The organism is Streptomyces sp. NPDC007157, from assembly GCF_040634235.1.
In the GTDB taxonomy this organism is placed as follows: Bacteria; Actinomycetota; Actinomycetes; order Streptomycetales; family Streptomycetaceae; genus Streptomyces.
This window is the reverse complement of record NZ_JBEYFE010000001.1, coordinates 230687-288357: the sequence shown is the minus strand read 5'-3', so window position 1 is coordinate 288357 and position 57671 is coordinate 230687. Positions and strand designations below refer to the sequence as shown.

Here is a 57671-nt window from a genome sequence, read left to right as displayed (position 1 = left end):
TGCGTGAGCAGTGCCTTGGGCCGCCCGCCGAGCCGTCTGCCGCCGCCGGCGGCGAGCAGCAGCCCGGCGATCTGGTCATGCGTGTCCGTCATGCGTCCTGCATACCCGACGGCGGGGCGGACGGCCGGTTCCGCAGGGCTGAATTTCGGTCCATGCTGTAGCGCGTCGCGCACGGGAGGGCGTTTACTGACCCGCGTCGCCAGGCGCCCGACCACCGTCAAAGGGTGCCGGGCGAGGGGGGGGGAGAGCTGTGTTGCGGAGCTTGGGACAGAGACCAGTGACCGGCAGTGACGAGGATCCGAGAGTTACGGAACTACGGACGGCGGTCTCGCGACTGCGCCGCGAACTGGCCGCGCATCCGGCCGAGTTCACGGACCGCGCGATAGCCGAGGACGAGCTGGCCGCGCTGGCGGCGATGGCGACGGGCGGCATGCCGGAGACCCCGCGCCTGCGCCGCTCCCTGTTACTGATCGCGGGAGCCATCGGTTCGGTGAGCGCACTGTCGCGGGGCCTGTCGGACGTACGCCAGGCGGTCGACCTGTTCGGGGAGCCTGGACGTTGAAACGCCGCTGAGGTTGCTCACCAGGGGCGCGGGACCGTATCGACATGCGGCCCCGCCGCGTGGGCGCGGTCAGTCACCACGCGGACCGCACCCGCCCACGGCGAAGCGGCCCCCGTCCCTCAGACTCCTGAACTCGCCAACGCCTGGGACAACTCAACCGCCACCTGCTGCAGCACCGGCACGATCTTCTCCGTCGCCGCCTCGGTGACCCGCCCCGCCGGGCCGGAGATCGAGATCGCCGCCGCCGTGGGCGAATCCGGCACGGACACCGCCAGGCACCGCACCCCGATCTCCTGCTCGTTGTCGTCCACGGCGTACCCCAGCTGCCGTACCTCCGCCAGGGCGCTCAGGAACCCCTCCGGAGTGGTGATCGTCTTCTCCGTGGCCGCCGGCATCCCGGTCCGGGCCAGCAGCGCCCGCACCTCGGCGTCCGGCACACTCGCCAGCAGCGCCTTCCCCACCCCCGTGGAGTGCGGCAGCACCCGTCGGCCCACCTCGGTGAACATCCTCATCGAGTGCTTCGACGGCACCTGCGCCACGTACACGATCTCGTCCCCGTCGAGCAGTGCCATGTTCGCCGTCTCGCCGGTCTCCTCGACCAGTCGCGCGAGGTACGGCCGCGCCCAGGTGCCCAGCAGCCGGGACGCCGACTCGCCGAGCCGGATCAGCCGGGGCCCGAGCGCGTACCGCCGGTTGGGCTGCTGGCGTACATAGCCGCAGGCGACCAGCGTGCGCATCAGCCGGTGGATCGTCGGCAACGGCAGCCCGCTGCTCGCGGACAGCTCGCTCAGCCCGACCTCGCCGCCCGCGTCCGCCATCCGCTCCAGGAGATCGAAGGCGCGCTCGAGGGACTGGACGCCGCCGCCGTTGGACTTGGCGGAGTCGGTGGTGCTGGCGCTGGACGTCGGCACGGCGCGTTCCTTTCGGGGCTGCCTTTCGGACCGGGCAGAAGGGCAGAAGCCTACCCGGCGGCCGGTTGACGCCCTGGTTGTGCGTAGCTACGTTCTACTTGGCGGAATTGTAATTCCACTTTGTGGAAACGTCCAGAGTGTGAGCCCGCGTGGCCCCGAGAAGCAGTGTGCCCTTGACGGCGCGGGGGCGGGAGTGAAGACTCCTTCAACAGAACGTTGAATTCCGTTACATGGGTGTAAATCCCGTTTCCCGGAAGTAAAACGGCGGCAGAGAGAGGGGTCCGGGTGTCCGACGCTGAACTGGTGCTGCGCTCGACGCGCGTCATCACCCCGGAGGGGACACGGGCCGCCTCGGTCGCCGTCTCCGCCGGGACGATCACCGCCGTACTGCCGTACGACGCCCCCGTCCCGGCGGGCGCCCGCCTGGAGGACTTCGGCGACGACGTGCTGCTGCCCGGCCTGGTCGACACCCATGTGCATGTGAACGACCCGGGCCGCACCGAGTGGGAGGGCTTCTGGACCGCCACGCGCGCGGCGGCGGCCGGCGGCATCACCACCCTCGTCGACATGCCGCTCAACTCCCTCCCGCCGACCACGACCGTCGACAACCTCCGCGTCAAGCAGGAGGTCGCGGCCGACAAGGCGCACATGGACGTCGGCTTCTGGGGCGGCGCGCTGCCCGACAACGTCAAGGACCTGCGCCCGCTGCACGACGCCGGGGTCTTCGGTTTCAAGGCGTTCCTGTCGCCGTCCGGCGTGGACGAGTTCCCGCATCTAGACCAGGAGCGGCTCGCGCGGTCCCTGGCGGAGATCACCTCCTTCGGCGGCCTGCTGATCGTGCACGCCGAGGACCCGCACCACCTCGCCGCCGCCCCGCAGCACGGCGGCCCCAGATACGCCGACTTCCTGGCCTCGCGTCCGCGCGACGCCGAGGACACGGCGATCGCACAGCTGATCGCGCACGCGAAACGCCTCCACGCGCGCGTGCACGTCCTGCACCTGTCCTCGTCGGACGCGCTGCCGCTGATCGCCGAGGCCAAGCGGGACGGCGTCCGGATCACCGTCGAGACCTGCCCGCACTACCTCACCCTCACTGCCGAGGAAGTCCCGGACGGCGCCAGCGAGTTCAAGTGCTGCCCGCCCATCCGCGAGTCGGCCAACCAGGACCTGCTCTGGCAGGCACTGGCCGACGGCACCATCGACTGTGTGGTCACCGACCACTCGCCCTCGACCGCCGACCTGAAGACCGACGACTTCGCGACCGCGTGGGGCGGCATCTCCGGCCTTCAGCTCAGCCTCCCCGCCGTGTGGACGGAGGCCCGCAGGCGCGGCCACGGCCTGGAGGACGTGGTCCGCTGGATGTCGGCCCGCACGGCCGCGCTCGTCGGCCTCGACGACCGCAAGGGCGCCATCGCCCCGGGCCGGGACGCCGACTTCGCCGTCCTCGCGCCCGACGAGACCTTCACCGTGGACCCGGCGGGCCTCCAGCACCGCAACCGGGTCACCGCGTACGCGGGCAAGACCCTGTACGGCGTCGTGAGGTCCACCTGGCTGCGCGGCGAACGCATCGTCGCGGACGGCGCGTTCACGGCCCCGAAGGGACGCCTGCTGGCCCGCACCCCCTGACCACCGCTCGCTTCCGCACCCGCAGCGGCCGACACCCGAGAGGAAGACCTTCTTTGACGGCGATCCCGACCTTCACCGGCGACGCGAACCCCTACTCCGGCGGCGACCCGTACGCCGACTACCGCACCGCCGACCTCCCCTTCACCCAGTACGCCAACCTCGCCGACCGGCAGCTCGGCGCCGGGGTCATCGCCGCCAACGACGAGTTCTTCGCCCAGCGGGAGAACCTGCTGGTGCCCGGGCGGGCCGAGTTCGACCCCGAGCACTTCGGGCACAAGGGCAAGATCATGGACGGCTGGGAGACGCGCCGCCGCCGCGGTGCCTCGGCCGGGCACCCCTGGCCCACGGCCGAGGACCACGACTGGGCGCTGGTCCGCCTCGGCGCCCCCGGCGTCGTCCGCGGGATCGTCGTCGACACGGCCCACTTCCGCGGCAACTACCCGCAGGCGGTGTCGGTCGAGGGCACGTCGGCGCCGGGCTCGCCGTCCCCCGAGGACCTTCTCGGCGACGACGTGAAATGGACGACGCTCGTCCCGCGCACGCCGGTGGGCGGCCACGCGGCGAACGGCTTCGCCGTCTCCGTCGAACAGCGCTTCACCCACCTCCGCGTCAACCAGCACCCCGACGGCGGCATCGCCCGCCTGCGCGTGTACGGCGAGGTCGCCCCGGACCCCGGGTGGCTCGCCGCGCTCGGCACCTTCGACGTGCTCGCCCTGGAGAACGGCGGTCAGGTCGAGGACGCCTCCAACCTCTTCTACTCACCGGCCACCAACACCATCCAGCCGGGCCGCTCCCGCAAGATGGACGACGGCTGGGAGACGCGCCGGCGCCGCGACCAGGGCAACGACTGGATCCGCTACCGGCTGGTGGCCCAGTCCCAGATCCGGGCGATCGAGATCGACACGGCGTACCTGAAGGGCAACAGCGCGGGCTGGGCGTCGGTGTCGGTGCGGGACGGCGAGGACGGCGACTGGCGGGAGATCCTGCCGCGCACCCGCCTCCAGCCGGACACCGACCACCGCTTCGTCCTGGCCTCCCCCGCCGTGGGCACGCACGCGCGCGTGGACATCTTCCCGGACGGCGGGATCTCCCGCCTGCGGCTGTTCGGAACGCCGACGGAAGCAGGAGCGGCGTCCCTGACCACAAGGCACCGCGAACTGTCCTGAAGCTCCTCGCCCGCCCGCCCAGCCTCCTCAGGTACGGGCGGGCGGGCGACGGGAACCGCCGAAGCGTCGGCTACGTTCTTTCCCCGTGACCCTTCAGCAAGAAATCGTCGGCAACGCCATGCAGATGGCGGTCGTCAACCTGCACCCCGGCCAGACCGTCTACTGCGAAGCCGGAAAGTTCCTGTTCAAGACCACGAACGTGACCATGGAGACCCGGCTCAGCGGCCCGAACGGCGGGGGCCAGCAGCAGGGCGGTGGCGGCGGCATGGGCGGCATGCTGCGCCAGGCCATGGGCACCGCCATGCAGGTCGGCCAGCGCATGCTCGCCGGCGAGTCACTGGCCTTCCAGTACTTCAGCGCACAGGGCGGTGAAGGCACCGTCGGCTTCGCGGGCGTGCTGCCCGGTGAGATGCGCGCCCTGGAGCTCAACGGCACGCGCGCGTGGTTCGCCGAGAAGGACGCCTTCGTGGCGGCCGAGTCCACCGTCGAGTTCGGCATCGCCTTCCAGGGCGGCCGCACCGGCATGAGCGGCGGCGAGGGCTTCATCCTGGAGAAGTTCACCGGCCACGGCACCGTGATCATCGCCGGCGCCGGCAACTTCATCGACCTCAACCCCGCCGACTTCGGTGGCCGTATAGAGGTCGACACGGGCTGTGTCGTCGCCTTCGAGGAGGGCATCCAGTACGGCGTCCAGCGCGTCGGCGGCCTCAACCGCCAGGGCCTCATGAACGCCGTCTTCGGCGGCGAGGGCCTCTCCCTGGCCACCCTGGAGGGCAACGGCCGGGTGATCCTGCAGTCCCTCACCATCGAGAGCCTCGCCAACGCCCTGAAGAAGGCCCAGGGCGGCGACAAGCAGGGCCCGACGGGCGGACTGTTCTCGACGCACGCGGGGTGAGCCGCCGCAGGGACGATCACGGCCGATGAGTCGCGGGCGCCCGCCGGGTCTGAGCTGACGACAGCAGACCGCACCCCAGGAAGCAGGAACCCCTCATGGGCAAGCTCGTCTCCACCATGTTCGTCACCCTCGACGGCGTCTACCAGGCGCCCGGCGGCCCCGAGGAGGACCCCAGCGGCGGCTTCACCCACGGCGGCTGGAGCCACCCCTACGGCGACGCGGAATTCGGCGGGTTCGTCACCGAGGTCTTCGACCGGGTCGGCGCCTTCCTGCTCGGCCGCCGTACGTACGACATCTTCGCCTCGTTCTGGCCGAAGGTCACCGACCCCGCCGACCCGATCGCGGCCAGGCTCAACGCGCTCCCGAAGTACGTCACCTCCGCGACCCTCACCGACCCCGGGTGGTCCGGCACCACGGTCCTCGGCGGCGACCTCGCCAAGGAGGTCACGGCCCTCAAGGAGCGCACCGAAGGGGAGCTCCAGGTGCACGGCAGCGGCGCACTGGTCCGCTCCCTGCTGGAGCTGGGTCTGGTCGACACCCTCCACCTGCTGACCTTCCCGGTCGTGCTGGGCAGCGGCCGCCGGTTCTTCGCGGAGGGCGCCGTGCCGACGAAGTTCCGGCACACCGGCGGCCGGGTCACCGCGGCGGGCGTCGCCATCCACTCGTACGACCTCGCGGGCCGCCCCGACTACGGCTCGTACATCGCCGACGCGAACGCCTAGCGCGGCCGGGGCCCGCCCCGTGAAGGCCGCGGGCCCCAGGTTAACTCCCTGAAAACTCAAGGGACTTGTCGGAAAATTCTTCAGACTTGTCATTGACATGCCACTGTCTACGCGCGTCATCATGGAGCCATGAGATTCCCCCCACGAATCGCCCGCATCGGCGCCGCCGGCGTCGTCCTGTCCGCCCTCCTCGTCGGCGGTACCGTCACCGCCACCACGGCGGGCGCCGCGGCCACTTCGGTCGGCAGCATCTGCTACAGCGACCTGCCGTCGCAGGCGTACGACACCCTCGACCTGATCGCGTCGGGCGGCCCGTTCCCGTACTCGCAGGACGGCGTCGTCTTCCGCAACCAGGAGGGTGTGCTGCCCAGCCAAGCCAGCGGCTACTACCACGAGTACACCGTGAAGACGCCCGGTTCTTCTACGCGCGGTGCACGTCGCATCGTGACCGGCAAGAAGACCCAGGAGGACTACTACACGGCGGACCACTACGTGACGTTCGACCTGGTCGACTTCGGCTGCTGAGTTCCCGGCCGAGTCCAACGGTCGACCGCCGGGAACGGCGCGACCAGCCGGAGGTCCGGTCCAAGTTCAGCCTGACCTCCGGCTCTCCGCGACGGCGAACAGCGCGATCGCCAGCACGACGAGTGCGACGCTCGCGTAGACCCCGTAGCCGTCGAGGAAGCCGAGCCGTTGCACGAGACCCACGTGCCAGTGGGTGAACTCGTGCAGCAGGCCCAGCGCACCCTGCACCAGAGCGACGAATCCGAACAGTTCCAGCAGCTGTTTCACAGCACGACTCTCGCCCCGCGGCCTCCCCCCATGCCATCGGCCGCGGGGCGAGCCGTCCCCGCCGGAAGTCGCCGCGTACGCGCGCGTGCCGTACCCGAAGTCCACGCGAGCCCGACTTTGGTCGACGATCCCGTCCTCGGGGAGGTGGCACCGGCGGGGCCCTGCGTAGATTTGGCGACCGTGAGCAGTGACATCCCGGTACGGACGTTCGAACGGCGGCGGTGGCTTTTCCCGTCCGCCGTGATCCATGAACTCGACCCCGACGCGGGCCCGGCCGGCCAGCGGCCCAGGCGCACCGCGCGGGACTGGCTCGTCGACTTCAGCTGTTTCCTGCTCGCCGTCCTGCTGGGCGTTGCCGCCGCGAACACCATGCGCCAGGACCCGAACGTCTCCCACGGCCTCGCGGTCGCCGACCAGCTGATCGGCGGTCTGGCCTGCGCCGCGGTCTGGCTGCGCCGCCGCTGGCCGACGGGCCTGGCCATCGCCATGGTCCCGGTCGGTTTCGTCTCCGACACCGCGGGCGGCGCCGCCATGGTCGCCCTGTTCACGCTCGCCGTGCACCGTCCGTTCCGGTACGTCGCCTGGATCGCCGGCGCCAACCTCGCGCTGGTCCCGCTCTTCTACTGGCTGCGTCCCGACCCCGACCTGCCCTACCTGGCCGTCGTCATCCTGGTCGTGCTCTTCACCCTCCTGGTCATCAGCCTCGGCATGTTCGTGCGCTCCAAGCGGCAGCTGATGGTCAGCCTGCGCGACCGGGCCCGGCGGGCCGAGACCGAGGCCGGGCTGCGCGCCGAGCGGGCCCAGCGGCTGGCCCGGGAGGCCATCGCCCGGGAGATGCACGACGTCCTCGCCCACCGGCTGACCCTGCTCAGCGTGCACGCCGGTGCCCTGGAGTTCCGTCCCGACGCGCCCCGGGCGGAGATCGCCCGGGCGGCCGGGGTGATCCGGGAGAGCGCCCACGAGGCCCTCCAGGACCTGCGCGAGATCATCGGCGTCCTGCGCGCCGCCGACGGCGACGAGGCGGGCGGCCGGCCGCAGCCCACGCTGGCCGGCCTCGACGCGCTCGTCAGCGAGTCCCGCCGGGCCGGCATGAAGGTCACCCTCGACAACCATGTCGGCGACCCGACGGCGGTCCCCGCCTCCGTCGGCCGCACCGCCTACCGCATCGCCCAGGAGGGACTCACCAACGCCCGCGAGCACGCCCCCGGCGCCGAGGTCACCGTGCGCGTCACCGGCGCCCCCGGGGACGGCCTGGACATCACCGTGCACAACCCCGCCCCGCAGGCCGACGCCCCGCACGTCCCCGGCTCGGGCCAGGGTCTGATCGGCCTGACCGAACGCGCGACGCTGGCCGGGGGACGGCTGGAGCACCGGGCCACCGGCGACGGCGGCTTCGAGGTGCGGGCCTGGCTGCCCTGGGGGGCCGCCGCCTGAGCCACCGTGTCCGTTGCCTGGGCCGCCGTGTCCGTTGCCTGGGCCGCCGTGTCCGTCGCCTGAGCCACCGTGCCCGCAGCCCAAACGACCACGTGATGTCGTACCCGCGTGATTACGTAGGAGCCATGACCGCGATCAGACTGCTGCTCGTCGACGACGACCCCCTGGTGCGGGCGGGGCTGTCCCTGATGATGGGCGGGGCCGGGGACATCGAGATCGTCGGGGAGGGCGCCGACGGCGACGAGGTCGAGGCGCTCGTCGACCGCACCCACCCGGACGTCGTCCTGATGGACATCCGGATGCCGTCCGTGGACGGGCTCACCGCCACCGAGCGGCTGCGCGCGCGTGCGGACGCCCCGCAGGTCGTCGTCCTGACCACCTTCCACGCCGACGAACAGGTCTTGCACGCCCTGCGTGCGGGGGCCGCCGGGTTCGTCCTCAAGGACACCCCGCCCGCCGAGATCGTGGACGCGGTGCGCCGGGTCGCCGCCGGTGACCCCGTCCTGTCGCCCGCCGTCACCCGCCAGCTGATGCGGCACGCGGCGGGCACCCGGGCCGACACCCGGCAGGCACGCGCGCGTGACCGGCTCGCCGCCCTCAACGACCGCGAACGCGAGGTCGCCGTCGCGGTCGGCCAGGGACTCGCCAACGCCGAGATCGCCACCGGCCTGTTCATGAGCGTCGCCACCGTCAAGACCCACGTCTCCCGCATCCTCGCCAAGCTCGGCCTGAACAACCGCGTCCAGATCGCGCTCCTGGCATACGACGCGGGACTGCCGGAGGAGTAGGGGCACCAGTCGGGCGCCTCGCACGTTCTCCGGGTACGGGACGGCCTCGGGGACCTCCTGAAGGGGGAGTACGGCATGCAGGTGACCGACCTCGGCGAGTACGGCGACGGTCTGCGCACGGACCCGCACACGGTCTACGCCCGGCTGCGCGAGCGCGGCCCGGTGCACCGGGTGCGGTGGCCGCTGCCCGACGCGTACCACGAGACCTGGCTGGTCGTCGGGTACGAGGAGGCCCGCGCGGCGCTCGCCGACCCCAGACTGGCCAAGGACACCGAGAAGGTCGGCTTCAAGTTCCTCGACGAGGAGCTGATCGGCAAGTACCTGCTGGTCGCCGACCCGCCCCAGCACACCCGCCTGCGTGGGCTCATCACGCGCGCGTTCACCGCCCGCCGGGTGGCCGCACTGGAGCCGCGGATCCAGGAGATCACCGACCGCCTGCTCGACGGGATGCTCCCGCGCGGTCGCGCCGACCTCATCGACGCCCTCGCCTACCCGCTGCCGATCACGGTGATCAGTGAACTGCTCGGCGTACCCGAGCTGGACCGCGCACGGTTCCGGAAGCTCTCCAACGAGGTGGTCGGCTCCGCCCGTCCGAGCAGTGAGTACGACGCGTTCGCCGAGCTCGCCGGGTATCTGAGGGACCTGATCGAGGACAAGCGGAGCGCGGGCCCGAGCGACGACCTGCTCAGCGACCTGATCCGCACCACCGCCGAGGACGGTGACCGGCTCTCCGTCGAGGAACTGCGCGGCATGGCCTTCGTCCTGCTGATCGCCGGCCACGAGACCACCGTCAACCTGATCGGCAACGGCGTCCTCGCCCTGCTCACCCACCCTGCCCAACTCGCCGCCCTGCGCGCCGACATGAGCCTCCTGGACGGCGCGGTCGAGGAGATCCTGCGCTGGCAGGGCCCGGTGGAGAACGCCACGTACCGGTACGCCGCCGAGCCCCTGGAGATCGCCGGCACCGTCATCGAGCGGGGCGACCCGGTGATGATCGGCCTCACCGCCGCCGACCGCGACGGCGCCCGCTATCCCGACCCCGACCGCTTCGACATCCGCCGCGACCACCGCGGCCACCTCGCCTTCGGCCACGGCATCCACTACTGCCTGGGCGCACCGCTGGCCCGCCTGGAGAGCCGCACGGCCCTGCGCGCCCTCCTGGAGCGCGCCCCGGACCTGGCCCTGGACGGCCCGCACGGCGAGTGGCTGCCGGGCACGCTGATGAGAGGGGTGCGGAACCTTCCGGTGCGCTGGTAGCCGGGGTGCGCTGGTAGCCGGGGTGCGCCGGCCGGTGGCCGGTGCGCTGCCGGCCGGCGGCAGCCGCGGGTCAGCCCAGCCGGTCCGGGATCTCGGCGAGGGCGACCGGTCTCCGCTCGTGCCGGGACACCTCGCAGGCCTCCGCGATCCGCAGCGCCTGGAGCGCCTCGCGCCCGTCGCAGGGGTTGGCGAGTCCGCCGCGCACCACGTCGACGAAGGCGCACAACTCGGCCTCGTAGGCGGGCCCGAACCGCTCCAGGAAGCCGGGCCACGGCTTGTCGGCGGGCGGCGGCCCGGTCGGCTCGGTGGAGGCCACCGGCGTACGGTCGTCCAGGCCGACCACCACGGTGTCCCGTTCCCCGGACAGCTCCATCCGCACGTCGTACCCGGCGCCGTTCAGCCGGGTCGCGGTGGCGGTGGCCAGCATGCCGTCGTCCAGGGTGAGCAGGGCCGCGCCGGTGTCCACGTCACCGGCCTCGCGGAACATGGCGGGCCCGGCGTCCGAGCCGGTCGCGTACACGTCGACGACCTCGCGGCCGGTCACCCAGCGCAGCACGTCGAAGTCGTGGATCAGGGTGTCCCGGAACAGCCCGCCGGACAGCGGCAGCCACTCCGGCGGGGGCGGGGACTGGTCGGAGGTCAGCGCCCGCACGGTGTGCAGCCGTCCGAGCCGGCCCGAGCGCACGGCCTCCCGGGCGCCCACGTACCCCTTGTCGAAGCGCCGCTGGAAGCCCATCTGCAGCACCGTCCCGGCCTTCTCCACCTCGGCCAGGGCGTGCAACGTGCCCGGCAGGTCCAGGGCGATCGGCTTCTCGCAGAAGACCGGGAGCCCGGAGCGCGCGGCCCGGCCGATCAGGTCGGCGTGTGCCGAGGTCGCGGTGGTGATCACCACGGCGTCCACGCCCCACTTGAAGATCTCGTCCGTCCCGGGTGCCGCCGTCTCCCCGAGGCGGTGTGCCAGATCCTGGGCCCGCGCCGGATCCACGTCCGTCAGGATCAGTGACCCGACCTCACGATTGCGGCTGAGCGTGTTCGCATGAATGGTTCCGATGCGGCCCGTCCCGATGACCCCGATGCGCATGGGAACAAGGTGCGGGTGCACCCCGTGCGCTGTCAATCCGTATGTCCGGACAATCGAACTACACAACTTCCCGTCAACCCGTCACGGGGATACGCTCGGGCCCGTGCCGAAACCTGATGTGGACCCGACCGTGCCGCTCGACCTGAGCGTGGACCGGAGCTCGCCGGTGCCGTTGTACTTCCAGCTCGCGCAGCAGCTGGAGGCGGCCATCGAGCACGGCTCGCTCACCCCCGGCAGCCTGCTGGGCAACGAGATCGAGCTCGCCGCACGGCTCGGCCTGTCCCGTCCTACCGTGCGTCAGGCCATCCAGTCCCTCGTCGACAAGGGCCTGCTTGTCCGTCGCCGGGGTGTCGGCACCCAGGTCGTGCACAGCCAGGTCAAACGCCCCCTGGAGCTCAGCAGCCTCTACGACGACCTGGAGTCGGCCGGTCAGCGCCCCGCGACGAAGGTACTGGTCAACACCGTCGTCCCGGCGTCCGCCGAGATCGCCGCCGCGCTGGCGGTCGCCGAGGACACCGAGGTGCACCGGATCGAGCGGCTGCGGCTGGCGCACGGCGAGCCGATGGCGTACCTGACCAACTACCTGCCGCCCGGTCTGCTCGACCTGGACACCGGGCAGCTGGAGGCGACCGGCCTCTACCGCCTGATGCGGGCCGCCGGGATCACCCTGCACAGCGCCCGCCAGTCCATCGGCGCGCGTGGCGCCACGGCCGCCGAGGCCGAGCGGCTCGCCGAGCCGGAGGGTGCCCCGCTGCTCACCATGCGGCGCACCACGTACGACGACACCGGCCGCGCCGTCGAGTTCGGCGACCACATCTACCGGCCGACCCGCTACTCCTTCGAGTTCCAGCTGCTCGTACGGTCCTGAACGCGGCCCGTTTCCGACGTTCTGTTAGTCGCAATGTCCGGACAATGTGAGCACAGAGTGCCGCCCGCCGCCGTCAGGGGTGTACCCCATGTTCGATACTGAGGCTTTTGGGGCAGGTGAGGTCGCCGTCGGTGGTCACCCACGGTGAGCTTCGCCCGCCCCTCTCGCACGTATGAGCACGGCAAGAAGGGCAAGGCCTCGTGGCACGGTTTCGGACCTGGGTGGGCATCGCGGTGGCGGGGGCGCTCGGCGTCACCCTCGCCGGGTGCAGCAGTACCGGCGGCAAGCGGGCGGAGGACGCCCGGAACGTCGCGGCGGCCCAGGGGAGGGCGGTGGTGAACACCCCCCGCTGGACCTTCGCGATGATCACTCACTCGGGGGACGGCGACACCTTCTGGGACATCGTGCAGAGCGGTGCGAAGCAGGCCGCCCGCAAGGACAACATCAACTTCCTGTACTCGCACGACGACGAGGCCCAGCAGCAGGCGCAGCTCGTGGACGCGGCGGTCGACAAGAAGGTCGACGGGATCATCGTCACCCTCGCCAAGCCGGACGCCCTCAAGGCGGCCGTGGCCCGGGCCGAGAAGGCCGGCATCCCGGTGATCACCGTGAACTCCGGTTCCGAGGAGTCCAAGGCCTTCGGCGCCCTCGCGCACATCGGCCAGGACGAGACCATCGCGGGTCAGGCGGTCGGCGACGAGCTGAACGGGCGTGGCAGGAAGAAGGCCCTGTGCGTCCTGCACGAGCAGGGCAACGTCGGCCATGAGCAGCGCTGCGCGGGCGTCGCCAAGAACTTCGACGGCGAGGTCGAGAACCTCTACGTCAACGGCACCAACATGCCCGACGTGCAGTCCTCGATCGAGGCGAAGCTCCAGGCCGACCGGTCGATCGACGCCGTCGTCACGCTCGGGGCGCCGTACGCCGACACCGCCGTGAAGGCGAAGACGGACGCGGGCAGCACGGCCGAGGTCGACACCTTCGACCTCAACGCCAAGGTCGCCGCCGAGCTCAAGGACGGCACCCTCGGCTTCGCCGTGGACCAGCAGCCGTACCTCCAGGGCTACCAGGCGGTCGACCTGCTGTGGCTCTACAAGTACAACGGCGACGTCCTCGGCGGCGGGCAGCCGGTGCTGACCGGCCCGCAGATCATCACCAAGGACCAGGCGACCGCGCTGGCGAAGTACACCGAGCGGGGCACCCGATGAGTACCACCCTGGAACGCTCCCTTGATGAAAGGATTCTGCAGACCTCTCCGCTGCGGAGACTCCTCTCCCGTCCGGAGCTGGGCTCGGTCGTCGGCGCACTGGCCGTCTTCCTCTTCTTCGCCGTGGCCGCCGACGGCTTCGTGCGCGCGTCCAGCATCAGCACGGTCCTCTACGCCTCCTCGACGATCGGCATCATGGCCGTACCGGTGGCGCTGCTGATGATCGGCGGCGAGTTCGACCTCTCCGCGGGCGTCCTGGTGACCTCCGCCGCGCTGATCTCCTCGATGTTCAGCTACCAGATGACGGCGAACACCTGGGTCGGCGTAGGAGTCTCGCTCCTCGTGACCCTTGCCGTCGGCGCGTTCAACGGCTTCGTGCTCACCCGCACCAAGCTGCCCAGCTTCATCGTCACCCTGGGCTCCTTCCTGATGCTGACCGGCATGAACCTCGGCTTCACCAAGCTGATCGACGGCACGGTCTCCACCAAGACGATCGCCGACATGGAGGGCTTCGCGTCCGCCCACGCGGTCTTCGCCTCGACGCTCACCGTCGGCGGCGTCGACTTCAAGGTCACGATTCTCTGGTGGCTCGCCCTGGTCGCGATCGCCTCCTGGATCCTGCTGCGCACCCGCGCCGGCAACTGGATCTTCGCGGTCGGCGGCAACCAGGACGCGGCCCGCGCGGTCGGCGTCCCCGTCGCCAGGACCAAGATCGGCCTCTACATGGGCGTGGCGCTCGGCGCCTGGATCTCCGGCCAGCACCTGCTCTTCTCGTACGACGCCGTCCAGTCCGGGGAGGGCGTCGGCAACGAGCTGATCTACATCATTGCGGCCGTCATCGGCGGCTGCCTGATCACCGGCGGTTACGGCAGCGCGGTCGGCTCGGCGGTCGGGGCGCTCATCTTCGGCATGACCAGCAAGGGCATCGTCTTCGCCGAGTGGAACCCCGACTGGTTCAAGTTCTTCCTCGGAGCGATGCTGCTCCTCGCGACCCTGCTCAACACCTGGGTCCGCAAGCGCGCGGAGGCCACCGCATGACCCTCGTCCGGCTGACCGACGTCAGCAAGAACTACGGCACCGTCCGCGCCCTGGAGGGGGTCTCCCTGGAGGTCCAGGCGGGCGAGATCACCTGCGTCCTCGGCGACAACGGGGCCGGCAAGTCCACCCTGATCAAGATCGTCGCGGGCCTGCACCGGCACGACGGCGGCACGCTCGTCGTCGAGGGCGAGGAGACGACGCTGACCTCCCCGCGCGAGGCCCTGGACCGGGGCATCGCCACGGTGTACCAGGACCTGGCGGTCGTGCCGCTGATGCCGGTGTGGCGCAACTTCTTCCTCGGCTCGGAACCCCGCAAGGGCCGTGTGCTCAAGCGCCTGGACGTCGACTTCATGCGCCGCACCACCCGCGCCGAACTCCTCCGCATGGGAATCGACCTGCGGGACGTCGACCAGCCCATCGGCACCCTGTCGGGCGGCGAACGCCAGTGCGTGGCGATCGCGAGGGCCGTCTACTTCGGCGCGAAGGTCCTGATCCTGGACGAGCCGACGGCGGCACTGGGAGTGAAGCAGTCAGGTGTGGTCCTGAAATACGTGGCGGCGGCACGTGACCAGGGCCTGGGTGTTGTGTTGATCACCCACAACCCGCATCACGCGTACTTGGTGGGGGACAGGTTCGTGCTGTTGAGGAGGGGCGCGATGGTGGGGAGCTACGACCGTGACTCGGTCACCCTGGACGAGCTGACCCAGCAGATGGCAGGCGGAAGCGACCTGGATTCGCTACGCCACGAACTGCGGCGGGGCCAGGGGCGCGGGGAACCGCGCGACTAGCCACTACGGAGCCGCACCCGGCAACGGCGCTTATCTCCCCCGAACGGCGCTACACGCACGCGTACGGCAGAATCAAGCCCGATGAGCACCTACCGCGACCTCACGGCCCCCATAGGCTCCCGCCGAGCCCCCGTCCTGCGAACGGTCGGCACACGGGAGCGCCGGTCCCACCTGACGGCCCCCCGTGTCCCCACCGTCGGCATCGACATCGGCGGCACCAAGGTCATGGCGGGCGTCGTGGACGCCGACGGCAACATCCTGGAGAAGCTCCGCACGGAGACCCCGGACAAGTCCAAGAGCCCGAAGGTCGTCGAGGACACGATCGTCGAGCTGGTCCTGGACCTGTCCGACCGGCACGACGTGCACGCCGTCGGCATCGGCGCCGCCGGCTGGGTCGACGCCGACCGCAACCGCGTGCTCTTCGCCCCGCACCTGTCCTGGCGCAACGAACCACTGCGCGACCGTCTCTCCGGCCGGCTCTCGGTCCCCGTCCTCGTGGACAACGACGCCAACACCGCCGCCTGGGCGGAGTGGCGGTTCGGCGCCGGCCGCGGCGAGGACCACCTGGTCATGATCACACTCGGCACCGGCATCGGCGGCGCGATCCTGGAGGACGGCCAGGTCAAGCGCGGCAAGTACGGCGTCGCCGGCGAGTTCGGCCACATGCAGGTCGTGCCCGGCGGTCACCGCTGCGCGTGCGGCAACCGCGGCTGCTGGGAGCAGTACAGCTCCGGCAACGCGCTGGTCCGCGAGGCCAAGGAGCTGGCCGCGGCCGACTCCCCGGTGGCCTACGGGATCATCGAGCACGTCAAGGGCAACATCAACGAGATCACCGGCCCGATGATCACCGAGCTGGCCCGCGAGGGCGACGCCATGTGCGTCGAGCTGCTCCAGGACATCGGCCAGTGGCTCGGCGTCGGCATCGCCAACCTCGCCGCCGCCCTCGACCCGTCCTGCTTCGTCATCGGCGGTGGCGTGAGCGCCGCCGACGACCTGCTGATCGGCCCCGCGCGGGACGCGTTCAAGCGCCAGCTCACCGGCCGCGGCTACCGCCCCGAGGCCCGGATCGCCCGCGCCCAGCTGGGCCCCGAGGCCGGCATGGTCGGCGCCGCCGACCTCGCCCGCCTGGTCGCCCGCCGCTTCCGGCGCGCCAAGCGGCGCCGGGTCGAGCGGTACGAGCGCTACGAGCGGTTCGCGGAGGCCCGCCGCACCCGGGACACCGCATGACCGCTTCGCTGCCCCGCCAGGCCGCGTCCCCGGAGGAGCCGAAGCGCCCGCCCGAGACCCCGGGGCACAAGGCCAAGCGCCGGGCGCTGACGCTCCTGATCATCGTGCTGCTCATCGGCGTACCGGCCGGCTATCTGGTGATCTCCGCCGCCCAGAGCCGCAACAGCGGCAAGGACAAGGAGTCCAAGTACTCGGCGACCGGCCTCACCGAGGGCTGGCCGTCCAAGGTGCAGCGGCGGCTCTACCAGGTGCCGGTCCCGCACCCGGCCGACATGATCGCCTACTACGAGACGAACAACTGGAAGACCAGCCGTCTCTACGTCCAGTTCCGGACCAACAACGCCGGCCTGGACAGCTTCCTGGAGGGCATGGGCGTCAACCGGGACGCGCTCAAGAAGGACGACATCAGCATCGGCTCCCGGGACCAGAAGATCACCGGCTGGAAGTTCACCGGACCCGGCCCCTGGTCGAGCCTGACCCACAAGCAGAAGAACCCGGCGCCCACCCAGGACGTGGTCGTGAACACGGCCGACCCGAACTACCCGATGATCTACGTCGTCTCCCGCACCGTGCCGTGAGCACGGCCTCCGGCCGGTCGCCGGGACCGATTGTCAGACCCCGCCCGTACAGTCGAAGACGTCTGATCCGACATGTGGGCGGGAGGTGGCAGAACGTATGAGCGGCACGGTGACCGAGACCCCTGACGGCGTCCCGCTGCGCCTGGCGGCGGTCTATCTGCCCGCCGACCTTCCGCGCCAGGGCCGGATCGCCTTCTGGGACCCGGACGGCGACCCGCTGCCCGCCGCCGCGACCGAGGACCTGACGGTCGTACGACGGCACGGCGCCGGTGTCCGCCGCCGGCAGGTGCCCGCGCTGACCCTGCCGCTCGGCGAGGCCCTCCCCCTGCTCGTGCGAGCCCGCCGCGACCCGGCCGCCCACCCCGCCACCGCCTGCTGGGGCGCCGCCGCCCAGCACGCGCTGCGGCTCGCCGCCCGGGGCCGCCTGCTGCCCGGCCTCACCCCGGCCGGACACGACGCCTGGCGCGCCGGGCCCCTGGAGCCCGCCGACATCGCCCACCTGCGCGCGGTGGCCGCCGCACTGCCCGCCGAGGGCCATGCCGTCCCGCTGCCCGGCCCCGGCCCGCTCCGGCTGCCCCAGCCGGAGGCGCTGATCCGTTCCTTCCTGGACGCGGTCGCCGACACCCTGCCCCGCACCCCGGCCGCGCCGCACACCTCGGGCAGGCCGTTCGCCGCCCGCGAGGCCCAGCGGCTGCCCGACGCCCAGGAGTGGGCCGCGGAGGTCGCCGCCGGCATGGACGCGGGCGTGCGCGTCTCGCTCTGCCTGGACCTGTCGGCCTACGACCTGTTCGACGACAGCGAGGAAGCGCACCGCGCGGGAGCGGCGATCGTCCAGGTGCACAGCCTTTCCGACCCCACCCTGGTGACCGACGCGGCGGCACTGTGGGCGGGACGGGCCGACGCCGCATTCGGTCCCCGCGCGCGGGTCGACGCGGCGCTGGCCGTGCGCCGGGCCGCGCGGGTGTGGCCACCACTGGACCGGCTGGCCGAACAGGACGTGCCGGACGTACTCGCCCTCTCCGAGGAGGAGTTGGGCGATCTGCTCGGGGTGGCCGCGACCCGGCTCGCGGCGGCCGGGGTCGCCGTGCACTGGCCCCGCGACCTGGCCCAGGACCTCACCGCGGCCGCCGTGATCCGCTCCGCACCCGGCTCGGCGACCGACGGCACGGGCTTCTTCGAGGGCGAGGAACTGCTCCAGTTCCGCTGGCAGCTGGCGCTCGGCGGGGACCCGCTCAGCGACGCCGAGATGGACGCGCTGGCCGAGGCCCACCGTCCGGTCGTACGGCTGCGGGACCGTTGGGTGCTCGTCGATCCGGCCCTGGTCCGCAAGGCCCGCAAGCGCGAACTGGGCCTGCTCGACCCGGTCGACGCGCTCTCCGTGGCACTCACCGGCGAGGCCGAGGTGGACGGCGAGACCGTCGAGGCGGTCCCCGTCGGTCTTCTCGCGGCCCTGCGCGACCGCCTCACGGCCGGCGTCCAGCCCGCCGAGCCGCCCGCCGCCCTGCGGGCCACCCTGCGCGACTACCAGCTGCGGGGCCTGGCCTGGCTCGACCTCATGACCTCCCTCGGCCTCGGCGGCTGCCTCGCCGACGACATGGGCCTCGGCAAGACGATCACCGTCATCGCCCTGCACCTCAAGCGGGCCCGCACCGAACCGACCCTGGTGGTCTGCCCCGCCTCGCTGCTCGGCAACTGGCAGCGGGAGATCGCCCGGTTCGCGCCCGGCGTCCCCGTCCGCCGCTTCCACGGTCCCGACCGCACCCTGGAGGGCCTCGACGGCGGCTTCGTCCTCACCACCTACGGCACCATGCGGGCCGCCGCGGCCCGGCTCGCCGACCAGCCCTGGGGCATGGTCGTCGCCGACGAGGCACAGCACGTCAAGAACCCCTACTCGGCCACCGCCAAGGCGCTGCGCACCATCCCGACCCCCGCGCGCGTGGCCCTCACCGGCACCCCCGTGGAGAACAACCTCTCCGAACTCTGGGCCCTGCTCGACTGGACCACCCCCGGACTCCTCGGCCCCCTGAAGTCCTTCCGTGCCCGGCACGCGCGCGCCGTCGAGAACGGCGAGGACAAGGAGGCGGTGGCCCGGCTCGCCGGCCTGGTCCGCCCCTTCCTGCTGCGCCGCAAGAAGTCCGACCCGGGCATCGTCCCCGAGCTGCCGCCCAAGACCGAGACCGACCACCCCGTCCCCCTCACCCGCGAACAGGCCGCGCTGTACGAGGCGGTGGTCCGCGAGTCGATGCTCGCCATCGAGACGACGGACCAGGGCATCGCGCGCCGGGGCCTGGTGCTCAAGCTCCTCGGCGCCCTGAAGCAGATCTGCGACCACCCCGCGCTCTACCTCAAGGAGGAGACGCGCGCCGACGGCCTGGCCGCCCGCTCCGGCAAACTCACCCTGCTCGACGAACTGTTGGACACGGTCCTCGCCGAGGACGGCTCGGTGCTCGTGTTCACCCAGTACGTCGGCATGGCCCGCATGATCACCGCGCACCTCCAGGCCCGCGCGGTCCCCGTCGACCTCCTGCACGGCGGCACACCGGTACCGGAGCGGGAGCGCATGGTGGACCGCTTCCAGAGCGGCGCGACGCCGGTCCTGGTGCTGTCGCTGAAGGCCGCGGGCACCGGCCTCAACCTCACCCGCGCGGGCCATGTCGTCCACTTCGACCGCTGGTGGAACCCGGCGGTGGAGGAGCAGGCGACCGACCGCGCGTACCGCATCGGCCAGACCCAGCCCGTCCAGGTCCACCGCCTGGTCACCGAGGGCACGGTGGAGGACCGCATCGCCGAGATGCTGGAGGCCAAGCGCGCCCTCGCCGACGCGATCCTGGGCTCCGGCGAGTCCGCGCTGACCGAGCTGACGGACCGCGAGCTGTCGGACCTGGTGTCGCTGCGGAGGACGTCATGAGCGAGGACGAGCAGCGGCCGGGCGACGCGGCTCGGCGGGCGCTGCGGGCGGCACGGGGACGCGGTGCGGAGACCGGGGGCGGCGAGTCGGCTGAGGCCGGGGCACGGCCCAAAGGCCCCGCCGCGCCGGGTACGGACGCCGAGCAGCGGGTGCCCAGGGCGTCCGACGCGGCACGGCTGGCGCTGCGGGCGGCCGCGGTCTCGAAGGAGGCGGAGCAGCGGGACGCCGAAGCCGAGGCCGACGCGGGCCGGGCCGACGTGGGCCGGGCCGACGTGGGCGGTGGTGCCGCTGTCCCCGACGCCGGGCCGGTGGACGCCGGCGGCCCGGCCCCCGCTGCCGTACGACCGGGCGCCCGCCCCGGTGACGTCGCGCGCGAGGCGCTGCGCGCGGCCCGCGCGGAGGCCCGGCGCGCCGAGGCGGCAGCGGCGGAAGCCTCGGAAGGAGCGTCGGTTCGCGCGGTACGCCGGCTGCCGTCGCCGACCCCGGCGGAGTCGGTTCGTGGTCGCACCGCGCACGACCTGAGGCAGTTCCTGGCGACCGCGTTCAGGATGCCGAAAGAGGAACCCGAGCCGAACGGGCCGGCACCGGCCGACGCCCCGGCAGACCAAGCGACTTCGACGGCGCACCTCGACGAAGACGGGGCGCGACCCACGGCACCGCAACACTCCGAAACGAATCCCACTCCGGCCGCGTCCGCTGCCGCCTCCGACCGTCCGCGGCCGACGGTCCCGGCGCCTGCCGCCTCCGACCGTCCGCAGCCGACGCCCCCGGCGCCTGCCGCCTCCCAGCGACCGCGGTCCGGCACCCCCGCGTCCGTCACGCCTCCGGGCCACTCGGATCCGACGGTTTCCACGCCCCCTGCGCCCCTCGCGCCCCTCGGTTCCCCGGATCCGCACACACCCGCGTCCACCGCCCCTGCCGGCCACCCGCATCCGGCCTCCTCCACGTCCGCCGCGGCCCTGCGCCCCCCGGTTCCGACCGGTTCCGCCTCGACCTCCGGTCACCCGGAGCCGGAGGGCGCCGCCACCACCCCCCGCCTGCCCCGCACCATGGCCACCCCGCACCGCGACAGCGAGCTTCGCCGGACCTTTCCCTCGCTTCCCTCCCGCGTCGGTGCAGCCGGGGCGGACTTTGCCGGGACGTGGTGGGGGAACGCCTGGGTGCGGGCCCTGGAAGAGGGCGCGTTGGACGTGCAGCGGCTGGTGCGGGGGCGGGGTTATGCCGAGCGGGGCCACGTGGACGCCATCACCGTGACGCCGGGGCTGGTTCTGGCGTATGTGCAGGGGAGCCGGCCGCGGCCGTATCGCGTGCAGGTCCGGTTGCGCACCTTCGGCGAGGACGAGTGGGAGCGGTTCCTGGCGGCCGCCGCCGACCGGCCCGCAGACATCGCCGCCTTGCTGGACAAGGAGCTTCCGCAGGCCCTCGCCGAGAGCGGGGTGCCCCTGTTGCCGGGGCCCGGCGAGCTCGAACCCCGTTGCAGTTGCCCGGACTTCGGGCACCCCTGCAAGCACGCGGCCGCGCTCTGCTACCAGACCGCGCGGTTGCTGGACGCCGACCCGTTCGTGCTGCTTCTGCTGCGCGGCCGGGGCGAGCGGGAGGTCCTCGACGCCCTGTCCCGGCGCAACGCCGCCCGCGCGGCCCGCGAGCGGCAGCCGGTGTCCCTGCCCGGCGTCCGCGCCACCGAGGCCCTGGCACCGCGTCAACTCCCGCCGTTGCCGCCCCCGTTGCCGGTGCCGTCGCACCCCGAGCAGCCCCCGGTGTACCCGGGCGTGCCCGGTGGACCCGACCCCTTCACGCTGGACCAGCTGGCCACGGACGCCGCCGCCCGCGCCCACGCCCTGCTCGCCACCGGACGCGACCCGGTCGGCGAACTGACCCTCTGGCAGGACGCGGTACGCCTCGCCGCGGCCCGCCCCGGCTCCGGCCTGACCGCGTCCACCCGCGCCCTCTACGCCTCGCTCGCGGACGCCGTCGGCCGTACCCCGGGCGACCTGGCCCGCGCGGTCGCCGCCTGGCGGCAGGGCGGCCCGGAGGGGCTCGCCGTGCTGGAGGAACCCTGGGATCCGCCGGCCGGCCGTTTCGACCGGGCCAGACCCCTGCTCCTGGCCGCCGACCTCCCGGCCTTCCGGCCCTGGCGCAACCACCTGACCCACCCCGGCGGCCATGTCCAGCTCAGGCTGGGCCGCGACGGGCTGTGGTACGCCTACGAGTCCGAACCGGGCCACGACGACTGGTGGCCCAGAGGCACCCCCGACCTGGACCCGGTGGGCGCGCTGACGGGACTCGGGGCGACGGACGACCTGTAGAGACCCACGGCCCTGGACGTTCTCGCCGAGGTCGTCGTGCCGGGCCGCGAACCGGCCCTCGGCACCCTCCACCCGGTAGGGGAACCAGCCGCCGTCCCGGGCGGTCTCCAGGTACTGGGTCCGGCTCTCGTGCGGCCCCTCACCGGGGGCGCGGCGATCACGGGAAAGGGCGTACCGAGCGCGGGTCAGGACGAACGCGGTAGATACCCGGGTGCCCACCATGCCGGCGCGCACGCCACGGCCGCGTCGACCATGTCGTCCTTGGTGACCGAGGGGTCGTTGAGCCAGGCCTTGATGGCACCGGCGAAACCGTGAGCCATGAACTGGGCGATCACCTGCGGGTTGGCGTCGGGCAGCGCGGAGCGGTCGGCGCGCGCCATGAACGCCAGGGCGTACGCGCTGAAGTGGCGGACGAGCGCCTCGTAGACCCCGCTGGCCGCCGGATCGTCGAGGGAGAGCCGGTAGACCGCCCGGAACCGTTCGACGTGATCGCCCACTTCCGCGGTGGTCAGCCGCAGCAGGTCGCCGGCCGAGTGCCCGTGCCGCGCCCTCTCGTCCTCCAGCCGGTGGCCACGGTCCAGGTCGGCGTCGAGGACCTGGATGAGCAGTTCCAGCGGAGTGCTGTAGCGGTTGTAGAAGGTGGCTCGGGTGACCCCGGCGCGGTCGGCCAGTTCGGCGACGCTGATCTGGGAGACCGGCCGCTCCGAAGCGAGCTCCACGATGGCCCGCTCGAAGGCCTGGGTGGTCCGGGTGATGCGCGGGTCGATCCGGCCGCTCAGCGTACTGCCCTCCTGTCAACCGGCGCCCCCGACGCTCCCCGGTTCCGGGTGTACGGTCCGCCGCCCTTGCTGGGTCCATCTTGCGGCATCGCCGTGACGTGACCACCGGTCCGGTCGTGCGCGACGGCGCGAGCGGCGACCGCGGTCCGTACGCCCTCGGCCTCGTCCTGGTCGCGGACGGCGTCGCGCGGAATCCGGTGTGAACTCCGCCGAGTTCGTCGGCCGTGCCTGATCCGCACGGGAATGCGGACGCCATGAAGAAGGGATATGTGAAACCGGACATCGGGAATCTTCGCGAAGTCACCACAATGGTCGGTTCTTTGACAGGAGAAGACGGAACTCGTTCACCGTCTGGCACTCAATCCGCTGGTCGGCGAGATTTGAGAGGGTTTTCCGACGGACCTGCCGTGGCCGTGAGAGCGCGAGCCGTTAGGTTCGGACCGGCGATGAGAGACTTAGTGACGCATGAGAGGGTCAGACGGGTGAGCGAGACACCACCGAACACCCTGCAATACCGCTTTGACGGACCAGACGACGCTCCTGTCCTGATCCTGGGCCCCTCACTGGGGACCACCTGGCACATGTGGGACCGGCAGGTCCCGGAGTTGACCCAGCAGTGGCGGGTCTTCCGTTACGACCTTCCCGGCCACGGCGGCTCCCCGGCGCACCCGGCCGGTTCCGTCACCGAACTGACGGCCCGGCTGCTGGCCACGCTCGACTCCTTCGGCGTGCAGCGCTTCGGCTACGCGGGCTGCGCGCTCGGCGGTGCCGTCGGCATCGAGCTGGCCCTGCGGCACCCGGAGCGGATCGCCTCGCTCGCGCTGGTCGCCACCTCACCCCGGTTCGGGACGGCGGACGAGTTCCGGCAGCGCGGTGTGATCGTGCGGACGAACGGCCTCGACCCGATCGCCCGGACCTCGCCCGAGCGCTGGTTCACCAGCGGGTTCGCCGCCGCACAGCCCGCGATCACCGAGTGGGCCGTCCAGATGGTGCGCACCACCGACCCCGGCTGCTACATCGCCGCCTGCGAGGCCCTGGCGGGCTTCGACGTACGCCATGAACTCGGCCGGATCGGCGTGCCCACGCTCGTCCTGGTCGGCTCGGACGACCAGGTCACCGGGCCTGCCGAGGCCCGCACCCTGGTCGCCGGGATACCGGACGCCCGGCTCGCCGTGGTGCCCGGCGCCTCCCATCTGGTTCCGGTCGAGCAGCCCGCAGCCGTCACCGACCTGCTGGTGCGGCACTTCTCCACCGCCTGGCAGCCCGCCTACGACTCGACCACCGGCCAGATGGCCATCCCGGCCGCCCCGCCCAGGCCGGTCCTGGCCGCCGCGCCGCAGGCCGTGCCCCAGGTCGCCCCGCAGGTCACGCCCCTCGCCGAGATCGCCCCGGCCGCCGCGGTGCCACAGCCGCTCGGGCGGCCCGACCCCTACGACGCGGGACTGAAGGTCCGCCGTGAGGTGCTCGGGGACGCGCATGTGGACCGGGCGCTGGCCCAGGCCGACGAGTTCTCCGGGGACTTCCAGGAGTTCATCACCCGCTACGCGTGGGGCGAGATCTGGGACCGGCCCGGACTCGACCGGCGCTCGCGCAGCTGTGTCACGCTCACCGCGCTGGTCGCGGGCGGCCACCTGGAGGAGCTGGGCTTCCACGTCCGGGCGGCCCTGCGCAACGGCCTCACCCCGGACGAGATCAAGGAGGTCCTGCTCCAGGCAGCGGTGTACTGCGGAGTGCCGGCGGCGAACAGCGCGTTCCGGATCGCCCAGCAGATCATCCGTGAGGAGACCACTCCCGAGGACTGACGGACCGCCCGGGGGCAGGATGGTGACCATGAAGCTCACGAAGAAGTCCCACGCGTGCGTGCGCCTGGAGAAGGACGGGCGCACGCTCGTCCTGGACCCCGGCGGGTTCAGCGAGGAGGACGCGGCCGTCGGCGCCGACGCGATCCTGATCACGCACGAGCACCCCGACCACTTCGACGAGGGCCGGCTGCGGGCCGCGCTGGACGCCGACCCGGCCGCCGAGATCTGGACCCTGAGGTCCGTCGCCGACCAGCTCGCGGCGGCCTTCCCGGGCCGGGTGCACACCGTCGGCCACGGCGACACCTTCACCGCCGCCGGCTTCGACGTCCAGGTGCACGGCGAACTGCACGCGGTGATCCACCCCGACATCCCGCGCATCACCAACGTCGGCTACCTGATCGACGGCGGCAAGGTCTTCCACCCCGGCGACGCCCTCACCGTCCCCGACCACCCCGTCGAGACGCTGATGCTCCCGGTGATGGCCCCCTGGAACAAGATCTCCGAGGTCATCGACTACGTCCGTGAGGTGAAGCCGCGGCGCGCCTACGACATCCACGACGCCCTGCTCGCCGACCTGGCCCGCCCGATCTACGACCGCCAGATCGGCGCCCTGGGCGGCGCGGACCACCAGCGGCTGGCGCCGGGGGCCTCGGCGGACGTCTGAGGCACGTTGTCAGAGGGGCCCGGTAGGTTGTCAGGCATGCGCATCGCGACCTGGAACGTGAACTCGATCACCGCCCGCCTGCCGAGGCTCCTCGCCTGGCTGGAGAGCAGCGGCACCGACGTGCTCTGCCTCCAGGAGGCCAAGGTCGCCGAGGCGCAGTTCCCGGTCGAGCAACTGCGTGAGCTGGGCTACGAGGCGGCGGTCCACGCCACCGGCCGGTGGAACGGCGTGGCGGTGCTGTCCAGGGTCGGCCTGGCGGACGTCGTCAAGGGCCTGCCCGGCGACCCCGGCTACGACGGGAGCGTGGAGCCCCGCGCGATCTCCGCGACCTGCGGCCCGGTCCGCGTCTGGTCGGTGTACGTGCCCAACGGCCGCGAGGTGGACCACCCGCACTACGCCTACAAGCTCCAGTGGTTCGAGGCCCTCAAGGCGGCCGTGGCCGGGGACGCGGGCGGCAGCCGCCCCTTCGCGGTCCTCGGCGACTACAACGTGGCGCCGATGGACGACGACGTCTTCGACACGGCAGCCTTCGAGGGCCTCACCCATGTCACCCCGGCCGAGCGGGCCGCCCTGACCGCGCTGCGCGAGACCGGCCTGTCCGACGTGGTCCCGCGCCCCCTGAAGTACGACCACCCGTACACCTACTGGGACTACCGCCAGCTCGCCTTCCCCAAGAACCGCGGCATGCGCATCGACCTGGTGTACGGCAACGAACCCTTTGCCAAGGCCGTGCAGGACTCCTACGTCGACCGCGAGGAGCGCAAGGGAAAGGGCGCCTCCGATCACGCCCCGGTGGTGGTGGATCTGGACGTGTAAGTGTCAACCTGGGTCCATGAACATCCCCTTCCTGGGTAACAGGCACACCAAGGCCGGTGACGTGCCCCTGACCGCCGACCCCGATCTGCTCGCCGAGTGCGAGCTGCTGCGCGCCCAGGCGGCCGAGGACGGTGTCGCGCTCGACGACACCCCGGCCTCGCTGGAGGCCCTCGACCAGTTGATCCCGCGCTGGCGGGACGACGAGGAGACCCTGACCTGGCTCGGCACCGACGCGGGCCTTTATCTGGGCACCGTCCTGATCCGGACCGTGCCCGGCGCCGCATGGGAGATCCGCGCGGACGGGGAGCCGGTGGTACGCCTGGAGTCCGGGCGGGAGTTCGATGTCGTCGAGTCCGGCCACGACTGGGCCGCCAGCGGGGTCCCCGAGCTCTCCCAGCTCTACGCGGAGGTCGCCGAGGCCTGACCCGACGGCCGTACGAACGACGATCACGGCATCGATCACGTTCGATCCCCGCGTCGCCACCCCCAGCGATAAAGACCGTGTAAATACGGCTAATGCCCGAAAAGTGCGTGTCGTGCCTTAGGTCCTCCCGCGGCTGGATAGTTTGCGGCAACCACGACACAGCTGAGAGTGGGTAGGGCTGCGGATGGCCGTCGATCCTTTGATCGAGCTGCGTGACGTCGACAAGTACCACGGCGAGTTCCATGTCCTGCGGGACGTGGATCTCACCGTCGGCAAGGGGGAGGCGGTCGACGAGGTCCTGGAGGTCGTGCGGCGGCGCGCCCGGGACGGCGCGGACCGCGCCCCGGAGGAGTTCTTCACCGCCCCGCGCGGCGAGCGTGCCGGGGACTCCCTCTCCAAGATCCTCAAGCACTGAGCGGGGAGTGCGACCCATGCGCCGTACCCCCCGTGTGCCCGCCGCCCCGGCTCTGCTGAGCGCCTTGCTCACCGCACTGCTCGCCACCGCCGGAGCCGCCGGCTGCGGCAAGGAGGGCAGCCCATCCAGGAAGGGCCCGGCGGCCGGGACACTTCCCCGCTACCAGGTGGCGCGGAACGTCCGGCTGCCCGCCTCCACGACCTGGACCCGGGCGAAGCGGCGCGGCTACTTCGTCGTGGGCGCCAAGGAGGACCAGCCCTACCTCGGCGAGCGGGACCCGGCCACCGGCGTCTACTCGGGCTTCGACATCGAGATCGCCAAGATGATGTCCGCCTCCCTGGGCCTCGCTCCGGAGACCATCCGCTTCCGGACCATCGCCTCCGCCAACCGCGAGACCGCCCTGCGGAACGGCCAGATCGACTACTACGTCGGGACCTACACCATCAACGCCAACCGCAAGAAGCTGGTCGGCTTCGCCGGACCCTACTACCTGGCCGGCCAGTCCCTGCTGGTGCGCCACGACGAGAACGACATCCACGGCCCCCAGGACCTCGCCGGCAAACGCGTCTGCTCGGCCGCCGGTTCGACGCCGTACCAGCGGGTCAGGGCGGACTACCCGAAGGCGGTCCTGGTCGCCTACGACACCTACTCCGTGTGTGTGGACAACCTGCTCACCGACCAGGTCGCCGCCGTCACCACCGACGACGCCATCCTCATCGGCTACGCGGCGAAGGCCCCCGGCGAACTCAAGGTCGTCGGCAAGCCGTTCTCCCAGGAGCCGTTCGGAATCGGCGTCCGGCGCGACGACACCGCCCTGCGCTTCGCGATGGACGACGCATTGGAGGCCCGTGAGAAGAACGGCGACTGGAAGAAGGCCTACGACGCGACGCTCGGCCTGTCCGGCGTCCCCGCCCCGAAGCCGCCCCCGATCGACCGCTATCCCGCGAGCTGAGCGAGGCCGGCATGAAGGTACTGACAGACAACTTCCACACGTACGCCGAGGGTTTCCTCGGCACCGTCGAACTGACCGTCTACGCCTCGGTCCTCGCCTTGGTCCTGGGCTTCCTGATGGCGGCCTTCCGGGTCGCCCCCGTTGCCTCGCTGCGGCTCCTCGGCACGGCCTGGGTCACCGTGCTGCGCAACACCCCGCTCACCCTGCTGTTCTTCGCGGTGCTGCTCGGCCTGCCCCGGTTCGGACTCGTGCTGCCCTTCCAGGCGTTCGCGGTCCTCGCGCTCGGCTGCTACACCTCGGCGTTCATCTGCGAGGCGCTGCGCGCCGGCATCAACACCGTGCCCAGGGGGCAGGGCGAGGCCGCCCGCAGCCTCGGCATGACCTTCGGGCAGACCCTCGGCCTGGTGATCCTGCCCCAGGCGTTCCGGTCGGTCATCCCGCCGGTCGGTTCCACCCTCATCGCGCTCGCCAAGAACTCCGCGATCGCGGGCGCGTTCAGCGTCACCGAACTCCTCGGCACCTACAAGACCTTGAGCGAGCTCGGCTACAACATCGTCTGGACGTTCCTCTGGATCGCCGCCGGCTATCTCGTCATCACCCTCGCCATCAGCACCCTGTTCAACCTGCTGGAGCGGAAGTGGGGGGTCGCCCGATGACCGAGGCCACCGCGCTCTACGACGTCCCGGGTCCCCTCACCAGAAGACGGCACGCGGTGTACGGCGTCCTGTCGACCCTCGTCATCCTCGGCCTGCTCGCCTGGATCCTGTATCTCCTGTTCGACACCGGACAGTTCACGTACACGAAGTGGATGCCCTTCGCGTACGAGGGAATTCAGGAACTCCTGCTGCGTGGCCTCGTCAACACGCTCGCGGCCTTCGCGACGGCCGCCGTCCTCTCCCTCGCGCTGGGCGGCCTGCTGGCCACCGGACGGCTCTCGGAACACCGGCCGGTGCGCTGGGCGGCCACCGCCGTCGTGGAGTTCTTCCGCGCCATGCCCGTACTGGTGATGATCTTTTTTATCTTCGTGGCGCTGAAGGTCCAGCCGCTGCCCGCCCTGGTCGCCGGACTCACCCTCTACAACGGCTCGGTGCTCGCCGAGGTGTTCCGCTCCGGGGTGAACAGCGTCGAACGCGGCCAGCGGGAGGCCGCGTTCGCGCTCGGCATGCGCAAGACCCAGGTCATGGCGTACGTCCTGGTGCCGCAGGCGGTACGGGCCATGCTGCCCGCCATCATCAGCCAGCTCGTGGTGGCCCTCAAGGACACCTCGCTCGGCTATCTCATCACGTACGAGGAGTTCCTCCATGCCGGGAAACTGATCGCATCCAACCTCGACTACGATTTGCCCTTCATCCCTGTGGTGATGGTGATCTCGCCGATCTACATCGGGATGTGCGTGTTGCTCTCGTGGTTCGCCGGCTGGGTGGCCGGACGGGAGCAGCGCAGTCCCAGGACCGAGGCCGTCGAGGTGGCCCCGGCCGAACCGGGGACGCTGCTGCCCTAGGGGGCGGCAGCCAGGGCCAGGCCCGGCCGGCGGCAGCCGGAGATCACTGCTCGCGCAGCGGAACGGACACGTACGACGGGTCGTCCACCGGCGAGGAGAAGGTCAGCTGCGCGCCGGACGGGTTGTGCTCGATGTAGAGCGGGTCCACCGTGTCGACCACCAGCGCGAGCCGGTGCCCGGCCGGCACGTCGTAGGCCGTGGAGAACAGGTCCAGGTCCACGTCGAACGCCTTGCCGGGGGTGCGGTCGTACCAGGTGTACGGCGCGTTGGTGACCAACTTGCCGAGGCCGAGCGGGCCCACGTCGTACAGGTAGGCGACGAGGGTGCCGCTCTCCTTGGTCGGGGTGAGGGTGGTGTGCAGCCGGGCCGTGCCGCGCACCCGCTGGGCGCTGCCGTACCGCTCGGACTGCCAGACGGCGGCCCAGCGGCGGGGCAGCAGCGGGATCGAGGCGACCGGCGGCAGCTGGGCGATCTGGTCGAGGAGGCCGGAGAGGAGGACCACCCCGCCGTCCGCGCCCGAGTCGACGTTCGCGTGGATCGTGGTCGAGCCGGCCAGGGCGATCTTCTTGCGGGTGGCGCCCACCGACTTCCAGTCCGGGTACCCCTCGTAGCCGCCGTCGGTACGGGACTTGAGCTGGACCGGCTGCTCGCGGTCGATGCCGTTGTCGGCGCCCTTGAGGTAGTGGTCGAACCAGCGTTCGGTGTCGGTCCACACGTCGTTGGGCAAGCCCAGCAGGCCGGTCAGCTCGGCCGTGGCGTGGTCGCCGGGGCGCAGCTCCAGGCGCTTCGGGCCGGTCAGCTTCCCGTAGAAGTCGGCGTACTGGTTGGCCGGGAAGATGGAGTCGCTCCAGGCGTTGGCCATGAGGACGGCCGGGCCGTTCTTGTTGAGCTGGTCGACATAGGTCGCGACGGAACGTTTCGCCCCCCAGGCGATCATGTCCTGTTCCCGGTCCAGGTTCGAGGCGTAGAAGTCGTTGAAGATCTGCCGGACTTCGGGGCTCTCGCGCCCGGTGAGGGTTGCCGAGCCGTCCAGGAGAGCGGCCGCCTCGACGTGCTGGGTACGGCCCGAGTAGATCGAGTCGATCAGATCCGCCCAGCCGCTGAGCGCGCCGACCGCCTTGATCCGCTTGTCGTGCGCGGCGGCCAGCAGGCTGATCCCGGCGCCGTACGAGACCCCCGCGATGCCGATGTGTCCGGGATCGGCGGTGGTGTTGGCGAGGGCCCAGTCGATGACCTTGGACGCGTCCGCCACGTCCGGCGGACCGGCCACTTCTATCTGCCCGCCGGACTGCCAGAACCCGCGCACGTTGTAACTGAGCACGATGTAGCCGGCGTCGGCGAGTTTCTGGGCCTGGGCCAGATACTCGACCTGGGGCAGCGACCAGCTCGTGGGAAGCACGATGAGCGGGTAGCGCCGCGTGGCGTCGGCGCCCGCGGGCGTGACGACGTTCGCCTTCAGGACCGTGCCGCCGTCGCCGGTGATGTCGACGAAGCGGACGGAGGCGGCGGCCTGGGCGGCCGGAGCCAGGCCGACGACGCCGGCGGCGATCAGGGCCGCCGAGACGGCCCCCGCGGCGGTCGCGCGCACCGCGGTGCGGTGGTCGGTGCGGCGGCCGGTGGCGGTACGGCGGCTCGTGGTGGTGCGACCTCGTCCCATGGGTCACTCCTCACTCGTGTCAGTGCAAAGTGACCAGACGGTAACCGGGACCTCTTACCGTAAGTAACCCGTCGGTAAGTTACGTGCGGGTAACGATTGTTGAATGGTGCAGCTACTCAGGAGGCCCGGTGCGAGGAGCGCGTGGTCTCGGCCTCGGCGGGCGGCAGCGGCGCCTGGGCGGCGCGCGTCACGTCCGAGACGAGTTCGACCACGTCCGGGCCGTACGCCTGCGAGTTGACCACCTTGAGGAGCAGCACGAAGGTGTTGTTGCCGTGCTTGCGGGCGAGCCGCTCGTGGTTGCGGGCGAGGTAGCGGGTGGCCGCCTGGTTGGTGATCGCGCGCTGTCCGCAGAACAGGAACACCGGGCGCGCGTCGGGGCGCTGACCGGCGGTGAGACGGGCCAGCAGGACGTACTCGGTGATGCCCGGGTCGAGGCGGTAGCGCTCGGCGCCGATCTGGAAGGCGCCGCGGTCCGGGCCCGGTTCCGGGTCGACGTTGACCCGCACGCCCGGCAGCATCGCCGACATGTGCGCCAGCATGCGCCGGTTCGAACCGGGCCCGCCCACGCAGAACTCGGTGCGCTCGCCGAAGCCCTGCTGGACGTTGTCCTGGGTCACCATCTGGAGGTTGGCGCCGCAGTCCTTGATCAGCGCGGCCAGTTCCAGGAGCGCGAACACGTCGAAGCGGTGCACCGCCGGTTCGGAGGTGGCCGGATCGCGATTGACGACCAGCAGCGACTCCGAGTTCTCCGGCAGCCCGAAAAAGGCCTGCTTGCGGCGCAGGCCCCGCCGCCACAGTGAGGTGCGGGCCAGCCAGCCGAGCGCCGCGCTGATGCCGGCGGCCACGACGCCAAGGATAATGTTGCGCAGGTCGTCATTCATGGGCGCGCATGGTAGCGGTCACAGATGGCCGGAACGTACCGGTGTTCGAAGTGTGGCGGTCATATGACAGTGCCCTGAATGTGGCTGTCGGGGCTGGGGTCCCGCCGATACGCTGCGCGGACGTTCCGGAACTGGAGGTGCGGATGCGTCGCCCTGTCACGCGGAAACTGACCGTTCTGGCGGTCTCGGCCGCCGTGGTGTCGGTGGGGGCGGCAGCGCCCCCCGCCCCCGGCGGCGCGACCGTCGCGAAATCGCCGGTGGCCGTCGGCTACGGGGGTGCGGTCTCCAGCGTCGACGCGGACGCCACCGCCGCCGGTATCGAGGTGCTCCGCAAGGGCGGCAACGCGGTCGACGCGGCCGTCGCGACGGCCGCCGCGCTCGGGGTCACCGAGCCCTACTCCTCCGGCGTCGGCGGTGGCGGCTACTTCGTCTACTACAACGCCAAGTCCCGTACGGTGCACACGATCGACGGCCGCGAGACCGCACCGCTGACCGCCGACTCCAACCTCTTCGTGGAGAACGGCAAGCCGCTCGCCTTCGCGGACGCCGTGAGCAGCGGGCTGAGCGTCGGCACGCCCGGGACGCCGGCCACCTGGCAGACGGCGCTGGACCGCTGGGGGAGCGAACGGCTGGGCACGGTGCTGAAACCGGCCGAGCGGATCGCCCGCGACGGGTTCGTCGTCGACGACACCTTCCGGTCGCAGACCGCGTCCAACGAGACCCGGTTCCGGTACTTCCCGGACACCGCGAAGCTGTTCCTGCCGGGCGGGCAGCTGCCGGTGGTGGGGGCGACCTTCAAGAACCCCGAACTGGCCCGGACCTACCAGGAGCTGGGGCGGAAGGGGATCGGGGCGATCTACCGGGGGGACCTCGGCAAGGACATCGTGTCGACGGTCGACAACCCACCGGTGGCCTCGGGTTCGGGGTGGAAGGCCCGGCCCGGCAAGCTCTCCACGAAGGATCTGGCCGCGTACCGGGCCAAGGTGCAGGCGCCCACCGAGACGGCGTACCGCGGACAGAAGGTGTACTCGATCGCGCCGTCCTCGTCCGGTGGGACCACCGTCGGGGAAGCCCTCAACATCCTGGAGAACACCGACCTCTCGAAGGCCGATGAGGTGCAGTATCTGCACCACTTCATCGAGGCCAGCCGGATCTCGTTCGCGGACCGGGGGAGGTGGGTCGGCGACCCCGCGTTCGAGGACGTGCCGACGAAGGGGCTGCTGTCGCAGCGGTACGCCGACGAGCGGGCCACGCTGATCCACGACGACTCGGTGCTGACGAGCCCGGTCGCGCCCGGCGACCCGAACCATCCGGGGTCGACCGGGACGGCGTCGCCGACCACGTACGAGGGCGAGAACACGACGCACCTCACGGTCGCCGACAAGTGGGGGAACGTCGTCTCCTACACGCTGACCATCGAGCAGACCGGGGGCAGCGCGATCACCGTGCCCGGACGGGGGTTCCTGCTCAACAACGAGCTGACCGACTTCTCGTTCACGCCGGCGAACCCCGCGGTGCACGACCCGAACCTGCCGGGGCCGGGGAAGCGGCCGCGGTCCTCCATCTCCCCGACGATCGTGCTCGACAAGGCCAACAAGCCCGTGGTGGCGGTCGGTTCGCCTGGCGGGGCGACCATCATCACCACCGTGCTCCAGGTGCTGACCGAGTTCCTTGACCGGCATCTGTCGTTGGTGGACGCGATCGCGGCGCCCCGGGCGTCACAGCGCAACGCGGCGAAGACCGAGTTGGAACCGGCGCTGTACAACGACCCCGTGGTGAGGGGGAAGTTGGAGGCCATCGGGCAGTCGTTCTCGTTGAATCCGGAGATCGGGGCGGCTACCGGGGTGCAGCGGTTGCCGGGTGGGAAGTGGCTGGCGGCGGCGGAGACGGTGCGCCGGGGTGGAGGGTCCGCGCAGGTGGTGGATCCGGCTCCGTAGCGCGCGGACCGCGGGCGCGCGGGGGCTGGTCGCGCAGTTCCCCGCGCCCCTGAAGGGGCGCCTATCCCGGCCGGAACTCCAAGGTGCCGTCTCTCACATCCACCGTCACCTCGCTGCCTTGCGTGACAGTGCCGTCCAGGAGGCGGCGTGACAGCTGGTTGTCGACTTCCCGCTGGATGGTCCGCCGCAGGGGTCGCGCGCCGTACTCCGGCTGGTAGCCGTGTTCCGCCAGCCAGTTGACCGCCGCGTCCGTGAAGTGGGCCGTGATGCCCTGGGCGTGCAGCATGCGGCGGGTGTGCTCCAGCAGCAACTCGGTGATCTGGCGCAGCTGTTCGCCGGAGAGCTGACGGAAGACGACGATCTCGTCGATGCGGTTCAGGAACTCCGGGCGGAAGTGGTCCCGGAGCGGGCGGAGGACCTGTTCCCGGCGGGCCTCCTGCGTCGCCTCCTCCCCGCTGGGGCCGAAGCCGACACTGGCGCCGCGCCTGGTGATCACGTCCGAGCCCAGGTTGCTCGTCATCACGATGACCGTGTTGGTGAAGTCCACCGTGCGGCCCTGGGAGTCGGTCAGGCGGCCGTCGTCCAGAACCTGGAGCAGGATGTTGAAGACGTCCGGGTGGGCCTTCTCCACCTCGTCGAGGAGGAGGAGCGAGTAGGGGTGGCGACGGACCACCTCGGTGAGCTGCCCGGCCTCCTCGTGGCCGACATAGCCGGGCGGGGCACCGACCAGGCGGGAGACGGTGTGGCGCTCCTGGTACTCGCTCATGTCCAGGCGCACCATCCGGTCCTCGCTGCCGAACAGGACCTCGGCGAGGGCGCGGGCCAGTTCGGTCTTGCCGACGCCGGTCGGACCGAGGAAGAGGAAGCTGCCGATCGGGCGGTCCGGGCTGGCGAGTCCGGCGCGAGAGCGGAGCACCGCCTCGGAGACGGCCGCGACCGCCTCGTTCTGGCCGATGACCCGCTGGTGCAGATGAGCCTCCAGGCCGAGCAGCCGCGCCTTCTCCTCCTGGGTGAGGTTGCTGACCGGGATACCGGTCTGGCGGGACACCACCTCGGCGATCGCCTCGGCCGTCACCTCCAGGTTCATCCCCTCGTCCGCCTGGTCCTCGCCGGAGACCTCGGTGATACGCGTCTTCAGCTCGCCGATGCGGTCGCGGAGCTGGGTCGCGTGTTCGTACTGCTCGTCGGCGACCGCCTGGTCCTTGTCCCGGGTGAGCTGCTCGATCTCGCGCTCCATGGCCCGTACGTCGCTGCCCTTGGCGCGGGAGCCGAGGCGGACGCGGGCACCGGCCTGGTCTATCAGGTCGATCGCCTTGTCCGGGAGCCTGCGGTCGGTGAGGTAGCGGTCGGACAGTTCCACGGCGGCGACCAGGGCCTCGTCGGTGTAGCGGACCTGATGGTGGGCCTCGTAGCGGTCGCGCAGGCCGCGCAGGATCTCGATGGTGTCCGGGACGGTCGGCTCGGGTACCAGGATCGGCTGGAAACGGCGGGCCAGCGCCGCGTCCTTCTCGATCTTGCGGAACTCCTCAAGGGTGGTCGCGCCCACAACATGCAGTTCGCCCCGGGCCAGCGCCGGCTTGAGGATGTTGCTCGCGTCCATCGAGCCGCCTTCGCCACCGCCTCCGGCGCCGACCACGGTGTGCAGTTCGTCGATGAAGACGACCAGCTGGTCGGAGTGGGCGCGGATCTCCTTCACGATGTTGGTCAGGCGCTCCTCGAAGTCACCCCGGAAGCGGGTGCCCGCGACCACGCCGGGCAGGTCGAGGGCGATCACCCGGCGCCCGGAGAGGACGTCCGGCACGTCCTGGTCGGCGATCCGCTGGGCCAGGCCCTCGACGATCGCGGTCTTGCCGACACCGGCGTCGCCGATCAGCACGGGGTTGTTCTTGCCTCGCCGGGAGAGCACCTCGATGGTCTGCTCGATCTCGTCGTCGCGGCCGATGACCGGGTCGATCCGGCCCTCCCCGGCCAGCTCGGTGAGATCGCGGCCGTACTTGTCCAGCGTGGGCGTGCCGGTGTGGCGGCGGCTTTCCGTGCCGGTGAGGACCCGGTCGGTGTCCGGGACGTCCGCCGGCAGGCCGGCGGCGAACCGGGCCGCGTTCAGGATGTGCCCAGCGGCCGAGTCCGGGTTGGCGGCGAGCGCGCCCAGCACGTGTTCGGGGCCGATGTATCCGGCGCCGCCGGCCCGGGCCAGGTCGTGCGCGTCCAGCAGGGCCCGCTTCACGGCCGGGGTCAGGGACAGCGAGGTCGGCGGGGGCGCCTCGCCGGGCGGGTGCTGGACCGGGCCGGCGCGGCCGTCGATCTCCGTGGCCAGCGAGTCGGGATCCGCGCCGGACCTGCTGAGCAGGGAGCGGGTCGGCTCCGCCGTCAGGGCCGCACGCAGCAGATGCTCGGTGTCGAGGTCCCGGCTGCCGTGTTCGGCCGCGTACTGGGCGGCGCCCCGGACCAGTTCCCGTGCGGGCTGGCTGAGCAGCCTGCCGATGTCGATCTGACGCGGGCCCTGGCGCTCCCCTCCGCCGCCGAAGAAGCGGGCGAGGAACTCTCCGAAAGGATCCTGTCCGAAGTCGCTCGGTCCGGGGTAACCGCTGCTCATGAGCGTTCGTTCCGTTCCGGCGTCCCGGCGCCTGGCGGGACGCGCTCGCTGGTCGACGTGCCGGTCCACGCGGGTGCCCCCTGCAGCGCCCGGTCACACCACCTTCGCACGCCTGCCCGATGGGGGCATGTCCAGCACTTCTGGCGCGGGTGGCCGTCGCGCGCGCAGCGGCACCCCGCCGGTGCACCCGGTCGCTTTCCGCCCGGCCGGTGCCCGGGAGAACCGGAATGGCCGCGGTATTGCATCCGACTGATATCGCCGGACACACCACGGCGGTCAAGAGGTGAATTCCTTAGGGCTGCCGGACGCGGACCGGCGAAGGCGGGCACACCTTCGCTCGGCCCGCGCCGACGGGGGTGTCACGGCACGCGATCAGCGGCCGACAGGGCGCGGCCGGGGCGGGCGCTTCCCCGGCGGAGGCCGCGGCGGAGGCACCGGACGCCGTCGCGGGGGCCGGGGGACCGGAACTCGCATGCACACGTTTTCCGTGAGAACTCCTTCGCTGATGCCGGCGGCCTTCAAGAAATTCGCAGGACCGACCTGTGTCAGTTCTCTGAATTCCTTTCCGTGAGGATCCGCGGCCCCGACTCCGTGATCGCCACCGTGTGCTCCACGTGCGCCGCGCGGGAGCCGTCGTTCGTGCGCAGGGTCCAGCCGTCGGGAGCCTCGTGGTAGCCGTCCCGGCCGCTGCCGATCAGCATGGGTTCGATCGCCAGGGCCATGCCGTGCCGGAGCGGGAGCCCGCGGCCGGGACGGCCCTCGTTGGGCACCTCCGGGTCCTCGTGCATACGGCGGCCCACGCCGTGCCCGCCGAAGCCCTGCGGGATGCCGTAGCCGGCCTCGCGGCAGACGGTGCCGACGGCGTGCGCGATGTCGCCGATGCGGTTGCCGACGACCGCCGCCGCGATGCCCGCCGCCAGGGCCCGCTCGGCCGTCTCGACGAGCCGTACGTCGGCCGGACGCGGCCTGCCGACCGTGAAGCTGATCGCCGAGTCGCCCACCCAGCCGTCGAGCTCGGCGCCGCAGTCGATGGAGACCAGGTCGCCGTCGCGCAGCCGGTAGGAGGTCGGGATGCCGTGCACGATCGCGTCGTTGACGGAGGCGCAGATGACGGCGGGGAACGGGGTGGCCGCGAAGGCGGGCCGGTAGCCGAGGAAGGGGGAGGAGGCCCCGGCCGCCCGCAGCACCCCCCGCGCCACCTCGTCCAGTTCGAGGAGGGAGACGCCGACGGCGGCGGCCTCCCGGACGGCCGTCAGGGCCTGCCCGAGGACCTGGCCGGCCCCGTACATCGCGTCGATCGATACGTCTGTCTTCAGTTCCACCATGCCAATTACTATACCGGCTTTCTAGACCGGCGAAGAATGACGGATTAGAATGACCGCATGGTGCGCACCCCCCTCACTCCGGAAGAGCGTGAACGCGGCGAGCGGCTCGGGCAGATGCTGCGCGAGGCGCGCGGCGGCCGGAGCATGACCGAGGTGGCGGCCGAGGCCGGTATCTCCGCCGAGACGCTCCGCAAGATCGAGACCGGCCGGGCGCCGACGCCCGCCTTCTTCACCGTCGCCGCGCTGGCCCGCGCGCTCGGCCTGTCGATGGACGAACTGGTGGCCCGCTGCGCCCTGGCCCCGGCGTGAGGCGCGTCGGTCAAGATCCCGTAATGAGGGCTCTGCGCGCCCGCTGAAAACTCCCCGTAGCAGCCCCGTAACACAACTGGTGTTGCCTACGAAGCCGGAGTGTTCCGGTCGGGCGGGAGTGGAGCGATGACTGTGGATCAGCTCCCGGGCCGGGTACGGGAGTTCGCGAACTACCTCAACGGCCTGCTGGCGCGCCTGGACCAGGGGGGCGGCTGGTGCGCGGTGTTCTGGCAGCGCGACCCCGACGGCATGCAGGCCTGCCTCGGCGGCCGGGAGGTCCCGCCCTGGGACGTCGTGGCGGCGCTTCTCCAGGACTTCGCGACCGCCTACGGTCCCGACGCCGCCGCCCGCGCGGCCGAGCAGGCCCGGCAACTGCACGCCGGCGCCCTCGCCGCGTACGACGCCCGGCCCGGGGTCCGGGAGGAGCTGAGCGACCGCCTCGACGTCATGCTCCGCGAACAGCGCTACGCCGCCGAACGGCTGGCCCAGCTCGGTCGCGCGTACAGCTCCGCGCACTCCCGCGAGGAGGCCGAGTCCCTCGACATCGACCTCGCCTGGGCCCGCGACGACCACGAACGGGCCTCCGCCCGGTGTGCCGAACTCCGGGCCCGGATGGAGCGGTTGGAGCGACAGGCCGAAGCGGGGCCGCCGTCGCCCGGCCCGGCAGCCGGACCCACCCCGCCCGTGCGCGCGACCGCGCGAACATCCGCGACCGCGCAGGCGTCCGCGACCGGTACGACGATGCGCGGCCGCTCGGACGGGGTCACGCCCGACGGCAGCGACGCCCCACCGTCCTCCGCCCCGCAGGCGCCCGAAGCCCCGACCCCTGCTCCCGCCTCCGCCCCCGCCCCCGCCAAACAGCGCAAGCGCCGACGGGGCAGCGCCCGGTTCGCCGGGATGGCGGAGGACGAGGCCGTACCCGCCGCCGTACCGCAGACACCGGAGGCGGCCGTGTCCGCGGACCCCGGTGGCCGTCGCACCCCGCGCGGAGCCCGGTTCGCCGGGGCCGCCGAGGCACCGGTGCGGCCGGAGCCGGTGGTGGAGCAGGCCGACGAGCAGGCGGGACAGGCCGTGACGGGGGCCGTGGCGCGGCTCGAACGGCTCCGGGCCGAGGGCCGCACCGGCGAGGCGCACGCGCTCCTGGCCGAGGCCGCGCAGTGGCCCGCCGCCCGCTTCCCCCTGCTCGCGGACGCCCTCCAGCGGGCCGGGCTCGGCGCGGACTGGGCCACGCTGCTCTGGGAGACGGCCTCGCTGCCGGCCGCCCGGCTGGTGGCCGCCGCCGACGCGCTGACCGCCGCGGGCCGGACCACCGACGGCCGCCAGATCCTCCGTCAGGGCGTCGTCCGCCCCGCCACCGAGATCGGCCAGGCCGTCCTCGCCCTGGACGCTGCGGGCCGCCACCGCGAGGTCCGGGCCCTGCTGGACACCTACGTCCAGGTCCGCACGCCGGAAGAGGCGGCGCACAGCGCGGAACCCGACCCGCACCGCCTGGTTCCGCTGCTCCTGCGCTCGGCCCAGGCGGTCTCGGACCAACGCCACTGGGACCTGCTGCACGCGCTGCGGGTGGCAGGCCTCACCTCCTGACGGACCGGCGCGCCGGTCCCCGCATCCGCCAGCCAGGTTAGAAACGAGATCGACTCGGCGGCTTAACGACGATGGTCTTGGCAAGGACTCCGAGGAGGCTTACTTTCGACCCTCTACGGGCGTAGAAGGAGCAGCTCATGGCCAACGTCGTACGCGCCGCTCTGGTCCAGGCCACCTGGACCGGCGACACCGAGTCCATGGTGGCGAAACACGAGGTGCACGCCCGCGAGGCGGCCCGCCGGGGTGCGAAGATCATCGGATTTCAGGAAGTCTTCAACGCCCCCTACTTCTGCCAGGTCCAGGAACCCGAGCACTACCGCTGGGCCGAGCCGGTCCCGGACGGCCCCACGGTCCGTCGTATGCAGGAGCTGGCCCGTGAGACCGGCATGGTCGTCGTCGTCCCGGTGTTCGAGGTCGAGCAGTCCGGGTTCTACTACAACACCGCCGTCGTGATCGACGCCGACGGCAGCGTCCTCGGCAAGTACCGCAAGCACCACATCCCGCAGGTCAAGGGCTTCTGGGAGAAGTACTACTTCAAGCCCGGGAACGTCGGCTGGCCGGTCTTCGACACCGCCGTGGGCAAGATCGGCGTGTACATCTGCTACGACCGCCACTTCCCGGAGGGCTGGCGGCAGCTCGGCCTCAACGGCGCCCAGTTGGTCTACAACCCGTCGGCCACCTCGCGCGGCCTGTCGGCCTACCTCTGGCAACTGGAGCAGCCCGCGGCCGCCGTCGCCAACGAGTACTTCATCGCCGCCATCAACCGGGTTGGCCAGGAGGAGTACGGCGACAACGACTTCTACGGCACAAGCTATTTCGTCGATCCACGTGGGCAGTTCGTGGGGGAGGTGGCGAGCGACAAGAGCGAGGAACTCGTCGTCCGTGACCTCGACTTCGACCTGATCGAAGAAGTACGGCAGCAGTGGGCCTTCTACCGCGACCGCCGTCCCGACGCCTACGAAGGGCTGGTACAGCCGTGAACGAACTCTTCGCCCGCCACCGCCAGGTCCTGCCCGACTGGCTCGCCCTCTACTACGACGAGCCGCTGGAGATCACGCACGGCGAGGGACGGCACGTCTGGGACGCGGACGGCAACCGCTACCTCGACTTCTTCGGCGGCATCCTCACCACGATGACCGCGCACGCCCTCCCCGAGGTGACGAAGGCGGTGAGCGAGCAGGCAGGCCGGATCATCCACTCCTCCACGCTCTACCTCAACCGCCCGATGGTCGAACTGGCCGAGCGCGTCGCCCACCTGAGCGGCATCCCGGACGCCCGGGTGTTCTTCACCACCTCCGGCACCGAGGCCAACGACACCGCCCTGCTGCTCGCGACGACCTACCGTCGGACCAACACGATCCTGGCGATGCGCAACAGCTACCACGGCCGTTCCTTCAGCGCGGTCGGCATCACCGGCAACAAGGGCTGGTCCCCGACCTCCCTCTCGCCGCTCCAGACGCTGTACGTCCACGGCGGCGTGCGCACCCGCGGCCCGTACGCCGAGCTGAACGACCGTGACTTCATCGCGGCCTGCGTCGACGACCTGCGCGACCTCCTCGGCCACACCCGCCCGCCGGCCGCGCTGATCGCCGAGCCCATCCAGGGCGTCGGCGGCTTCACGTCCCCGCCCGACGGGCTGTACGCGGCCTTCCGCAAGGTCCTCCAGGAGCAGGGCATCCTCTGGATCGCCGACGAGGTGCAGACCGGCTGGGGCCGCACCGGCGAGCACTTCTGGGGCTGGCAGGCGCACGGCCAGAGCGGCCCGCCGGACATCGTCACCTTCGCCAAGGGCATCGGCAACGGCATGTCCATCGGTGGCGTGATCGCCCGCGCCGAGATCATGAACAGCCTGGACTCCAACAGCATCTCGACGTTCGGCGGCACCCAGATCACCATGGCGGCGGGCCTCGCCAACCTGTCGTACCTCCTGGACCACGACCTCCAGGGCAACGCCCGCCGGGTGGGCGGCCTCCTCATCGAACGCCTGCGAGCCGTCGCCGCCCAGCTGCCCGGCGTACGGGAGGTCCGGGGCCGCGGCCTGATGATCGGCGTCGAACTGGTCAAGCCCGGCACGGACGAGGCCGACCCCAAGTCCGCGTCGGCGGTCCTGGAGGCGGCGCGCGAAGCCGGCCTCCTGATCGGCAAGGGCGGCGGCCACAACACGAGCGCGCTGCGCATCGCCCCGCCGTTGTCGCTGACGGTGGCGGAGGCGGAGGAGGGCGCGGCGATTCTCGAACAGGCGTTGAGGAGTGCCTATTAGAGGGGGCGCCTGCTGGGCGCCCCGTACTCGAGCCCCCCGTCAGGGGCGCGGGGAACTGCGCGATCAACCTCCACGCACCCGCAGTCTCCGCACGCACCGAACCCGACCAAGGGATCACGCAAGATGACCGCCACCTGGGATCCCCCGAACCACACCGACCCCATACTGTCGGTCCGTCAGATCCTCGCCCTGGAAAGGGTTCTGGCCGGCGACCCGGAGGTGGTCGCCGGCGCCGCCCACCTCGACCGTCCCGTCCGTTGGGTGCACGTGGCCGAGGCCCCCGACGTCGGTGTCATGCTCACCGGCGGCGAGATGGTCCTCACCACCGGCGTGCTGCTGGCGGACGACGCGCACAAACAGGCCGATTACATCCAGTCCCTGCACCGGGCCGAGGCCGCCGCGGTCGTCCTCGGCCTCGGCCGGGCCTTCCCGTCCCCACCCGAGGCCATGCGCCGTGCGGCGGACCGCTGCGGCCTCCCCCTGGTGGTCCTGCACCGGCCCTTCCCCTTCGCCGAGCTGACGGAAGAGGTCCAGTCCCGTCTGGTACGGCGGAAGTTCGCCGCCGTCAGCCTCTCCGAGTCGGTCCGTACCGCCCTCACCGGCCTCATCACCGCCGGCGCCCCCCTGCAACACCTCCTCGACGAGGTCGCCGTGCACAGCGCCTGCCCGGTCGTCGTCACCAACCTCGCGCACCGGGTGCTGGCCACCGCGGGGGAGCGGTCGGCCGTGGACGACGTGCTGCGCGACTGGGAGCGCATCGCCCGGCAGGCCGGCGGCGGTGAGGGCGACGGCTGGATCCGCGCCGAACTCGGTGGCCGCGGCGAGCGCTGGGGCCAGATCATGCTCTGCGGCTACCGCGGTGACACCGCCACCGGGCGGCTGCTCGCCGACCGCGGCGCCGAGGCCCTCGTCCTGCACCGCATGCTCGGCGGCGGCTCCGCCCACAGCTGGGAGGAGCAGTCCGCGCAGAGCCTGCTGACCGATCTGGTCTCCGGGGTCGTACCGGCCCGGCAGTTGCTGCCCAGGGCCCGGGCGGCCGGACTGCCGGTCAACCGGCGGACCTTCGTCCCCGTCGTCGTCACGGATGCCGAGCCGGCCCAACTGGAACGGATCCTGCGCCTGTTGGGGCTGCCCGGACTCGTCGCCGAGCTCACCGAACGTGTCACCGCCGTCCTGCTCAGCCTCGCCCGCGACCAGGACGCCGACGCCCTCGCCACGCACTTCGCCGTCCGGCTGCACGGCGAGGCGGCTCAGCCGCAGGCGGTGGTCGCGGCCGCCGGCCCCCGTACCGCCTGGGACGACGTCCCCGCCGGTCTGCGCGAGGCGCAGCACGTGGCCGACGCCGTCGCCGACTCCTCGGACGCCCTCGACCTGCCACCCGTCGTACGGCTCAAGGACGTACACCTGCGCGGCCTGATCCGGCTGCTCCGCGACGACCCGCACGTCCAGTCATTCGCCGAGCGCGAGCTGGACGGGCTGCTGTGCGGAAAGGGCGTCGACCAGAACCTCCTTGGCGTCCTGCGGACGTACCTCGCCACCGGGCGCAACAAGTCGCGCACCGCCCAGCTGCACCACGTCTCGCGGCCCGCGCTGTACCGCCGCCTGGAGGCGATACAGACCCGGCTCGGCGTCGACCTCGACGACTTCGAACAGGCGGCCTCCGTGCACATCGCACTCCTCGCACATGACGCGCAACAGCGGTGAAACATGCGACGACCTGGGAAAACGGCGGTGAAACATGAGCCGACGACCGCGTGACACGGTGACACGCGGAGCGCCCGCAGACGTGACACGATGCCACTCAAAGCCCGCTTTCGGACTTCCTAGGCTCCTCGCACACCCAGCGACCGGAGGTCCCGATGAGCCGAGTGATTCGTGCCGCCCTGTTCCAGACCGCCTGGACCGGCGACAAGGAGTCGATGATCCAGGTCCACGAGCAGGCGGTCCGCGACGCGGCCGCGCAGGGCGCCCAGGTCCTGTGCTTCCAGGAACTGTTCTACGGACCCTACTTCTGCCAGGTCCAGGACAAGGCGTTCTACGAGTACGCCGAGCAGGTACCGGACGGCCCGGTCGTCCAGCGTTTCCAGGCCCTCGCGCGGGAGTTGGGCATCGTCCTGATCCTGCCGGTGTACGAGGAGGAGCAGCCCGGTGTCCTCTACAACACCGCGGCCGTGATCGACGCGGACGGCTCGTACCTCGGCAAGTACCGCAAGCACCACATCCCCCAGGTCCCCGGCTTCTGGGAGAAGTTCTACTTCCGTCCGGGCAACGCGGGCTGGCCGGTCTTCGAGACCGCGGTCGGCAGGATCGGCGTCTACATCTGCTACGACCGGCACTTCCCGGAGGGCTGGCGGGCGTTGGGCCTCGGCGGTGCCGAGATCGTCTTCAACCCGTCGGCCACCTCGCGCGGACTCTCCCGCTACCTCTGGCAGCTGGAGCAGCCGGCGGCGGCCGTGGCCAACGAGTACTTCGTCGGCGCGATCAACCGGGTCGGCGTGGAGGACCTGGGGGACAACGACTTCTACGGGACCTCGTACTTCGTGGACCCGGAGGGCCAGTTCGTCGGCGAGGTGGCCTCCGACAAGGAGACCGAACTCGTCGTCCGCGACCTGGACCTGGCCAAGCTGCGCGAGGTCCGCGACCGCTGGCAGTTCTTCCGGGACCGCCGCCCGGACGCGTACGGCCCGCTGACGGCTCCGTAGAAGCAGACGGCACCACCACCCGCACCCCTGAAAGGGCGAACCCCCTCTCAGGGGCGCGGGGAACCGCGCGACCAGCCACATACGACCCGCACTCGACCACAACTGAGCGGAGCGTCCACGCATGAGCAGCCGTACCCTCATCCACGGCGGACTCGTCATCACCGCGTCCGACGAGATCCACGCCGACGTCCTGATCGAGGACGGCCGTATCGCCGCCCTCGCCGCTTCCGGAACCCCCGCCGCCGAGGCCTTCACCGCCGAGCGGAGCATCGACGCCACCGGAAAGTACGTCATCCCGGGCGGTGTCGACGCCCACACCCACATGGAGCTGCCGTTCGGCGGCACCTTCGCCTCCGACACCTTCGAGACCGGCACCCGGGCCGCCGCCTGGGGCGGTACGACGACGATCGTCGACTTCGCGGTGCAGAGCGTCGGGCACGGTCTGCGCGAGGGGCTCGACGCCTGGCACGCCAAGGCCGAGGGCAACTGCGCGATCGACTACGGCTTCCACATGATCGTCTCCGATGTGAACCAGGAGACGCTCAAGGAGATGGACCTGCTGGTCGAGGAAGGGGTGACCTCCTTCAAGCAGTTCATGGCCTACCCCGGCGTGTTCTACTCCGACGACGGCCAGATCCTGCGCGCCATGCAGCGCTCCGCCGAGAACGGCGGCCTGATCATGATGCACGCCGAGAACGGCATCGCCATCGACGTACTGGTGGAGCAGGCGCTGGCCCGCGGCGAGACCGACCCCCGCTACCACGGCGAGGTGCGCAAGGCCCTGCTCGAAGCGGAGGCCACGCACCGGGCCATCAAGCTCGCGCAGGTGGCCGGCGCGCCCCTGTACGTCGTGCACGTCTCGGCGATGGAGGCGGTGGCCGAGCTGGCGCGGGCCCGTGACGAGGGGCTGCCCGTCTTCGGTGAGACCTGCCCGCAGTACCTGTTCCTGTCGACCGACAACCTCGCCGAGCCCGACTTCGAGGGCTCGAAGTACGTGTGCTCGACCCCGCTCAGGCCCAAGGAGCACCAGGCCAAACTCTGGCAGGGCCTGCGGACCAATGACCTGCAGGTGGTCTCCACCGACCACTGCCCCTTCTGCTTCGTGGGCCAGAAGGAGCTGGGCCGCGGGGACTTCTCGAAGATCCCCAACGGACTGCCCGGCGTCGAGAACCGCATGGACCTGCTCCACCAGGCCGTCGTCGACGGGCACATCTCGCGCCGCCGCTGGATCGAGATCGCCTGCGCCGCCCCGGCCCGGATGTTCGGGATGTACCCGAAGAAGGGCACCATCACCCCGGGTGCCGACGCCGACGTCGTCATCTACGACCCGCACGCCGAGCAGATCGTCTCCGCCGAGACCCACCACATGAACGTCGACTACTCGGCGTACGAGGGCAAGCGGCTCACCGGCCGGGTCGAGACGGTCCTCTCGCGCGGCGAGCCGGTCATCACCGAGCGGGAGTACACCGGACACGCCGGGCACGGCGTCTACACCCCGCGCTCCACCTGTCAGTACCTCAACTAGGAGTGGCGCCCATGGACTTCGGACTCGTCCTGCAGACCGACCCGCCGGCCTCCCGTGTCGTCAGCCTGATGAAGCGGGCCGAACGCAACGGGTTCTCGTACGGCTGGACCTTCGACTCCGCCGTGCTCTGGCAGGAACCGTTCGTCATCTACAGCCAGATCCTCGCCAACACGACGAAGCTGACCGTCGGGCCGATGGTCACCAACCCGGGCACCCGCACCTGGGAGGTCACCGCCTCCACCTTCGCCACCCTCAACGACATGTTCGGCAACCGCACGGTCTGCGGCATCGGCCGCGGCGACTCCGCGATGCGGGTGGCCGGGCGCAAGCCCAACACCCTCGCCCGGATCAGCGAGGCCATGAAGGTCATCCGGGCGCTGGGCCGGGGCGAGGAGGCCGACCTGGGCGGCACGGTGATCCGGTTCCCGTGGATCAGGCCCGGTGCCGAACTCCCCGTCTGGATGGCCGCGTACGGCCCGAAGGCGCTCAAGATGACCGGCGAGGAGGCGGACGGCTTCATCCTCCAGCTCTCCGACCTCTACCTCACCGAGTACATGGTGAAGGCGGTGAAGGACGCGGCGGTGGCCGCCGGACGCGACCCGTCCGAGGTCAGGATCTGCGTCGCCGCCCCGGCGTACGTCACCGAGGACGACTCGCCGGAGGCCCTGGCGCACGCCCGTGACCAGTGCCGCTGGTTCGGCGGCATGGTCGGCAACCACGTCGCCGACCTCGTCGCCAAATACGGTGAGCACTCCGCGGCCGTACCCGACGAACTCACCGACTACATCAAGTCCCGCCAGGCCTACGACTACGCGCACCACGGGCGCAGCGGCAACCCCGACACCGAGTTCGTGCCCGACGAGATCGTCGACCGGTTCTGCGTCATCGGACCGCCCGAGAAGCACATCGAGAAGCTGAACGCACTGCGCGAGCTGGGCGTCGACCAGTTCGCCGTCTACGACATGCACGACGCGCAGGAAGCCACCATCGACGCGTACGGGAGCAAGGTCATCCCGGCCGTCAACGGCTGATCCGCACCCACCGGTTGATCTCCCCCTTCCCGCCGTCCCGGGAAGGGGGTCCCCTCCCACCCTCTCGCCCCCCTCGCAACCCCCCGCTCACCTCCCCCCCGCGACGCCACCCGCACGGCCTTTCTCCCGTCCCGCCTCCTCCCGATTGGCCTGCCCATGACCGACACCGCTCCCACGGCCATACCGCCGTCCGGCCAAGTCACCACCACCGACGGGCGCGTCGAGCTCGCCCCGGGCTCCCCGCTGCCGACCGGCCCCTATGCCAACGAGGACCTGCTGCCGGTCCCCGTCGAAAAGCGCACGTGGACCACGTACAACTTCTCCGCGCTCTGGGTCGGCATGGCCCACAACACGGCGTCCTGGACCCTGGCCTCCGGGCTGATCGCGGTCGGCATGGACTGGAAACAGGCCGTGTTCACCATCGCCCTGGCCAACCTGATCGTCCTCGTGCCGATGCTGCTCACCGGGCACGCCGGACCGAAGTACGGCATCCCCTTCCCGGTCTTCGCCCGCGCCAGCTTCGGCGTACGCGGCGCCAACCTGCCAGCCGTCGTACGGGCGCTGGTGGCCTGCGGCTGGTTCGGCATCCAGACCTGGATCGGCGGCGAGGCCATCTACTTCCTCGCCGGCAAGCTCATCGGCGACAGCTGGGCGAACGCCTCGCACATCGGCGGCTACGCCTGGACCATGTGGCTGTCGTTCGCGATCTTCTGGGCGCTCCAGGTCGCCATCATCTACCGGGGGATGGAGACCATCCGCCGCTTCGAGAACTGGGCCGCGCCCTTCGTGATCGTCGGCGCGATCGTGATGCTGGTCTGGATGAGCAACAAGGCCGGCGGTCTCGGCCCGCTCTTCGACCAGCCCTCCAAGCTCGGCTGGGGCGGGGACTTCTGGAAGCTGTTCTGGCCCTCGCTGATGGGCATGATCGGCTTCTGGTCCACCCTGAGCCTGAACATCCCCGACTTCACCCGGTACGGCAGGAGTCAGAAGGCGCAGACCTGGGGCCAGGCCCTCGGCCTGCCGACCACGATGACCCTGTTCGCGTTCCTGTCGGTCCTGGTGACCTCCGGTTCGCAGGCCGTGTACGGCGAGCCGATCTGGGACCCGGTCCAGCTGGCCGCCAAGACGGACAACGTGGTCGGGCTGCTCTACGCCCTGGTCACCGTCCTCGTCGCGACCCTGTCCGTGAACATCGCGGCCAACCTGGTGTCGCCGTCGTTCGACTTCTCCAACATCGCGCCCCGGAAGATCAGTTTCCGCACCGGCGCCCTGATCACCTGCGTGCTCGGTGTGGTGATCTTCCCGTGGAAGCTGTACTCCGACCCGCAGGGCTACATCTTCACCTGGCTCGGCCTGGTCGGCGGTCTGCTCGGCACGGTCGCCGGCATCCTCATCGCCGACTACTGGCTGCTGCGCCGCACCCGCCTCGACCTGACCGACCTGTACCGCACGGGCGGCCGTTACTGGTACGACGGCGGCTGGAACTGGCGGGCCGTCGTGGCCTTCCTCGTCGGTGGTGTCCTCGCCGTCGGCGGCGCCAGCTTCAAGCCGCTGTTCGACGGGCGCCCGATCCCGGCGCTGTCCTCGCTCGCCGACTACGGCTGGGCGGTGGGCCTCGGCACGTCCCTGGTGCTGTACGTGGGGCTGACCCTGCTGACGAGGCGCACCCCCGAAGAGGCATGAGCGCGAAGGGCGGCCGGAACGGTCACCGGCTGCCCTTCAGCGCGGTCACCGCGCTCTTCGCCGCCTTGATGGCGCCCTTGTTGATCTCGTCCGTGGACGGCGCCTTCTTGTTCTCGAAGTCGCTGCCGTTGTAGGTGACGACCACCAGTGCGTTGGAGACCTGGGCCATCACCACGCCCTCACGGGTCTGCTGCTTATCCTCGGTGGTGAGGTTCACCACCGAGTAGCCGCTGTCGCCGAGCCCCGGCACGGCGCCGCCGCCGCTCTTCTCCGCGACCCGGTCCTTGTACTCCTTCGCCGCCGCCGCGTCCGTGTCCATGATCTCGAAGGAGACGTCGAGCCAGCGGTAGTCGTACCCCTTGAGCGCGTTCCAGGAACAGGTGCGGCGCAGCTTGGTGTCCGTGGAGGGGATCTCCTTGCCGGCCGTCTTCGCGCCCGGCACCAGCGACTTGATGGTGGCCACCGGGATGCTGCCGCAGGGCGCGGGAGCACCGGCGTAGGTCTTGACGGCCCCCGTCGACGTCGCGGCCGACGACGGCGCGTCGCTCGCCGACTGGCCGGCCGTCTGCTGGGCCGAGGTGTCACCGGAGGCGGTGGTGGACGTCTTGTCCGGACCCGACGCCATCGCCCAGCCCGCACAGGCGAGCACGGCGACCGGCGTCAGGCGCGCGGTGAGGGCGAGTGGCAGTGGTAGAGAACGCAAGTCGCACTTCTCGTGGGGGACGGTGTGCCGAGGTGTCCACACTGCGGACGGGACGCCAGTGTCACACGACTCCCTGTGGGGTGGAAGTGGAATCGGCGCCTTGCCTGTGCGGCAGGCACTTACGCCCTGTTGACAAGGCCCGCGGGCCCGTCCCCGTACATCCGGAATGTCGTGTGGCCACCGTCCGCGTACTTCCGGAATGTCGTGACTGGCTCCGGCCCCGGAAGGTGACCGGAGTCACCGCCGCGCGCGGTCGCGGGAGTTGCCGAACAGCAGCCGGTAGGCGATGAGGAGGACCAGGGAGCCGGCGATCGCGGCGCCCCAGGTGTAGAGGTCGAAGAACTGCTTCTCCACCGGGCGGTCGAGGAGGCGGGCCGAGAGCCAGCCGCCGACGAAGGCGCCCGCGATGCCGATGAGGGTGGTGCCGATCAGGCCACCCGGGTCACGGCCGGGCAGCAGGACCTTGGCGATGGCTCCGGCGAGGAGGCCGAGGATGATCCAGCTGACGATGCCCACGTTGGTTGTCCTCCCGGTAAGGGGTGGTGCCTTGCTCAGTTGCCTTGTTGCGCAAGCTTATGAACGGCGGTGGCTCTTGGCAGCGCCTGACGCCGAGCCGTCGATGATCTGTCACCCGCTCATGACAATGCGGAGAACACGTGCGGGACATTCCGGGGAGGACGTACGGGTCCGGTGACCGCCCGCCTACACTGAGTGCACTTCTGGGCGACGACCGTGAAGGAGGGAGCGGGCTGTGGGGGAGGACATCGGTGGAGCCGCGGACCCCTCCGACGGGGTGCTGGCGGAGGCGGCCGCGGTGTTCGGGCTGCTCGCCTCACCGGCCCGGCTGCACCTCGTGTGGGCGCTGTCCCAGGGCGAGAGCGACGTGACATGCCTCGCCGACCGGGTCGGCGGCGCCCTCCCCGCGGTCAGCCAGCACCTGGCCAAGCTCAGGCTCGCCGGCCTGGTGCGCTCCCGCCGGGAGGGGCGTCGGCAGATCTACTATGTGGACGATCCGGACATCGTGACCGTGGTGCGGGTGACCGTCGGGCAGCTGACCGCGCGCTCGTACCAAGTTCCGGCGCCGGTGCGCCGATTGCGCGAGGCCGGGGTCTGAGGGCGCCGGGGCGGATCCGACGGCACGGGCGCTCCCGGCGTTCCACGGGGGTGCCCGGGCGTTTCCATGAGATCACTCACCTGTGAAATCCGTCGGGATCTGTGCTGCTCGGGCCGTGGGTTTGTTAGATTGCGCAATCACGCAACCCAAGTGGGCCCACCTCACGCCTGCCCGTACACCGCCGCGTACGGGACGACCTTGCTGTCGCGGGCCCAACCCGTTCATGGGAGTGGAAGATGACCGACCCGTGGGACGGCCCGGGGGGGCAGGCCACGCGGAGCCGCACCGACCGGGTGCCCGGACAGCGCGGAGCCCCGGCCGACGGGACGCGCCCGACCGGTGGCCGGGCCGCGGCCCGGCAGGCGGCCAGATCCCGCGGCGGCAGAGGGGCCCGACGGGCCAGGCAGGCGGGCCGCGGCAGGCGGGCGCTGAAGATCGTGGGCCTGGTCACCGCCGTCCTGGTACTGGTCACCGCCGGCGCGGGCTGGTGGTTCTACCAGCACCTGAACGGCAACATCAACAGCGTCTCCCTCGACGGCAAGGGCGGCACCGAGAAGGCCGACGCGTTCGGCCGGACCCCGATCAACATCCTGGTGATCGGCTCGGACGGCCGGACCAGCTCCGCGGACTGCAAGCTCGGCGGCGGCTGCAGGACGACCGGGGTGCAGACCGGCAACGGCAACGCGGACGTGGAGATGGTCGTCCACATATCCGCGGACCGCTCCAACGCCACCGTCATGAGCATCCCCCGCGACACCATGGTCAACGTGCCGGCCTGCAAGGACAGCGCGAGCGGCCAGTCCACGCCCGGCTACTACGGCCAGGTCAACAGCGCCCTCGAGTACGGGCCCGCCTGCCAGGTCGACACCATCCACCAGCTCACCGGCATCACCATCGACCACTTCGTCAAGCTGGACTTCTCGGGCGTGGTCAAGATGTCCGACGCGGTCGGCGGCGTCTCCGTCTGCGTCAGCTCCAACGTGTACGACACCTACTCGCACCTCAAGCTGTCCAAGGGCCCCCACACCCTCAAGGGCGAGGCCGCGCTGGAGTTCGTCCGCTCCCGGCACGGCTTCGGCGACGGCAGCGACCTCGGCCGTACCGTCTCCCAGCACATCTTCCTCAGCGCGATGATGCGCAACTTCAAGAGCGCGGGCACGCTCACCGACCCCACCGCGGTCTACAAGCTCGCCGACGCCGCCACCAAGGCGCTCACCGTGGACGACGGCCTCGGCACCGTCAAGAAGCTGATATCGCTCGCGGCCGACGTGAACAAGGTCCCCACCAAGCGGATGACCTTCACCACCATGCAGACCGCCCCGGACCCGAACAACAGCAACCGCGTGGTGGTGGGCGACGGCGCCAAGGACCTGTTCGCCACCATGGCCAACGACCAGTCGCTGACCACCAGCTCCGGCAAGAAGTCGTCGGCCGCCGCGTCCACCGCGAAGCCGAAGGCCACCACCGCGACCGTACCCGCCGCCCAGATCGCCGTGACCGTCGAGAACGGCACCGACATCACGGGCCGCGCCTCCGCGATCGCGACCTCGCTGATCTCGCAGGGCTTCAGCAGCGGTACCAGCACGGCCAACGCGCCGAGCTCCGCGACCACGACCACCGTGACCTACGGGAGCGGCGACAAGGCCGAGGCGCAGACCGTCGCCAAGGCGCTGGACGTGCCCAGCTCGCACATCAAGCAGGGCACCGGCACCGGCGTGACCCTGATCATCGGCAGCGACTGGACGACCGGCAGCAGCTACCCGGCCAGCTCCGGCGACACCAAGGCCGCCGTCTCCAACGCCAACGCCTCGACCGCCGACGACTCCAAGACCTGCGCCAAGGTCAGCCCCTACAAGACGGTCAGCCTCAACGGGGTCCCGATGACACCGGCCCAGGCGTACGCGGCGGCGGGGAACAAGCCCGACTCGGACGACGACTAGCGGGCGGCCGGGGTCTGTGATCGATCAGGTCGCGTGCCCCGGCGTCCCTCTCGGCCCCCGAAGCAGGCTGCTCCGCCGGCCGTGGAGAGGCGGCTCCGGAGCGTCACCGGACGGTCCGCGACGCCCCTCGGCGTGACACCGTGGATGTGCGGAGTCAGGGCCGCCTTCGCGGGTGCTCGACACGAATGCGCAGCGGGGCGAGCAGGCTGTTCACGTAGTCGCGGCCGGCCGGCGTGTTCAGCTCCAGCGGGGCCTCGGACGACGGCTTGAGCAGGGCGGGGCCGTTCTCCCGCTCGTACAGGGCGCACACCTCGCCGGGGAGCAGCCCCGAGTCCTGGCGCGAGGGCCAGCGCAGACCCACCGCCCAGTCGGCCTGGCCGCGGATCCAGGAGCCCCAGCGACGGGTGCGCGGATATGCCGGGGCCTCCGCCTGCACGAGCCAGATGTCCTGGCGGACCGCCGCGAGATGGGCGTTGCCCGTCAGGTCGACCAGCGGCAGGTCGACCGCCGCGACGACCTTCGACAGCAGCATGCCCCGCACCCGGGGCTGGGTGATGCGCCGGCGCCCGTTCGGCTGCACGCGCAGATCGCGGGCCAGGGTCTCGCACAGAGCGGTCAGCGGGGACAGCCCCGCGTACAGATAGGGGAGCCGTTCGGGGCTCAGTTCGTCCCTGATGTGGCAGAACCGACCACCGCCCCAGTGCAGGTCGGCCGGTACGGCCTTGAACTCGGTGGCGTCACGGCGTTCGCTGTGCACCCGCCACAACTCGGTGCCGGCGGGCAGCACATGGCGGTGCGGGGTGGCGCGGACGGCCGGGGCGGGGATCATCTGGTCGGGCACGTGCTCACCACTCCGGGATCTCGGCTCGCGCGGCGGACCGCAGGGCGTCGTCGGCCCCGGTGCCCAGGAGCCTGGCGGGCGCGGCGTTCAGCCACACGTTCGAACCCAGCCACCAGTCCGCGGCGCCCCACGGGTCCTCGTCGGCCGACAGCATCCTGTTGATCTCCACGACCACCGGGTACGGGGTTCCGGTGACCGGGTCCAGCTGGAAGGCGGGCACGTGCTCGGTGTCCCGGCCGTCGGTGAGCGTGATCAGGTACCGGAGCTCTTCCACCGTGAGGAACAGGGAGGGACGGTCGACCGAGGGTTCGGCCAGGAGCCAGGAGTCGTCGGGGTCGGGGAGGTACGACGGGGCGGCTTCGGGGGCGAGGGCGTGGGCGTGGACGGCGGGCCCGTCCGTGTCCCGTGCCGCCAGCGCGTTCTCCCGCAGCCGCAGCAGCGACGCCAGCAGCAACGGGCCTTCCGCCGGCGGGCCGGACGTCGGCCGGAAACGCACACCGGACGGGGTCAGCACCTCGCGCAGCGAATGCCCGGGCGGCACGAACGGCTTCACGAGAGCGTGCAGTTCGGCCGCCGCGGCCTCGGGATCCGCCTCCGCCTCCGCCAGGATCTCCCGCAACTCCTGACGCGCGGGCCCGTCCAGCAGCCCGTACAGCTCACCCCAGTTGGCCTGGATCGCCTCGACCGCGTCCGCCAGGAACGACAACGCCACCACCCCCTCTCCGCCAGGCACCGTAACAGCGCGAAAAGAAGAGTGACCCGAGATGGTCGAAGGGGAGTCATATGGACCGTCCGTGATGCATCATTGCCCCCTGTGACACCGCGGCCCTGGGGGAGGGTCATTTGAGCAACTCCGCGGCATACGACTGGACCTACGTCGACGTCGAGGCGGAACGACGGCGGGAGCTGCGCGCCCAGCTGGCACAGGAGACCGCCCGCTCACAGAATCTTCGCGGACAGGCCAAGTCCCTGCGTCGCGCGTACGGCACGGCCAAGGTCGACGTGCACGTCGTCAGCGTGTCCGGCTCCGCCGACTCGGCCGAACTGGCCGCCGCGCTGGACTCGGCCCGGGCGGTCAACGAGCGCGCGGAGACCGAACTCGCCCGCGCTGCCGCCGGGGTGTGGTCGCTGCCGCCCGCCGGGAAGCAGGCCAAGGACAGCGGCAGGACGGCCGCGAGGCCCGCCCCCGCCCGCCGGCCGAAGGACGACCGCACCGAGCAGGTCAGGGCCGCATCCCTGGTCGAGGCCGAGGCGCTGCTCACCCGCGACGGGCCGTCCTGCGAGCCCGACGACCTGCCCCTGTTCGCACGCCGTCTGGACGCCCTGCGCCGGGCCCGCAGCACCGAGGAAGCCCGGACACTCCTGCACGACCTCGGCGTACTCGTGCACAAGTCGACCCAGCGGCAGCGCAACGCGGTCCGTACGGCCGCGCTGCGGGCCCGGTTGCTCGACCGTCTCGAGGACGCCGACCCGGCGGAGCGGGAGCGGCTGGCGGAGGCCGTACGCGAGGCACCCGACCCGTCCCGTCTGGAGGACGAGGTCGACCTGGCCGTGGCCCGCGCGGACACCGCCCGCCACCGGTCCACGGTCGCCGACACCCTGATGCGGGTGCTGCGCGAGCGCGACTACGCCGTGGGCGACGACTTCGCCGACCTGCTGGAGGAGGACGGCAGCGTCGTCGTGCCCTTCGGCGAGGCCGACGGCTACGGGCTGCGGTTGGCGCTCGCCCCCGACCGGCCCGGCCTCAGCACCGTGCTGGTGGCCGCGGCGGAGGCCGACCCCGAAACCGACCACGAGGTCCAACGCTGGTTCTGTGACGAGCAGTTGCCCGACATCGAGAAGGCGGTACGCGCACACGGCGTCGACCTGGCGCGTACGTCCACGCTGCCGCCCGGGGTGCGGCCCACCGCCGTGGTGCCCGACGGTTCCTGGCCCGACACGGGTCTCGCCCACGACCGCACCGACGAGGACACGGAGCAGGCGGAACAGGCGGAACAGGTGAACCAGGCGGAACAGGCGAACCAGGGCGAGCAGCCGGAGCGGCGCCGGAAGCGGAGGCCCGCGCGGCCCACCGCGTACGGACAGGAGGGGCAGCGTGAGCACTGACACCACGGGGGCCTTCCGCGAGGAGGAGGTGCCGCCCACCGGGCCACCCGCACTCGCCCCGGCCTGGATCCGCGAGTTGGACATGGCGCTCACCGTGTACCCGCAGATCCTGCTCACCGGCAACGTACGCGATGTCTACCTGCTGCCCGAGGACGCCGAGGGCGGGGTCGCCGCGCCCGAACCGGGCCACCCGCCCACGCCGTTCAACCTGGAGGAGGTCATCGAGTCGGTCTGCCGCACCCGGGGCTACGGCGCCCTGGCCCGGCAGAGCATGGTCGACGACCGGGTGATCGCCTGGCGGCTCACCGACGACCCGTTCTCCCTGCCGCCCGCCCTGCGCCGCATGGCCGAGCAGGACGCCCGCGCCGACCGTGAACGCGCGGAACGTGAACGCGCGGAACGTGAAAGCGCCGAACGGGGCACCCCCGGCACCGATGCGGACCGGGACGACAGCGACGACGACGGCGACATCGAGGCCGGCATCGCCCGCTTCCGGGAGATCATGATCGGCACCGTCCAGCACACGGGCCCCGCGATCGGCCTGATCATCCCCTACACCGCCCGACTCGGCTCCCCGCGCGGTCCGGTGGCCGGTGAGGCGGCCCGACTGCTCGCCGCCGCCGAGGAGTTGGGCCACACCGCGCGCCCGGTCCGCGGCACCGGCGGCGTGACGCCGTACAACACGATCTTCTGGGTGATCGAGAAGCAGGAGGACCTGCCGCTCGAATTCGCCATCGGCAGCCGGGCGTTACGGGTGATCACGGTGCCCGAGCCGCCCCACGACCAGCGGCACGCGGCCGGCCGGTTCGTGGTCGAGCGCCTCGCGAGGCGCCGCTCCGGCAAGGACGGGGCACCCGAGGACGCCTTGCCGGCGACGGAGGCCGAGCAGCGGCAGGCGACCGAGGCGCTGGCCCGGTCCTCGTACGGCATGGGAGTCGGGGAGATCCTGGCGGTGGGCCGGATGGCCGCCGACCGGGGGCTGCCGCTGAGCCGGCTCGACGAGGCCGCCCGGCTGTACCGGGTCGGCGTACTAGACAACCCCTGGGCCACACAGGCCGTCCGGGAGAACATCCTCAACGGCGAGGACTATCTGAACGCGGCGGTCATCGGCCAGCCGCACGCGGTCCGGCGGACCATCGAGATCTTCATGCGCTCGGCGGCCGGACTGACCGGCGCCCAGTCGTCCAGCTCCCCCAGTCGGCCGCGGGGCACGCTCTTCCTGTCGGGGCCGACCGGTGTCGGCAAGACCGAACTCGCCAAGGGCGTCGCCAAGATGATTCTCGGCGAGGACGCCCGCCCGATCCGCTTCGACATGAGTGAGTTCGCCGAGGAACACGCCAGGGACCGGCTGATCGGGGCTCCGCCCGGGTTCGTCGGGCACAGCGCGGGCGGTGAACTGACCAACGCGGTACGGGCGTCGCCGATGAGCGTGCTGCTCTTCGACGAGATCGACAAGGCGCACCCCCGGCTGTTCGACCTGTTCCTGCAGATCCTGGAGGACGGCAGGCTGACCGACGGACAGGGCGCCACGGTGCACTTCACCGAGTGCGTGCTCATCTTCACCTCGAACCTGGGGGTGTCGGCCGAGGTGATGCGGCCCAAGAACCGGCGTGGGCGGAAGAACGAGCAGGCGGACGCCGACCCGGAGGCCGAGGCGGCCGAACGGCAGCCCCGGCTCAGCCGCCATGACAAGCCCGAGGACGTGCGCGAGGCGTTGCGCGCGGCCTTCGACACCTTCTTCAACGACCACATCGGGCGGCCCGAGCTGCGCAACCGGTTCGGCGACAGCTTCGTGCCCATGGACTTCATCCAGCCCGACTCCGTCCGGCTGATCCTCGACAAGGCGCTCGCCTCGGTGGCCGGCCGGGTCAGGGAGGTGTACGGCGCCGAGCTGACGGTGGCCGACGACCCCTGGGAGGTCCTGCGCGTCGAGGCCACCCGTCGCCTCGACCACGGTGGGCGCGGAGTGGTGACCG

51 protein-coding genes and 1 pseudogene (2 of these 52 running past the window's edge) are annotated in these 57671 nt (G+C 71.5%); 39 read left to right on the top strand and 13 right to left on the bottom strand.

All coding sequences use genetic code 11. The features are described 5' to 3' along the window. Window positions 1-92 carry the start of a nucleotidyltransferase family protein gene (locus ABZ642_RS01265; RefSeq protein ID WP_360475123.1) on the bottom strand. 508 nt of this gene lie to the left of the window's left edge, so the window shows 92 of its 600 coding nt (coding positions 1-92); it begins with the start codon at window positions 90-92; its stop codon lies off the left edge, out of view. A 158-nt stretch (window positions 93-250) separates the two neighbouring features. Here ABZ642_RS01265 and ABZ642_RS01260 point away from each other — a divergent pair, with 158 nt between their 5' ends. Then, window positions 251-562 carry a DUF5955 family protein gene (locus tag ABZ642_RS01260; protein WP_360475120.1) on the top strand — a complete coding sequence of 104 codons (312 nt, stop codon included), beginning with the start codon at window positions 251-253 and terminating at the stop codon, window positions 560-562. Window positions 563-681: 119 nt separating this feature from the next. Here the strand turns inward: ABZ642_RS01260 and ABZ642_RS01255 are convergent, their stop codons facing one another. Then, window positions 682-1473, bottom strand: coding sequence for an IclR family transcriptional regulator (locus tag ABZ642_RS01255; protein ID WP_360475117.1), 792 nt, complete (start codon window positions 1471-1473; stop codon window positions 682-684). Between the two features lie 285 nt (window positions 1474-1758). Between ABZ642_RS01255 and allB the strand changes: the two genes are divergently transcribed. From allB to ABZ642_RS01230, 5 genes are all read left to right on the top strand, one after another. Next, on the top strand, window positions 1759-3099 hold the full coding sequence (allB, locus tag ABZ642_RS01250; RefSeq protein ID WP_360475114.1) for an allantoinase AllB: 1341 nt from the start codon (window positions 1759-1761) through the stop codon (window positions 3097-3099). 53 nt (window positions 3100-3152) lie between these two features. Beyond that, window positions 3153-4265, top strand: a complete 1113-nt coding sequence (alc, locus tag ABZ642_RS01245; protein ID WP_360475111.1) for an allantoicase — start codon at window positions 3153-3155, stop codon at window positions 4263-4265. A gap of 85 nt (window positions 4266-4350) precedes the next feature. Further along, entirely contained in the window at window positions 4351-5160 is an 810-nt protein-coding gene (locus tag ABZ642_RS01240; protein ID WP_360475108.1) for an AIM24 family protein, read from the top strand. Window positions 5161-5255: 95 nt separating this feature from the next. Beyond that, window positions 5256-5882, top strand: a complete 627-nt coding sequence (locus ABZ642_RS01235; protein WP_360475105.1) for a dihydrofolate reductase family protein — start codon at window positions 5256-5258, stop codon at window positions 5880-5882. Window positions 5883-6011: 129 nt separating this feature from the next. Beyond that, complete coding sequence (locus ABZ642_RS01230) at window positions 6012-6407, top strand: ribonuclease (protein WP_360475102.1); 396 nt, start codon at window positions 6012-6014, stop codon at window positions 6405-6407. Between the two features lie 66 nt (window positions 6408-6473). Here ABZ642_RS01230 and ABZ642_RS01225 read toward each other — a convergent pair whose 3' ends face one another. After that, complete coding sequence (locus tag ABZ642_RS01225; protein WP_360475099.1) at window positions 6474-6674, bottom strand: hypothetical protein; 201 nt, start codon at window positions 6672-6674, stop codon at window positions 6474-6476. Window positions 6675-6845: 171 nt separating this feature from the next. Here ABZ642_RS01225 and ABZ642_RS01220 point away from each other — a divergent pair, with 171 nt between their 5' ends. From ABZ642_RS01220 to ABZ642_RS01210, 3 genes are all read left to right on the top strand, one after another. Then, the gene (locus tag ABZ642_RS01220) at window positions 6846-8108 is read left to right on the top strand and encodes a histidine kinase (RefSeq protein ID WP_360475096.1); all 1263 of its coding nucleotides are present in this window, start codon (window positions 6846-6848) and stop codon (window positions 8106-8108) included. A 125-nt stretch (window positions 8109-8233) separates the two neighbouring features. Further along, the gene (locus ABZ642_RS01215) at window positions 8234-8896 is read left to right on the top strand and encodes a response regulator transcription factor (RefSeq protein WP_360475093.1); all 663 of its coding nucleotides are present in this window, start codon (window positions 8234-8236) and stop codon (window positions 8894-8896) included. 75 nt (window positions 8897-8971) lie between these two features. Next, a complete protein-coding gene (locus ABZ642_RS01210; protein WP_360475090.1) occupies window positions 8972-10153 on the top strand; it encodes a cytochrome P450 in 1182 nt (393 codons plus the stop codon). Between the two features lie 70 nt (window positions 10154-10223). Here the strand turns inward: ABZ642_RS01210 and ABZ642_RS01205 are convergent, their stop codons facing one another. Continuing rightward, window positions 10224-11234, bottom strand: a complete 1011-nt coding sequence (locus ABZ642_RS01205; protein ID WP_360475087.1) for a Gfo/Idh/MocA family oxidoreductase — start codon at window positions 11232-11234, stop codon at window positions 10224-10226. A gap of 130 nt (window positions 11235-11364) precedes the next feature. On the opposite strand from ABZ642_RS01205, the gene ABZ642_RS01200 reads away from it, so the two are divergent. From ABZ642_RS01200 to ABZ642_RS01165, 8 genes are all read left to right on the top strand, one after another. Further along, window positions 11365-12102, top strand: coding sequence for a GntR family transcriptional regulator (locus ABZ642_RS01200; protein ID WP_351698172.1), 738 nt, complete (start codon window positions 11365-11367; stop codon window positions 12100-12102). Window positions 12103-12302: 200 nt separating this feature from the next. Next, window positions 12303-13307 carry a sugar ABC transporter substrate-binding protein gene (locus ABZ642_RS01195; RefSeq protein WP_360475084.1) on the top strand — a complete coding sequence of 335 codons (1005 nt, stop codon included), beginning with the start codon at window positions 12303-12305 and terminating at the stop codon, window positions 13305-13307. Then, window positions 13304-14344 (top strand): ABC transporter permease, encoded by a 1041-nt coding sequence (locus tag ABZ642_RS01190; protein ID WP_360475081.1) that lies wholly within the window; start codon window positions 13304-13306, stop codon window positions 14342-14344. The genes ABZ642_RS01195 and ABZ642_RS01190 overlap by 4 nt, the downstream gene beginning before the upstream one ends. Continuing rightward, window positions 14341-15132 (top strand): ATP-binding cassette domain-containing protein, encoded by a 792-nt coding sequence (locus ABZ642_RS01185; protein ID WP_360475078.1) that lies wholly within the window; start codon window positions 14341-14343, stop codon window positions 15130-15132. The genes ABZ642_RS01190 and ABZ642_RS01185 overlap by 4 nt, the downstream gene beginning before the upstream one ends. A gap of 81 nt (window positions 15133-15213) precedes the next feature. Next, window positions 15214-16359, top strand: a complete 1146-nt coding sequence (locus ABZ642_RS01180; protein ID WP_360475075.1) for an ROK family glucokinase — start codon at window positions 15214-15216, stop codon at window positions 16357-16359. Then, the gene (locus tag ABZ642_RS01175) at window positions 16356-16937 is read left to right on the top strand and encodes a sugar kinase (RefSeq protein WP_360475072.1); all 582 of its coding nucleotides are present in this window, start codon (window positions 16356-16358) and stop codon (window positions 16935-16937) included. Before ABZ642_RS01180 ends, ABZ642_RS01175 begins: the two co-directional genes overlap by 4 nt. Before the next feature lie 97 nt (window positions 16938-17034). Continuing rightward, window positions 17035-19845, top strand: coding sequence for a DEAD/DEAH box helicase (locus ABZ642_RS01170; protein WP_360475069.1), 2811 nt, complete (start codon window positions 17035-17037; stop codon window positions 19843-19845). Then, the gene (locus tag ABZ642_RS01165) at window positions 19842-22151 is read left to right on the top strand and encodes an SWIM zinc finger family protein (protein WP_360475066.1); all 2310 of its coding nucleotides are present in this window, start codon (window positions 19842-19844) and stop codon (window positions 22149-22151) included. Before ABZ642_RS01170 ends, ABZ642_RS01165 begins: the two co-directional genes overlap by 4 nt. 185 nt (window positions 22152-22336) lie before the next feature. Here the strand turns inward: ABZ642_RS01165 and ABZ642_RS01160 are convergent, their stop codons facing one another. Then, window positions 22337-22870 carry a TetR/AcrR family transcriptional regulator gene (locus ABZ642_RS01160; RefSeq protein ID WP_360475063.1) on the bottom strand — a complete coding sequence of 178 codons (534 nt, stop codon included), beginning with the start codon at window positions 22868-22870 and terminating at the stop codon, window positions 22337-22339. A gap of 542 nt (window positions 22871-23412) precedes the next feature. Here ABZ642_RS01160 and pcaC point away from each other — a divergent pair. The 8 genes and pseudogenes from pcaC (at window position 23413) to ABZ642_RS01120 (ending at window position 29504) form a co-directional block, all read left to right on the top strand. Beyond that, window positions 23413-24732 carry a 4-carboxymuconolactone decarboxylase gene (pcaC, locus tag ABZ642_RS01155; protein WP_360475060.1) on the top strand — a complete coding sequence of 440 codons (1320 nt, stop codon included), beginning with the start codon at window positions 23413-23415 and terminating at the stop codon, window positions 24730-24732. A 28-nt stretch (window positions 24733-24760) separates the two neighbouring features. Then, entirely contained in the window at window positions 24761-25396 is a 636-nt protein-coding gene (locus tag ABZ642_RS01150; protein ID WP_360475057.1) for an MBL fold metallo-hydrolase, read from the top strand. 36 nt (window positions 25397-25432) lie between these two features. Beyond that, window positions 25433-26212, top strand: a complete 780-nt coding sequence (locus ABZ642_RS01145) for an exodeoxyribonuclease III (protein ID WP_360475054.1) — start codon at window positions 25433-25435, stop codon at window positions 26210-26212. 16 nt (window positions 26213-26228) lie between these two features. Then, complete coding sequence (locus ABZ642_RS01140) at window positions 26229-26636, top strand: DUF6278 family protein (RefSeq protein ID WP_360475051.1); 408 nt, start codon at window positions 26229-26231, stop codon at window positions 26634-26636. 184 nt (window positions 26637-26820) lie between these two features. Beyond that, window positions 26821-26925 (top strand): annotated as a pseudogene (locus ABZ642_RS01135) (amino acid ABC transporter ATP-binding protein); the annotation flags it as partial. Window positions 26926-27067: 142 nt separating this feature from the next. Then, window positions 27068-28003 carry a glutamate ABC transporter substrate-binding protein gene (locus tag ABZ642_RS01130; protein ID WP_360475048.1) on the top strand — a complete coding sequence of 312 codons (936 nt, stop codon included), beginning with the start codon at window positions 27068-27070 and terminating at the stop codon, window positions 28001-28003. 11 nt (window positions 28004-28014) lie between these two features. After that, window positions 28015-28659, top strand: coding sequence for an amino acid ABC transporter permease (locus ABZ642_RS01125; protein WP_360475045.1), 645 nt, complete (start codon window positions 28015-28017; stop codon window positions 28657-28659). Continuing rightward, on the top strand, window positions 28656-29504 hold the full coding sequence (locus ABZ642_RS01120) for an amino acid ABC transporter permease (RefSeq protein WP_360475041.1): 849 nt from the start codon (window positions 28656-28658) through the stop codon (window positions 29502-29504). The genes ABZ642_RS01125 and ABZ642_RS01120 overlap by 4 nt, the downstream gene beginning before the upstream one ends. A gap of 43 nt (window positions 29505-29547) precedes the next feature. Here ABZ642_RS01120 and ABZ642_RS01115 read toward each other — a convergent pair whose 3' ends face one another. Together ABZ642_RS01115 and ABZ642_RS01110 are read right to left on the bottom strand one after the other, a co-directional pair. Beyond that, complete coding sequence (locus ABZ642_RS01115) at window positions 29548-31161, bottom strand: CocE/NonD family hydrolase (protein WP_360475038.1); 1614 nt, start codon at window positions 31159-31161, stop codon at window positions 29548-29550. A 116-nt stretch (window positions 31162-31277) separates the two neighbouring features. Further along, window positions 31278-32042: a hypothetical protein gene (locus ABZ642_RS01110; RefSeq protein WP_360475035.1), complete on the bottom strand. Its 765-nt coding sequence runs from the start codon at window positions 32040-32042 to the stop codon at window positions 31278-31280. Between the two features lie 143 nt (window positions 32043-32185). Between ABZ642_RS01110 and ggt the strand changes: the two genes are divergently transcribed. Beyond that, window positions 32186-33979 (top strand): gamma-glutamyltransferase, encoded by a 1794-nt coding sequence (gene ggt / locus ABZ642_RS01105; RefSeq protein WP_360475032.1) that lies wholly within the window; start codon window positions 32186-32188, stop codon window positions 33977-33979. 61 nt (window positions 33980-34040) lie between these two features. Here the strand turns inward: ggt and ABZ642_RS01100 are convergent, their stop codons facing one another. Beyond that, complete coding sequence (locus tag ABZ642_RS01100) at window positions 34041-36572, bottom strand: ATP-dependent Clp protease ATP-binding subunit (RefSeq protein ID WP_360475029.1); 2532 nt, start codon at window positions 36570-36572, stop codon at window positions 34041-34043. Between the two features lie 545 nt (window positions 36573-37117). Further along, complete coding sequence (map, locus tag ABZ642_RS01095) at window positions 37118-37897, bottom strand: type I methionyl aminopeptidase (protein WP_360475026.1); 780 nt, start codon at window positions 37895-37897, stop codon at window positions 37118-37120. A 57-nt stretch (window positions 37898-37954) separates the two neighbouring features. Between map and ABZ642_RS01090 the strand changes: the two genes are divergently transcribed. The 9 genes from ABZ642_RS01090 (at window position 37955) to ABZ642_RS01050 (ending at window position 48991) form a co-directional block, all read left to right on the top strand. Beyond that, the gene (locus ABZ642_RS01090) at window positions 37955-38206 is read left to right on the top strand and encodes a helix-turn-helix transcriptional regulator (protein ID WP_360475023.1); all 252 of its coding nucleotides are present in this window, start codon (window positions 37955-37957) and stop codon (window positions 38204-38206) included. A gap of 126 nt (window positions 38207-38332) precedes the next feature. Then, a complete protein-coding gene (locus tag ABZ642_RS01085; protein WP_360475020.1) occupies window positions 38333-39790 on the top strand; it encodes a hypothetical protein in 1458 nt (485 codons plus the stop codon). Between the two features lie 137 nt (window positions 39791-39927). After that, a complete protein-coding gene (locus tag ABZ642_RS01080) occupies window positions 39928-40770 on the top strand; it encodes a nitrilase-related carbon-nitrogen hydrolase (protein WP_360475018.1) in 843 nt (280 codons plus the stop codon). Then, on the top strand, window positions 40767-42050 hold the full coding sequence (locus tag ABZ642_RS01075) for an aspartate aminotransferase family protein (RefSeq protein ID WP_360475015.1): 1284 nt from the start codon (window positions 40767-40769) through the stop codon (window positions 42048-42050). Before ABZ642_RS01080 ends, ABZ642_RS01075 begins: the two co-directional genes overlap by 4 nt. Before the next feature lie 123 nt (window positions 42051-42173). Next, window positions 42174-43754, top strand: coding sequence for a PucR family transcriptional regulator (locus tag ABZ642_RS01070; protein WP_360475012.1), 1581 nt, complete (start codon window positions 42174-42176; stop codon window positions 43752-43754). A 155-nt stretch (window positions 43755-43909) separates the two neighbouring features. Continuing rightward, window positions 43910-44752: a nitrilase-related carbon-nitrogen hydrolase gene (locus ABZ642_RS01065; protein ID WP_360475009.1), complete on the top strand. Its 843-nt coding sequence runs from the start codon at window positions 43910-43912 to the stop codon at window positions 44750-44752. 121 nt (window positions 44753-44873) lie between these two features. Further along, the gene (gene hydA / locus ABZ642_RS01060) at window positions 44874-46277 is read left to right on the top strand and encodes a dihydropyrimidinase (protein WP_360475006.1); all 1404 of its coding nucleotides are present in this window, start codon (window positions 44874-44876) and stop codon (window positions 46275-46277) included. An 11-nt stretch (window positions 46278-46288) separates the two neighbouring features. Next, window positions 46289-47308 (top strand): TIGR03842 family LLM class F420-dependent oxidoreductase, encoded by a 1020-nt coding sequence (locus tag ABZ642_RS01055; RefSeq protein WP_360475003.1) that lies wholly within the window; start codon window positions 46289-46291, stop codon window positions 47306-47308. A 156-nt stretch (window positions 47309-47464) separates the two neighbouring features. After that, a complete protein-coding gene (locus ABZ642_RS01050; RefSeq protein ID WP_360475000.1) occupies window positions 47465-48991 on the top strand; it encodes an NCS1 family nucleobase:cation symporter-1 in 1527 nt (508 codons plus the stop codon). A 22-nt stretch (window positions 48992-49013) separates the two neighbouring features. On the opposite strand, the gene ABZ642_RS01045 is transcribed toward ABZ642_RS01050, so the two are convergent. After that, complete coding sequence (locus ABZ642_RS01045; RefSeq protein ID WP_360474997.1) at window positions 49014-49694, bottom strand: hypothetical protein; 681 nt, start codon at window positions 49692-49694, stop codon at window positions 49014-49016. Between the two features lie 237 nt (window positions 49695-49931). After that, window positions 49932-50210, bottom strand: a complete 279-nt coding sequence (locus ABZ642_RS01040; RefSeq protein WP_360474994.1) for a GlsB/YeaQ/YmgE family stress response membrane protein — start codon at window positions 50208-50210, stop codon at window positions 49932-49934. Window positions 50211-50445: 235 nt separating this feature from the next. On the opposite strand from ABZ642_RS01040, the gene ABZ642_RS01035 reads away from it, so the two are divergent. After that, window positions 50446-50808, top strand: coding sequence for a metalloregulator ArsR/SmtB family transcription factor (locus ABZ642_RS01035; protein WP_360474991.1), 363 nt, complete (start codon window positions 50446-50448; stop codon window positions 50806-50808). A gap of 236 nt (window positions 50809-51044) precedes the next feature. Beyond that, entirely contained in the window at window positions 51045-52748 is a 1704-nt protein-coding gene (locus ABZ642_RS01030; RefSeq protein ID WP_360474988.1) for an LCP family protein, read from the top strand. Between the two features lie 154 nt (window positions 52749-52902). Here ABZ642_RS01030 and ABZ642_RS01025 read toward each other — a convergent pair whose 3' ends face one another. Further along, entirely contained in the window at window positions 52903-53589 is a 687-nt protein-coding gene (locus ABZ642_RS01025) for an RES family NAD+ phosphorylase (RefSeq protein WP_360474985.1), read from the bottom strand. 4 nt (window positions 53590-53593) lie between these two features. After that, window positions 53594-54322 carry a hypothetical protein gene (locus ABZ642_RS01020; RefSeq protein WP_360474982.1) on the bottom strand — a complete coding sequence of 243 codons (729 nt, stop codon included), beginning with the start codon at window positions 54320-54322 and terminating at the stop codon, window positions 53594-53596. A 110-nt stretch (window positions 54323-54432) separates the two neighbouring features. Between ABZ642_RS01020 and ABZ642_RS01015 the strand changes: the two genes are divergently transcribed. Both ABZ642_RS01015 and ABZ642_RS01010 read left to right on the top strand, forming a co-directional pair. After that, complete coding sequence (locus tag ABZ642_RS01015) at window positions 54433-55695, top strand: hypothetical protein (protein ID WP_360474979.1); 1263 nt, start codon at window positions 54433-54435, stop codon at window positions 55693-55695. Further along, window positions 55685-57671, top strand: partial view of an AAA family ATPase gene (locus tag ABZ642_RS01010; RefSeq protein ID WP_360474976.1) — the 5' portion only. The gene runs 137 nt beyond the window's last position; the window shows 1987 of its 2124 coding nt (coding positions 1-1987); the start codon lies at window positions 55685-55687; its stop codon lies beyond the right edge, outside the window. The genes ABZ642_RS01015 and ABZ642_RS01010 overlap by 11 nt, the downstream gene beginning before the upstream one ends.

What these genes read in the sequence shown, in the direction of transcription:
- ggt (WP_360475032.1), top strand. Translation starts at nt 32,186, where the DNA reads ATGCGTCGCCCTGTCACGCGGAAACTGACCGTTCTGGCGGTCTCGGCC.
- ABZ642_RS01055 (WP_360475003.1), top strand. Translation starts at nt 46,289, where the DNA reads ATGGACTTCGGACTCGTCCTGCAGACCGACCCGCCGGCCTCCCGTGTC.
- ABZ642_RS01070 (WP_360475012.1), top strand. Translation starts at nt 42,174, where the DNA reads ATGACCGCCACCTGGGATCCCCCGAACCACACCGACCCCATACTGTCG.
- hydA (WP_360475006.1), top strand. Translation starts at nt 44,874, where the DNA reads ATGAGCAGCCGTACCCTCATCCACGGCGGACTCGTCATCACCGCGTCC.
- ABZ642_RS01140 (WP_360475051.1), top strand. Translation starts at nt 26,229, where the DNA reads ATGAACATCCCCTTCCTGGGTAACAGGCACACCAAGGCCGGTGACGTG.
- ABZ642_RS01110 (WP_360475035.1), bottom strand. Translation starts at nt 32,042, where the DNA reads ATGAATGACGACCTGCGCAACATTATCCTTGGCGTCGTGGCCGCCGGC.
- ABZ642_RS01115 (WP_360475038.1), bottom strand. Translation starts at nt 31,161, where the DNA reads ATGGGACGAGGTCGCACCACCACGAGCCGCCGTACCGCCACCGGCCGC.
- ABZ642_RS01165 (WP_360475066.1), top strand. Translation starts at nt 19,842, where the DNA reads ATGAGCGAGGACGAGCAGCGGCCGGGCGACGCGGCTCGGCGGGCGCTG.
- ABZ642_RS01130 (WP_360475048.1), top strand. Translation starts at nt 27,068, where the DNA reads ATGCGCCGTACCCCCCGTGTGCCCGCCGCCCCGGCTCTGCTGAGCGCC.
- map (WP_360475026.1), bottom strand. Translation starts at nt 37,897, where the DNA reads ATGGTGGAACTGAAGACAGACGTATCGATCGACGCGATGTACGGGGCC.
- ABZ642_RS01215 (WP_360475093.1), top strand. Translation starts at nt 8,234, where the DNA reads ATGACCGCGATCAGACTGCTGCTCGTCGACGACGACCCCCTGGTGCGG.
- ABZ642_RS01185 (WP_360475078.1), top strand. Translation starts at nt 14,341, where the DNA reads ATGACCCTCGTCCGGCTGACCGACGTCAGCAAGAACTACGGCACCGTC.
- ABZ642_RS01175 (WP_360475072.1), top strand. Translation starts at nt 16,356, where the DNA reads ATGACCGCTTCGCTGCCCCGCCAGGCCGCGTCCCCGGAGGAGCCGAAG.
- ABZ642_RS01145 (WP_360475054.1), top strand. Translation starts at nt 25,433, where the DNA reads ATGCGCATCGCGACCTGGAACGTGAACTCGATCACCGCCCGCCTGCCG.
- ABZ642_RS01205 (WP_360475087.1), bottom strand. Translation starts at nt 11,234, where the DNA reads ATGCGCATCGGGGTCATCGGGACGGGCCGCATCGGAACCATTCATGCG.
- ABZ642_RS01085 (WP_360475020.1), top strand. Translation starts at nt 38,333, where the DNA reads ATGACTGTGGATCAGCTCCCGGGCCGGGTACGGGAGTTCGCGAACTAC.
- ABZ642_RS01230 (WP_360475102.1), top strand. Translation starts at nt 6,012, where the DNA reads ATGAGATTCCCCCCACGAATCGCCCGCATCGGCGCCGCCGGCGTCGTC.
- ABZ642_RS01090 (WP_360475023.1), top strand. Translation starts at nt 37,955, where the DNA reads ATGGTGCGCACCCCCCTCACTCCGGAAGAGCGTGAACGCGGCGAGCGG.
- ABZ642_RS01030 (WP_360474988.1), top strand. Translation starts at nt 51,045, where the DNA reads ATGACCGACCCGTGGGACGGCCCGGGGGGGCAGGCCACGCGGAGCCGC.
- ABZ642_RS01180 (WP_360475075.1), top strand. Translation starts at nt 15,214, where the DNA reads ATGAGCACCTACCGCGACCTCACGGCCCCCATAGGCTCCCGCCGAGCC.
- ABZ642_RS01065 (WP_360475009.1), top strand. Translation starts at nt 43,910, where the DNA reads ATGAGCCGAGTGATTCGTGCCGCCCTGTTCCAGACCGCCTGGACCGGC.
- ABZ642_RS01080 (WP_360475018.1), top strand. Translation starts at nt 39,928, where the DNA reads ATGGCCAACGTCGTACGCGCCGCTCTGGTCCAGGCCACCTGGACCGGC.
- ABZ642_RS01050 (WP_360475000.1), top strand. Translation starts at nt 47,465, where the DNA reads ATGACCGACACCGCTCCCACGGCCATACCGCCGTCCGGCCAAGTCACC.
- ABZ642_RS01100 (WP_360475029.1), bottom strand. Translation starts at nt 36,572, where the DNA reads ATGAGCAGCGGTTACCCCGGACCGAGCGACTTCGGACAGGATCCTTTC.
- ABZ642_RS01120 (WP_360475041.1), top strand. Translation starts at nt 28,656, where the DNA reads ATGACCGAGGCCACCGCGCTCTACGACGTCCCGGGTCCCCTCACCAGA.
- ABZ642_RS01170 (WP_360475069.1), top strand. Translation starts at nt 17,035, where the DNA reads ATGAGCGGCACGGTGACCGAGACCCCTGACGGCGTCCCGCTGCGCCTG.
- ABZ642_RS01235 (WP_360475105.1), top strand. Translation starts at nt 5,256, where the DNA reads ATGGGCAAGCTCGTCTCCACCATGTTCGTCACCCTCGACGGCGTCTAC.
- ABZ642_RS01125 (WP_360475045.1), top strand. Translation starts at nt 28,015, where the DNA reads ATGAAGGTACTGACAGACAACTTCCACACGTACGCCGAGGGTTTCCTC.
- ABZ642_RS01190 (WP_360475081.1), top strand. Translation starts at nt 13,304, where the DNA reads ATGAGTACCACCCTGGAACGCTCCCTTGATGAAAGGATTCTGCAGACC.
- ABZ642_RS01210 (WP_360475090.1), top strand. Translation starts at nt 8,972, where the DNA reads ATGCAGGTGACCGACCTCGGCGAGTACGGCGACGGTCTGCGCACGGAC.
- ABZ642_RS01150 (WP_360475057.1), top strand. Translation starts at nt 24,761, where the DNA reads ATGAAGCTCACGAAGAAGTCCCACGCGTGCGTGCGCCTGGAGAAGGAC.